At 68.5% G+C, this 57,671-nt stretch carries 52 protein-coding genes and 3 pseudogenes (2 of these 55 only partly in view); 42 read left to right on the plus strand and 13 right to left on the minus strand.

All coding sequences use genetic code 11. The annotated features are described in order from the left end of the window. Positions 1-530: the 3' portion of a class I SAM-dependent methyltransferase gene (locus FND50_RS17615; protein ID WP_186301309.1), read on the plus strand. The gene continues 91 nt to the left of window position 1, outside the view; 530 of the gene's 621 nt are visible here — the last part of the coding sequence; its start codon lies beyond the left edge, outside the window; the stop codon is at positions 528-530. Positions 531-711: 181 nt separating this feature from the next. Here the strand turns inward: FND50_RS17615 and FND50_RS36165 are convergent, their stop codons facing one another. Continuing rightward, the gene (locus FND50_RS36165; RefSeq protein WP_260851016.1) at positions 712-1,293 is read right to left on the minus strand and encodes an alpha/beta hydrolase; all 582 of its coding nucleotides are present in this window, start codon (positions 1,291-1,293) and stop codon (positions 712-714) included. Positions 1,294-1,534: 241 nt separating this feature from the next. Here FND50_RS36165 and FND50_RS17625 point away from each other — a divergent pair, with 241 nt between their 5' ends. After that, a complete protein-coding gene (locus tag FND50_RS17625; RefSeq protein WP_144286521.1) occupies positions 1,535-2,599 on the plus strand; it encodes an ATP-binding cassette domain-containing protein in 1,065 nt (354 codons plus the stop codon). Then, positions 2,596-3,351: an ABC transporter permease gene (locus FND50_RS17630; protein WP_054246334.1), complete on the plus strand. Its 756-nt coding sequence runs from the start codon at positions 2,596-2,598 to the stop codon at positions 3,349-3,351. Before FND50_RS17625 ends, FND50_RS17630 begins: the two co-directional genes overlap by 4 nt. A 242-nt stretch (positions 3,352-3,593) precedes the next feature. On the opposite strand, the gene FND50_RS17635 is transcribed toward FND50_RS17630, so the two are convergent. Then, positions 3,594-5,657 carry a transglycosylase domain-containing protein gene (locus FND50_RS17635; protein ID WP_005262572.1) on the minus strand — a complete coding sequence of 688 codons (2,064 nt, stop codon included), beginning with the start codon at positions 5,655-5,657 and terminating at the stop codon, positions 3,594-3,596. 173 nt (positions 5,658-5,830) lie between these two features. Then, entirely contained in the window at positions 5,831-6,115 is a 285-nt protein-coding gene (locus FND50_RS17640; RefSeq protein WP_144289093.1) for a hypothetical protein, read from the minus strand. Between the two features lie 293 nt (positions 6,116-6,408). Here FND50_RS17640 and FND50_RS17645 point away from each other — a divergent pair, with 293 nt between their 5' ends. The 5 genes from FND50_RS17645 (at position 6,409) to FND50_RS17665 (ending at position 10,856) form a co-directional block, all read left to right on the plus strand. Continuing rightward, positions 6,409-6,738 (plus strand): VOC family protein, encoded by a 330-nt coding sequence (locus tag FND50_RS17645; RefSeq protein ID WP_144286522.1) that lies wholly within the window; start codon positions 6,409-6,411, stop codon positions 6,736-6,738. A gap of 246 nt (positions 6,739-6,984) precedes the next feature. Continuing rightward, positions 6,985-8,832: a molecular chaperone DnaK gene (gene dnaK / locus FND50_RS17650; protein WP_144286523.1), complete on the plus strand. Its 1,848-nt coding sequence runs from the start codon at positions 6,985-6,987 to the stop codon at positions 8,830-8,832. Then, positions 8,829-9,500 carry a nucleotide exchange factor GrpE gene (gene grpE, locus FND50_RS17655; RefSeq protein ID WP_144286524.1) on the plus strand — a complete coding sequence of 224 codons (672 nt, stop codon included), beginning with the start codon at positions 8,829-8,831 and terminating at the stop codon, positions 9,498-9,500. Before dnaK ends, grpE begins: the two co-directional genes overlap by 4 nt. An 86-nt stretch (positions 9,501-9,586) precedes the next feature. After that, a complete protein-coding gene (locus FND50_RS17660) occupies positions 9,587-10,666 on the plus strand; it encodes a DnaJ C-terminal domain-containing protein (RefSeq protein WP_144286525.1) in 1,080 nt (359 codons plus the stop codon). Positions 10,667-10,715: 49 nt separating this feature from the next. Then, positions 10,716-10,856, plus strand: a complete 141-nt coding sequence (locus tag FND50_RS17665; RefSeq protein ID WP_260851039.1) for a hypothetical protein — start codon at positions 10,716-10,718, stop codon at positions 10,854-10,856. A 52-nt stretch (positions 10,857-10,908) separates the two neighbouring features. Here FND50_RS17665 and FND50_RS17670 read toward each other — a convergent pair whose 3' ends face one another. Then, positions 10,909-11,439 carry a DinB family protein gene (locus FND50_RS17670; RefSeq protein WP_144286526.1) on the minus strand — a complete coding sequence of 177 codons (531 nt, stop codon included), beginning with the start codon at positions 11,437-11,439 and terminating at the stop codon, positions 10,909-10,911. A gap of 25 nt (positions 11,440-11,464) precedes the next feature. Continuing rightward, entirely contained in the window at positions 11,465-12,334 is an 870-nt protein-coding gene (locus FND50_RS17675) for a GNAT family N-acetyltransferase (protein ID WP_144286527.1), read from the minus strand. Positions 12,335-12,437: 103 nt separating this feature from the next. Here FND50_RS17675 and FND50_RS17680 point away from each other — a divergent pair. From FND50_RS17680 to FND50_RS17695, 4 genes and pseudogenes are all read left to right on the plus strand, one after another. Beyond that, positions 12,438-13,686 (plus strand): annotated as a pseudogene (locus tag FND50_RS17680) (NAD(P)-binding domain-containing protein). Positions 13,687-13,921: 235 nt separating this feature from the next. Then, positions 13,922-14,847, plus strand: a pseudogene (locus FND50_RS17685) (ATP-binding cassette domain-containing protein). Next, positions 14,844-15,643: pseudogene (locus FND50_RS37590) on the plus strand (ABC transporter permease); the annotation flags it as partial. The pseudogenes FND50_RS17685 and FND50_RS37590, both read left to right, overlap by 4 nt. Before the next feature lie 483 nt (positions 15,644-16,126). Continuing rightward, positions 16,127-16,759 (plus strand): sigma-70 family RNA polymerase sigma factor, encoded by a 633-nt coding sequence (locus tag FND50_RS17695; protein WP_144286528.1) that lies wholly within the window; start codon positions 16,127-16,129, stop codon positions 16,757-16,759. Positions 16,760-17,358: 599 nt separating this feature from the next. Here FND50_RS17695 and FND50_RS17700 read toward each other — a convergent pair. The 3 genes from FND50_RS17700 to FND50_RS17710 all read right to left on the minus strand — a co-directional run bounded on the left by FND50_RS17700 (position 17,359) and on the right by FND50_RS17710 (position 19,612). Next, positions 17,359-17,733 carry a WhiB family transcriptional regulator gene (locus FND50_RS17700; RefSeq protein WP_144289094.1) on the minus strand — a complete coding sequence of 125 codons (375 nt, stop codon included), beginning with the start codon at positions 17,731-17,733 and terminating at the stop codon, positions 17,359-17,361. 5 nt (positions 17,734-17,738) lie between these two features. Next, positions 17,739-18,029, minus strand: coding sequence for an ANTAR domain-containing protein (locus FND50_RS17705; RefSeq protein ID WP_144286529.1), 291 nt, complete (start codon positions 18,027-18,029; stop codon positions 17,739-17,741). Positions 18,030-19,213: 1,184 nt separating this feature from the next. Continuing rightward, positions 19,214-19,612, minus strand: a complete 399-nt coding sequence (locus FND50_RS17710; protein ID WP_144289095.1) for a RidA family protein — start codon at positions 19,610-19,612, stop codon at positions 19,214-19,216. A gap of 108 nt (positions 19,613-19,720) precedes the next feature. On the opposite strand from FND50_RS17710, the gene FND50_RS17715 reads away from it, so the two are divergent. After that, positions 19,721-20,764: an Rv2578c family radical SAM protein gene (locus FND50_RS17715; RefSeq protein ID WP_007295911.1), complete on the plus strand. Its 1,044-nt coding sequence runs from the start codon at positions 19,721-19,723 to the stop codon at positions 20,762-20,764. Here FND50_RS17715 and FND50_RS17720 read toward each other — a convergent pair. Then, entirely contained in the window at positions 20,751-21,173 is a 423-nt protein-coding gene (locus FND50_RS17720) for a PPOX class F420-dependent oxidoreductase (protein ID WP_005574251.1), read from the minus strand. The genes FND50_RS17715 and FND50_RS17720 overlap by 14 nt on opposite strands. A gap of 125 nt (positions 21,174-21,298) precedes the next feature. Here FND50_RS17720 and FND50_RS17725 point away from each other — a divergent pair, with 125 nt between their 5' ends. Continuing rightward, the gene (locus FND50_RS17725; protein WP_144286530.1) at positions 21,299-21,754 is read left to right on the plus strand and encodes a hypothetical protein; all 456 of its coding nucleotides are present in this window, start codon (positions 21,299-21,301) and stop codon (positions 21,752-21,754) included. Positions 21,755-21,770: 16 nt separating this feature from the next. Here FND50_RS17725 and FND50_RS17730 read toward each other — a convergent pair whose 3' ends face one another. The 3 genes from FND50_RS17730 to FND50_RS17740 form a co-directional block, all read right to left on the minus strand. Then, a complete protein-coding gene (locus FND50_RS17730; RefSeq protein WP_144286531.1) occupies positions 21,771-22,487 on the minus strand; it encodes an SRPBCC domain-containing protein in 717 nt (238 codons plus the stop codon). Positions 22,488-22,489: 2 nt separating this feature from the next. Continuing rightward, complete coding sequence (locus tag FND50_RS17735) at positions 22,490-23,116, minus strand: helix-turn-helix domain-containing protein (protein ID WP_144286532.1); 627 nt, start codon at positions 23,114-23,116, stop codon at positions 22,490-22,492. A gap of 64 nt (positions 23,117-23,180) precedes the next feature. Next, positions 23,181-24,107: a neutral zinc metallopeptidase gene (locus FND50_RS17740; RefSeq protein ID WP_144286533.1), complete on the minus strand. Its 927-nt coding sequence runs from the start codon at positions 24,105-24,107 to the stop codon at positions 23,181-23,183. Between the two features lie 143 nt (positions 24,108-24,250). On the opposite strand from FND50_RS17740, the gene aspS reads away from it, so the two are divergent. The 14 genes from aspS (at position 24,251) to aroB (ending at position 42,893) form a co-directional block, all read left to right on the plus strand. Further along, the gene (aspS, locus tag FND50_RS17745; RefSeq protein ID WP_144286534.1) at positions 24,251-26,059 is read left to right on the plus strand and encodes an aspartate--tRNA ligase; all 1,809 of its coding nucleotides are present in this window, start codon (positions 24,251-24,253) and stop codon (positions 26,057-26,059) included. Positions 26,060-26,129: 70 nt separating this feature from the next. After that, positions 26,130-27,101, plus strand: coding sequence for a DUF389 domain-containing protein (locus FND50_RS17750; protein ID WP_144286535.1), 972 nt, complete (start codon positions 26,130-26,132; stop codon positions 27,099-27,101). Next, the gene (locus FND50_RS17755; RefSeq protein WP_144286536.1) at positions 27,101-29,680 is read left to right on the plus strand and encodes a circularly permuted type 2 ATP-grasp protein; all 2,580 of its coding nucleotides are present in this window, start codon (positions 27,101-27,103) and stop codon (positions 29,678-29,680) included. The genes FND50_RS17750 and FND50_RS17755 overlap by 1 nt, the downstream gene beginning before the upstream one ends. Continuing rightward, positions 29,677-30,627 carry a transglutaminase family protein gene (locus FND50_RS17760; protein ID WP_144286537.1) on the plus strand — a complete coding sequence of 317 codons (951 nt, stop codon included), beginning with the start codon at positions 29,677-29,679 and terminating at the stop codon, positions 30,625-30,627. The genes FND50_RS17755 and FND50_RS17760 overlap by 4 nt, the downstream gene beginning before the upstream one ends. Before the next feature lie 65 nt (positions 30,628-30,692). Then, entirely contained in the window at positions 30,693-31,868 is a 1,176-nt protein-coding gene (locus FND50_RS17765) for a phosphotransferase family protein (RefSeq protein ID WP_144286538.1), read from the plus strand. A gap of 54 nt (positions 31,869-31,922) precedes the next feature. Beyond that, positions 31,923-33,356, plus strand: coding sequence for a replication-associated recombination protein A (locus tag FND50_RS17770; protein ID WP_144286539.1), 1,434 nt, complete (start codon positions 31,923-31,925; stop codon positions 33,354-33,356). Positions 33,357-33,478: 122 nt separating this feature from the next. Further along, positions 33,479-36,151: an alanine--tRNA ligase gene (gene alaS / locus FND50_RS17775; protein WP_144286540.1), complete on the plus strand. Its 2,673-nt coding sequence runs from the start codon at positions 33,479-33,481 to the stop codon at positions 36,149-36,151. Between the two features lie 2 nt (positions 36,152-36,153). Next, positions 36,154-36,690, plus strand: a complete 537-nt coding sequence (ruvX, locus tag FND50_RS17780; protein ID WP_144286541.1) for a Holliday junction resolvase RuvX — start codon at positions 36,154-36,156, stop codon at positions 36,688-36,690. After that, on the plus strand, positions 36,687-38,396 hold the full coding sequence (mltG, locus tag FND50_RS17785) for an endolytic transglycosylase MltG (protein WP_144286542.1): 1,710 nt from the start codon (positions 36,687-36,689) through the stop codon (positions 38,394-38,396). The genes ruvX and mltG overlap by 4 nt, the downstream gene beginning before the upstream one ends. Beyond that, on the plus strand, positions 38,386-39,213 hold the full coding sequence (locus FND50_RS17790) for a shikimate dehydrogenase (RefSeq protein ID WP_065490958.1): 828 nt from the start codon (positions 38,386-38,388) through the stop codon (positions 39,211-39,213). The genes mltG and FND50_RS17790 overlap by 11 nt, the downstream gene beginning before the upstream one ends. A gap of 34 nt (positions 39,214-39,247) precedes the next feature. Further along, a complete protein-coding gene (locus tag FND50_RS17795) occupies positions 39,248-39,907 on the plus strand; it encodes an A24 family peptidase (protein ID WP_144286543.1) in 660 nt (219 codons plus the stop codon). Between the two features lie 75 nt (positions 39,908-39,982). Next, positions 39,983-41,170 carry a chorismate synthase gene (gene aroC, locus FND50_RS17800; protein ID WP_144286544.1) on the plus strand — a complete coding sequence of 396 codons (1,188 nt, stop codon included), beginning with the start codon at positions 39,983-39,985 and terminating at the stop codon, positions 41,168-41,170. Positions 41,171-41,208: 38 nt separating this feature from the next. Then, the gene (locus tag FND50_RS17805; RefSeq protein WP_005241678.1) at positions 41,209-41,715 is read left to right on the plus strand and encodes a shikimate kinase; all 507 of its coding nucleotides are present in this window, start codon (positions 41,209-41,211) and stop codon (positions 41,713-41,715) included. Between the two features lie 65 nt (positions 41,716-41,780). After that, a complete protein-coding gene (gene aroB / locus FND50_RS17810) occupies positions 41,781-42,893 on the plus strand; it encodes a 3-dehydroquinate synthase (protein WP_005262316.1) in 1,113 nt (370 codons plus the stop codon). An 88-nt stretch (positions 42,894-42,981) separates the two neighbouring features. Here the strand turns inward: aroB and FND50_RS17815 are convergent, their stop codons facing one another. Next, positions 42,982-43,728, minus strand: coding sequence for a B-4DMT family transporter (locus FND50_RS17815; protein ID WP_005572579.1), 747 nt, complete (start codon positions 43,726-43,728; stop codon positions 42,982-42,984). Positions 43,729-43,864: 136 nt separating this feature from the next. On the opposite strand from FND50_RS17815, the gene FND50_RS17820 reads away from it, so the two are divergent. The 14 genes from FND50_RS17820 to coaBC form a co-directional block, all read left to right on the plus strand. After that, positions 43,865-44,968, plus strand: coding sequence for an aminopeptidase P family protein (locus tag FND50_RS17820; RefSeq protein WP_144286545.1), 1,104 nt, complete (start codon positions 43,865-43,867; stop codon positions 44,966-44,968). Between the two features lie 34 nt (positions 44,969-45,002). Next, on the plus strand, positions 45,003-45,566 hold the full coding sequence (gene efp, locus FND50_RS17825; protein ID WP_005241702.1) for an elongation factor P: 564 nt from the start codon (positions 45,003-45,005) through the stop codon (positions 45,564-45,566). Further along, positions 45,567-46,076: a transcription antitermination factor NusB gene (nusB, locus tag FND50_RS17830; protein ID WP_005241711.1), complete on the plus strand. Its 510-nt coding sequence runs from the start codon at positions 45,567-45,569 to the stop codon at positions 46,074-46,076. A 140-nt stretch (positions 46,077-46,216) separates the two neighbouring features. Beyond that, positions 46,217-46,846: a bifunctional pyr operon transcriptional regulator/uracil phosphoribosyltransferase PyrR gene (pyrR, locus tag FND50_RS17835; protein ID WP_005572577.1), complete on the plus strand. Its 630-nt coding sequence runs from the start codon at positions 46,217-46,219 to the stop codon at positions 46,844-46,846. Next, on the plus strand, positions 46,847-47,791 hold the full coding sequence (locus tag FND50_RS17840; protein ID WP_005262310.1) for an aspartate carbamoyltransferase catalytic subunit: 945 nt from the start codon (positions 46,847-46,849) through the stop codon (positions 47,789-47,791). Beyond that, entirely contained in the window at positions 47,788-49,131 is a 1,344-nt protein-coding gene (locus tag FND50_RS17845; RefSeq protein WP_144286546.1) for a dihydroorotase, read from the plus strand. The genes FND50_RS17840 and FND50_RS17845 overlap by 4 nt, the downstream gene beginning before the upstream one ends. Continuing rightward, positions 49,128-49,694: a hypothetical protein gene (locus FND50_RS17850; RefSeq protein ID WP_005569136.1), complete on the plus strand. Its 567-nt coding sequence runs from the start codon at positions 49,128-49,130 to the stop codon at positions 49,692-49,694. The genes FND50_RS17845 and FND50_RS17850 overlap by 4 nt, the downstream gene beginning before the upstream one ends. After that, complete coding sequence (gene carA / locus FND50_RS17855) at positions 49,691-50,851, plus strand: glutamine-hydrolyzing carbamoyl-phosphate synthase small subunit (protein ID WP_144286547.1); 1,161 nt, start codon at positions 49,691-49,693, stop codon at positions 50,849-50,851. The genes FND50_RS17850 and carA overlap by 4 nt, the downstream gene beginning before the upstream one ends. Continuing rightward, positions 50,851-54,219 carry a carbamoyl-phosphate synthase large subunit gene (gene carB, locus FND50_RS17860; RefSeq protein WP_144286548.1) on the plus strand — a complete coding sequence of 1,123 codons (3,369 nt, stop codon included), beginning with the start codon at positions 50,851-50,853 and terminating at the stop codon, positions 54,217-54,219. Before carA ends, carB begins: the two co-directional genes overlap by 1 nt. Then, positions 54,216-55,055 (plus strand): orotidine-5'-phosphate decarboxylase, encoded by an 840-nt coding sequence (gene pyrF, locus FND50_RS17865; protein WP_260850473.1) that lies wholly within the window; start codon positions 54,216-54,218, stop codon positions 55,053-55,055. The genes carB and pyrF overlap by 4 nt, the downstream gene beginning before the upstream one ends. 126 nt (positions 55,056-55,181) lie before the next feature. Beyond that, positions 55,182-55,502 carry an integration host factor, actinobacterial type gene (gene mihF, locus FND50_RS17870; protein ID WP_005262298.1) on the plus strand — a complete coding sequence of 107 codons (321 nt, stop codon included), beginning with the start codon at positions 55,182-55,184 and terminating at the stop codon, positions 55,500-55,502. An 8-nt stretch (positions 55,503-55,510) separates the two neighbouring features. Next, entirely contained in the window at positions 55,511-56,134 is a 624-nt protein-coding gene (gene gmk / locus FND50_RS17875) for a guanylate kinase (RefSeq protein WP_144286549.1), read from the plus strand. Positions 56,135-56,175: 41 nt separating this feature from the next. After that, a complete protein-coding gene (gene rpoZ, locus FND50_RS17880) occupies positions 56,176-56,481 on the plus strand; it encodes a DNA-directed RNA polymerase subunit omega (RefSeq protein ID WP_005241734.1) in 306 nt (101 codons plus the stop codon). A gap of 14 nt (positions 56,482-56,495) precedes the next feature. Then, on the plus strand, positions 56,496-57,671 hold the 5' portion of the coding sequence (gene coaBC, locus FND50_RS17885; protein WP_144286550.1) for a bifunctional phosphopantothenoylcysteine decarboxylase/phosphopantothenate--cysteine ligase CoaBC. It continues 129 nt past the right edge of the window; the window shows 1,176 of its 1,305 coding nt (coding positions 1-1,176); its start codon is at positions 56,496-56,498; its stop codon lies off the right edge, out of view.

Here is a 57,671-nt window from a genome sequence, read left to right on the forward strand (position 1 = left end):
CTTCGACACACCCATCGGATCGGGCCCTGGTGAGCAGCTGGGCCGCCACCCTGACTGGTCCCGTACTCGACGCCGGCTGTGGTCCGGGGCAGTGGACAGACTTCTTGGCAGCGTGCGGACTGGCTGCGAGCGGGATCGATCTGGTTCCTGAGTTCGTCGAACGAGCTCGTACGCAGTATCCAGACCTCCCTTTCGAAGTCGGCGGCTTCGAGGCATTGGACGCCGAGACGGAATCACTGGGTGGTGTGCTTTCCTGGTACTCGCTCATTCACCACAGTCCGCAGGACATCCAGACTCCGCTCGCCGAGTTCGCACGCGTGATCCGGCCGGGCGGAGGGTTGTTGGTGGGCTTCTTCAAAGGAGCAATCGTAGGGACTTTCGACCATGCCGTCACCGCTGCCTATCGTTGGCCGGTAGCGGAACTCAGCCAGAAGTTGGTCACGGCCGGCTTCGAGGTGATCGAGACACATACACGAACGGGGAGCGGTCACAGGCCTCACGGCGCAGTCACCGCACGCCGTTTGCCGTGATCGGGCCCCGGGTTCCGCTCGGCGAGCACGCCCGAACGCAGCCGCCAGTCGCGCGCAACGGCCGTCGTCCGAGTTCGGCCGCTATTCAGGTGCCGCGGCCGCCTCGGTGTGGGCGTTGAATACGAGTTCCCGAAGGTGTCCGCCGCGGTCTTCGAAGTGACCGGTGCAGGACCCGTCGCAATCATCGGCTGGACGAGGCACCGATCCACCTGCCGCGGTCCTCAGTTGGGCAGCCGCTCGAGGATCGCTTATGGTCCGCGTCACCGCTCTCGCCGTCGAAGATGTTCTGCGCGTGGGCGGAGCCCGGCAGAAGGATCATCTCGTGGTCGACGCCTGGTGAGCTGTCGGCGAGCTGCTGCGACACGTGGGCGACGGGCTCGTCCTCGCTGGCGATGAACAGCTTGGGCTCCCCGCCGAGGCCGTCGACAACCCGGTTGGGGGAGAGCAATACCAGCTGATCAGGGAGGTCGGGCTGCTGGGAGGCAAGTGGCAGGATCACATCGGCGCCCGCACTTCCGCCCACCAGTGCGACGTCGGCATGCCCGTCGTCGTGGAGCTTTGCGACGGCGGCCGCGATCGACTCCGGCGCGATGTCCTCGACGGCGACGACAGTGGCACCCTGGTCGGCGATCGCTGTGGCTTGATCCTCCCAGCTGGCGGCGTCGAAGACGGCACCGTGGGCCAGCACCACGCCGTACTCGCCGTTGCCCCATTGCAACGCGGCCGCCGCCGACCTCGATCGTGGTGCCGACGGGGTCACCACCCGTCGATGGTGGGTCGTCCTTGTCGTAACCCGCCCGGTGCTTCGATGACGGAACGTCTGTCGGAGCGCTTTTCTTGCCTGCTGCCCTCGGACCCTCACACACCGGCGACTCCGCCGGGGACCGCATCACTTAGTTCTGTGTGCGGAAGGAGTCTGCATCACGCAGAGAACGAAAACGGGTTGTGCCCCGACCTGTCATCTTTGAATACTGGCCTGACCGACCTCGAGGAGAGTGCTTGTCGTGATTCGTGCACGTGGGCTCGTCCAAACCTTCCACACCCGCCACGGACGGGAGAAATCGGAGGTTCGCGCCGTCGACGGGGTGGATCTCGATGTCGCCGAAGGCGAGGTCGTCGGGTTCCTCGGCCCCAACGGGGCGGGGAAGACCACGACGTTGCGGATGCTGACCACCCTGCTGCGGCCGACCGCAGGCGAGGCCACAGTCGCCGGATACGACGTGGTCCGCGCATCCACGCAGGTGCGGCGGAGCATCGGCTACGTCTCGCAGAGCGGTGGGGTCTTCAGCGGCGCCCGGGCAGGGGAGGAGGTGATGGATCACGGCATGCTCTACGGCCGCTCCCGGCGGGACGTCGAAACCCGCGGCAGAGAATTGTTTTCGCAATTGCAGCTGGACGGGCTGTGGGACCGGATGCCGAAGACGATGTCGGGTGGGCAGAAACGCCGACTCGACATCGTCATGGGGCTGATTCACGAGCCGAGCCTGATGTTCCTCGACGAGCCGACGACGGGCCTCGATCCTCAGGCGCGGGCGAACCTGTGGGAGCATATTTCCGAGCTGCGGACCCGCCGTGGTGCGACGGTCTTCCTCACCACCCATTACCTGGACGAGGCCGACACCCTCAGCGACCGCATCGTCATCATCGATCGTGGTCGAATCGTCGCCTCGGACACGGCGGAGAACCTCAAGGCGCAGGTCGCCGGCGATCTCGTCGACCTCGAAATCGCCGACCTCGACATGGTGCCGCTGGTGAGAGACAAGCTGGGCACGATCGCCGAGGCACCGCGGCACGGTCTGGCCGGTGTGGAGGTGGACGGCCATCATGTCCGTGGTGAGGTCCAGCGTGCCGGGCGCGCGATCCCGGGACTGCTTCGCGACCTCGACCGCACCGACGTGACCCTGGCCTCGATCGAGGTGCACCGGCCGACCCTCGACGACGTGTTCTTGACGTTGACCGGACGGTCGCTGCGCGACGCCGAGACCGCCGCCTCCGATACCGCCACCGGGGACCCTGAATCCGAGTCCACCCCCGCCCCCGCGCTGACCACTCCAGGAGCAGGCCAATGACGTTCGCCCGTGAGAGTTTCATCGTCTTCCGCCGCCAGCTGCGGATGAATCTGCGCAACCCCGCCTGGGTGATCATCGGCCTGTTGCAGCCGGTCATGTACCTGTTGTTGTTCGGGCCGTTGCTGACTCCGCTGGTGGGTCAGTTCGGGGTGGACAACGCGTACACGTTCTTCGTGCCGGGCATGTTGGTGCAGTTGGGGATCTTCGGTGCGTTCTTCGCCGGATTCAGCCTGATCGGGGAGTGGCGGGAGGGCGTTATCGAGGCGGAGCGGGTGACTCCGGCCAGTCGCACCGCTTTACTGGTCGGGCGACTGGGTCGGGACCTGCTCCAGTTGTTCGTGCAGGCGATCATCTTGGTGTTGCTCGGCTTCGTGATGGGTATGGAGGCGTCGTTGCGGGGCATCGTGTTCGGGGTGCTGCTGACGTTGCTGCTCGGCGGGGCCTGTGCGGCGGCGTCGAATGCATTCGCCTTGACCACCAAGAGCGAAGACGTGATGGCTCCGGTGATCAACATGGTGATGATGCCGGTGTTGCTATTGTCCGGAATTCTGTTGCCGATGACGATCGGTCCTGCCTGGTTGCAGACGGCCAGCGATTTCATGCCGATCCGCCATGTCGTCGACGCCGTGCGGGATTCGTTCTTCGGTGACTTCGCGAACTCCGCGATTGTGTGGGGAACCGCGTGGGCGGTGGTGTTGTTCGTCGTCGCGGTGTGGTGGGGAACCCGTACCTTCCGCAAGGAAAACGCCTGACCGAGCGCACCCGCACTGCTGGAAGTCGATGTGCGCGTGGGTTTGCCGGCCGAGGTCGAGATCCGCGTCTCCACCCCCGGAGAGAGGCCCCACCGGCGCGAAACACGACTGACGCGGCCGGTGAGGCACTTGTGTTACCGCGCGGGCTCCCGCCCGCGTTACACAAGGAGACAGGTGAGATCCAGCTCGCCGTCAGATGTTCTCCTCTCTGCACGCTGGAGGACCACGCGCCGGCCCTCCAGTCAGCGAGCGAAGCGCGGGTCGATCGGAGGCAGGGTGGTGGGGCCGAAGTTGTTTGCGATCGGCATCATCGCCGTGAACCAGGTGCGGGCCGGCTCGGTGCCGCCGAACAGGTTGCCGTCCCCACACGAGCGGAGTGGGCTGGTGCAAATCTGTCCGGGGGTCGGTGAGTCCCCGAATACGTAGACGCTGCCGGCCAGGTTGTTGGTGTACCCGATGAATGCCGACGACATGTGCGATTCGGTGGTCCCGGTCTTGCCGGACATCGGCAGCTTCCACCCGGCGGCCGCGGCCGCGGCCGACGCCGTGCCACCGGGCAGGTCGTCCTTGCTGAGCCCGTTGGACAGGGTGTCGGCCAGGCCGGGATCGATGACCTGCTCGCAGGCTTGCTGGGTGAGGGGGACCGGCCTGCCCTCGCGGTCGACGATGGAGTCGATCGGGGTCGGTGGGCACCACTTGCCGTGTGAGGCCAGGGTCGCGGCGACATTCGACAATTCGAGCGGATTGATCCACACCGGGCCCAGGGTGAACGACCCCAGATTCTGGTCCTTCTGCATGTCGGCCAGGCTCTGGTCTCCGAACCCGGAGGTTCCCGGTTCGGTGTACGACCGCATGCCGAGGCGCACCGCCATGTCCACCGTCGCATCCACGCCGGTGGCCTGGAGAAGTTTCACGAACGCGGTGTTCGGGGACTGGGCGAGGGCGTCGGTGACCGACAGCGCCCGCGGATACGGGGCGGCGTTCTGCACGCAATAGGTCGCCGCAGGGCACCCGGGGGCACCGCCGTCGCCCATCCCGCGGGCGTCGAACCGCCCGGGCACGTCGAGGATCGCGTTGAGCCGCAAACCCTTCTCCATGGCTGCTGCGGTGGTGAAGACCTTGAACACCGATCCGGCGCCGTGCCCGGACAGTGAATAGGGCAACTCCTGGACCGTCTCCGCGGCGGCTGCGTCCAGGCCGTAGTTGCGGCTGCCCGCCATGGCCAGGACCCGGTGTTGGTCCTGCCCGGGCTGCACGACGTTCATCACGCTCGCGATGTCCGGGAGTTTCGGGTCGGCGTAGGTGGACACCGCCGCCTTCACCGAACCCTGCACGGCCGGATCGAGGGTGGTGCGGATCAGGTAGCCGCCCTTTTCGAGTTGCTCCCGGGACAGCCCGGCGGTCTGGAGGTACTGCAATGCGTAGTCGCAGAAGAACCCGCGGTCACCGGCGGCGATGCATCCGCGGGGCAGGTTGTTCGGTTTCGGGAGCACCCCGAGCGGCGTTTCCTTCAGGGCGCGGATCTCGGCGGCCCGGTCCGGAACATTCACGACCAGGGTGTCGAGAACGACATTGCGGCGCTCGAACACCCCCTCGGGGTTGGTGTAGGGGTTGAGCGCGGAGCTGGACTGCACCATGCCCGCGAGCATCGCCGACTGCGCCAGGTTCAGGTCCTTGGCGTCGATGCCGAAGTACGTGCGGGCGGCGTCCTGCACCCCGAAGGAACCGTTGCCGAACGGCACCAGGTTCAGATACCGGGTGAGAATTTCCTCTTTGGAGAGTTCCTGATCGAGGGTCATCGCCATCCGGATCTCCCGGATCTTGCGGACCGGCGTGGTTTCGATCGCGGCACGGCGTTCGGCGTCGGTCTTGGCAACCACGTGCAGCAGGTAGTTCTTCACGTACTGCTGATTGATGGTAGAGGCACCCTGTTCGATCTGACCGCTGGTGGTGTTGGTGAAGAACGCCCGCATCGTGCCCTGCCAGTCCACCCCCTGATGTTCGCCGAACCGTCTGTCCTCGATGGAGAGAATCGCCAGTTTCATCTCGTTGGAGATCTGGTCGCTGGGAACCTCGAATCGGCGCTGGTCGTACAGCCAGGCGATCGGGTTCCCGGTGATGTCGGTCATCGTCGTCACCGCCGGCACCACTCCGTCGGCCAGTTCGGCCGAGGAATTACCGACGCTGTCGGCGGCACGGTTGGATGCGTACCCCAGCCCGGCGGCGACCGGGAACATCACCCCGGCCAGCATTACCCCCGCGGCCACGGTGGCGCCGGCGAGTTTGAGAACGGTCCTGGAATGCAATTACGGCACCTCATTCCGACGGGGTGCACCGGAACGAATCTACCGGTGCGGGAACGATAATCGGGCCGCGCGGCACGGTCGGGGGAGAGGTGTGGCGCGCGTGCCCGTGGCGGTCACGAGAGGGTGGCTGCGGCGTCAGATCCGATGATGGGACGGTAGCCGGTGCCGGTCGGTCACACCCGCAGCACACAGGTGCTGTTCCGCACGGGCATGGGCGACTCGGCCGAGGTCGATGACGGTGCCCGGGCGCGGCCCGGCAGGGACAGCCGTGTGCCGACGGCACCGCGCCCCGGGGTGCGGCGCCGCGCGAGCGTCCCGACGAGATCTGGGAGGGTCTCGAGCACATCGCCCGCCGCGTTGGTGTGACCGATCCGCACGACCATCCCGTCGGCGGCGATCACCGCCAGCACGGTGAGCAGCGCCGTGCGCCGCCGCGAGGATTGCCGACCGCCACACACAGGGCTCAAGGTAACACCGATCGCGCTTTCCCAACGGGTTCCGGGGTCAGAGCATCAAAGGCGGTGAAGCGGTGGGCGATCCGCCACCGCTAGGGGAGGGCGGATCAGCGACCACGCCGAAACGGCCGGCCGAAACGTCACCGGAACCTGCGTGCGTCGATACGCTATGGCGGACACACACCGACAGAACGGTCAGGAATCGAGAAGCGCCCGCCCTCGCGGGCACACAGCGTGGTTGCTGCCATCGCCGACGAGGCGGTCGCCGATGATCGCCGTAGCCCGAGGAGATGAACATGAGCCCCACGATCCGCAGCCTGGTGATCCCCGTGTCCGACCTGAACGCCGCCAAGGCGGTCTACACCGCGCTGCTCGGCGCACCTCACACCGACGAGTCCTACTACGTCGGGTACAACGTGGACGGCTTCGAGGTCGCCCTGAATCCAGGTGACGAGACCGCCGGACCGGTTGCCTTCGCCGACGTCGAGGACCTCGACGCGACACGCGAAACTCTGCTTGCCGTCGGCGCAACCGAGCGCACCGCTCCGCGTCACGTCGCACCCGAGACACGGATTTGCGTGCTCGCCGATGCCGACGGAAACCCGTTCGGGCTGCGCGGCCGATAGACGTCGGCGTTGCCGGGCGTGAGCGGCGGCGCGGTCTCCGGTGGCTAGTCGTCGAGGAGTTCGAGATGGTGGTGCTGTGACGCCGAGCGACACACACAATGTTGAGCGTTCTACGCTCAATTCTTTGCCTTGACCTCGATCTCTCCCGGGGAGAAAATTGAGTCGATAACACTCAAGTTCGGTGGGTGTGATGCCGAACGATCAGCGGAAGCACCACACCCACCCGGTGTGGTGCTGGAGGCGGTCATGGCTCGCGCGGTGGGTATCGATTTGGGGACCACGAACTCGGTGGTGTGCGTGCTCGAGGGCGGCGACCCGAAGGTGGTCGCCAACTCGGAGGGTGCGCGCACGACCCCGTCGGTGGTGGCATTCGCGAAGAACGGTGAGGTGCTGGTCGGCCAGCCCGCCAAGAACCAGGCAGTGACGAACGTGGACCGGACGGTGCGCTCGGTGAAACGGGAGATCGGCACCGACTGGCATGTGGCGATCGACGACAAGAAATACAGCGCGCAGGAGATCAGTGCCCGGGTGCTGATGAAACTGAAGAGGGACGCGGAATCGTATCTGGGTGAGGACATCACCGACGCCGTGATCACCGTCCCCGCGTACTTCGAGGACGCCCAGCGTCAGGCCACGAAGGAAGCCGGCCAGATCGCCGGTCTCAACGTCCTGCGCATCGTCAACGAGCCCACCGCGGCCGCCCTGGCCTACGGCCTGGACAAGGGCGACAAGGAACAGACCATCCTGGTCTTCGACCTCGGTGGCGGCACCTTCGACGTCTCGCTGCTCGAAATCGGCGACGGCGTCGTCGAGGTTCGCGCCACCTCCGGCGACAACCACCTCGGCGGTGACGACTGGGACGACCGGATCGTGAAGTGGCTCGTCGACAAGTTCAAGGCTCAGAACGGCATCGATCTGACCAAGGACAAGATGGCCCTGCAGCGTCTCCGCGAGGCCGCCGAGAAGGCCAAGATCGAACTGAGCTCCTCGCAGAGCACGTCGATCAACCTGCCCTACATCACCGTCGACGCGGACAAGAACCCGCTGTTCCTCGACGAGCAGCTGTCGCGCAGCGAGTTCGAGAAGATCACGTCCGATCTCCTCGACCGCACCCGCGCGCCGTTCCAATCGGTGATCAAGGACGCGAAGATCGCCGTCAAGGACATCGACCAGGTCGTGCTCGTCGGTGGTTCCACCCGTATGCCCGCCGTGACGAATCTGGTGCGCGAGCTGACCGGCGGAAAGGAACCGAACAAGGGTGTCAACCCGGACGAGGTCGTCGCCGTCGGCGCTGCCCTGCAGGCCGGTGTTCTCAAGGGCGAGGTCAAGGACGTGCTGCTCCTCGACGTCACCCCGCTGTCCCTCGGCATCGAGACCAAGGGTGGCGTGATGACCAAGCTCATCGAGCGCAACACCACCATCCCGACCAAGCGTTCCGAGACCTTCACCACCGCTGACGACAACCAGCCCTCGGTGCAGATCCAGGTGTTCCAGGGTGAGCGTGAAATCGCCTCGCACAACAAGCTGCTCGGCTCGTTCGAGCTCGCGGGGATTCCGCCGGCACCGCGTGGGGTGCCGCAGATCGAGGTCACCTTCGACATCGACGCCAACGGCATCGTGCACGTGACCGCGAAGGACAAGGGCACCGGTAAGGAGAACACGATCAAGATCCAGGAGGGCTCCGGTCTGTCCAAGGAGGAGATCGACCGGATGATCAAGGACGCCGAGGCGCACGCCGCGGAGGACGCCCAGCGTAGGGAGGAAGCGGAGGTCCGCAACCAGGCCGAGTCACTGGTGTACCAGACCGAGAAGTTCATCAAGGACAACGAGGACAAGGTGCCCGCCGACGTCAAGGAGAAGGTCGAGTCGTCGATCGCGAATGCCCAGGAGAAGTTGAAGGGCAGCGATGTCGCGGCGATCAAAACGGCCATCGAAAAACTGGCCACCGACTCGCAAGCCCTGGGTCAGGCGATCTACGACGCGCAGGCGAAGGACTCGGCCGCCCCCGGCGGGGGGAACGGGTCCTCTGAAGGCACCGATGAAGTCTTCGACGCTGAGGTGGTGGACGAACCTGGACGGGAGGACACCCGATGAGTAGCAGCGAGCGCCGCAACGGCGACAAGCCGCCGCGGGAACCGATCTCGATCACCGACAAACGCCGCGCCGATCCGGAGACCGGCCGGGTACGTGGGCACACCCCGAGCGATCCTGTCACCCCGACCCCACAACGGGATCCCGACCCGACCACGCCGGACGCCGAGATGCACCCTGGTGACCGGACCGATCGAACCGCGGGCGAAGACCCTGATCGAGTGACGGAGTTGACCGCCGATCTGCAGCGGGTGCAAGCCGAGTACACCAACTACCGACGCCGGATCGAACGCGACCGGCACGCCGCCGTCGAGGCCGCGACGGCCTCGGTGGCGGCGAAATTTCTCGGGATCCTCGACGACCTCGACCGCGCCCGCGAGCACGGCGACCTCGAAAACGAACCACTGCGTGCGATCGCGGCCAAGCTCGGTGCAATCCTGAGCGGCCTGGGAGTGGCCGCATTCGGCGAAGAGGGCGAGCGCTTCGATCCCACCCTGCACGAAGCGGTCCAGCACGAAGGCACCGGGGGTGATCCCGTCGTAGACCGGGTGCTGCGCCGCGGCTACACATTCGGTGACCACAAGGTGCTGCGGACCGCGACGGTCACCGTCGTCGAGGGGGTGGCCCCGCCGGGAGATGTCACGGGCACGGCACCGGCCGGCGATTCCTGAGACGCCGACCGACAGCCTGACGGCGCCGGTCTCGGAGCGCACGGCGCTCTCGCCCAGCGGCCCCCGCGAAGGAAGGAGGATGCCAAGTGTCGCAGCAGGAATGGTTCGACCGTGACTTCTACGCCGCCCTGGGTGTCCCTTCGACGGCGTCGGCCGAAGAGATCAAGAAGGCGTACCGCAAGCTGGCGCGGGAGCTGCATCCGGACGCCAACCCGGACAACACCGAGGTGGAAGAACGATTCAAGAAGGTCAGCGAGGCGCATGCGGTGCTCTCGGACCCCGCCAAACGCAAAGAATACGACCGCATGCGCAGGCTGTACCGATCCGGGGCGTTCACCGGGACGGGTTTTCCTCCGCGCGCCGGGTCGGGGGGCTTCGACTTCGGGGACCTGTTCGGGAGCGGTTCGCCCTTCATCGTGGGCGATCCTCTGGGCGGGGTCGGTGATGTGCTCGGGGACCTGTTCCGGCGCGCCGGAACCCGAACTGCGTCGGCCCGGCCGAGGCGGGGCAGTGACGTCGAGACCGAGACCCGGCTGTCGTTCCGGGAGGCGGTCGCCGGGATGGTGTTGCCGCTGCGGGTGAGTGGGCCGATGGTGTGCACCAGCTGTCACGGCTCCGGCACACGACCGGGAACCCGGGGCACGGGATCGATCGTCGACGCCCCGTGTCCGGACTGCCAGGGCGCCGGGATCGGGGACCGCACCCGCACCGTCTCCGTCCATGTTCCGCCCGGGGTGAGCGACGGGCAACGCATCCGGCTACCGGCGCAGGGCGAACCTGGTCTCGGCGGGGCGCCGTCGGGGGACCTGTACGTCACCGTGCGCGTGGACCCGGACCCGGTGTTCGCCCGCAGCGGCAATGACCTCACCGTCACCGTTCCCGTGTCGTTCGCCGAACTAGCCTTGGGGACAATGCTGTCCGTGCCCACCCTCGAAGGTCAGGTCGGTGTGAAGATCCCGCCAGGCACCCAGTCCGGGAGAACGTTCCGGCTGCGCGGACGTGGGGTGCCCCACCGCGGCGACGCGGCGGGCGATCTGCTGGTCACCGTGGAGGTCGCGGTCCCGCCCGATCTCGGCCACGAAGCCGCTGAGGCGCTGCGTGCATACGCCCGGGCAGAGGCAACAGGCGGATTCGACCCTCGCGCCGGCTGGGCCGACGGTAAGTGACGTCGGGAACGATCCCGAACATGCCCCGGACCTCAGCAGGGTGCTGTTCGTGTGCAGCGGCAACCGTGCCCGCTCCGCGATCGCGGAAGCTCTGATGCGCGAGCACACCAGCGAACGGATCGAAGCAATCAGTGCCGGCACCCGCCCCGAAACCGGGCATGCACCCCCAAACGGTGTTGGTGCTGCGTGAGGAGTTCGGGATCGACATCTCCGACCAGCATCCCCGTCACCTCGACGCACATTCAGTCGAGGGTGAGCTGGTGGCGGTGGAAGTCGAAGTGCAGGCCCGGGTAGCGGTAGAGCTGTTCGGCGGTCATGTAGTCGTCGAAAAACGGATCCCAGCGGACTGGAAAGTGCATGCCACGGTGCAGGTTCGCGTTCGTTTCCCGGGCCAAGGAACGTTGTAGCGACGCAATGAGGCGGTCGAAGTGGCGGCCCATCCGGCGTCGGTTGTAGACGCGCGCCGCCAGGGCGGAGCCTCGATAGTTGACCTCGTCGAAGACTGGGGTGGCGGCATCGAGCGCATTCGCGAACCGTCGGCTCGCCCCCTCGGGCAACCGGGCGAACATCCGGATCAGCAGGAGCAGCCGGCGAACCACCATGTAGCCGAAGACCATGTGGAACAGCAGCTGCTCGTTCGTCCACCGGGTACCGGACGAACGTTGCGAGAGCTCTACGGAACTCGCGGCGTCGAGCAACTCGTGCAGCACGCTCCGGGCGCGCTCGAGGTCCGCGGCGATCGCGGCACGATCGACAGGTGACTGCTCGGACATTGCGCACTCCAACTGATTCGGAGGGTTATCCGGCGACGGGGGAGCGGCGTTCGAGGACGACGGTGTCGCGCCAGATGCCGTCGAGTTGGGCGATACGTTCGCGGACACCGAGGGTCCGGAATCCGGCGGAGTGGTGCAGGGCGATGCTGGCACGGTTCTCCGGGAAGATCGAGGTCTGCAGGGTCCACAGCCCGGCCTCGTCGGCGACGATCACCTGGGTGCGCAGCAGGACTTTGCCGACCCCGCGCCCGCGCATCCCGTCGGCGACGTAGATCGAGTTCTCGGCCACCCCGGCGTAGCAGTCCCGCCCGGACGTCGGGGACAGGGCGGCCCAGCCGACCACCGTGCCGTCGATCTCGGCGACCCACCGATGCCCGGGAAGCCATTGCGCGTCCAGGGTTTCCCGGGCGGGGACTTCGGTGGTGAAGGTGGCGGTGCGGGTGGCGATGCCCTCGCCGTAGATCCGGCGCACCGCCTCCCAATCCTCGTCGCGCATCCGGCGAACCGTGACGTCTTGGGGCAGGTCGTCCGGGCAGCAGGGGCGCGCGGTCAGCACCCCCATCACTGCGTCGGCGGCGTGTGGCAGACCGGTGCAGCAGGACGGGTTGACCGTGACGACGGTGCTGGTGCGGTCCTTGTGGACGGACACGAACCCGACGTCGGCGAGCCTGCGCACGTGGTGCGACACCGTGGGCTGACCGATGCCCAGCGCCTCGGCCAGCGCGCCAACGGTGATCCCGGCCGGCCGGGAGGCGACCTGATGCAGCAGCCGCACCCGGGTGGGATCGGCCAGGCAGGCGAACCACCCGGCGTAGGTCAGCGCGTCCTCCGGCGCCAACGCATCCACCTGATCGGCGCCAGGGGTGCGGACGGCCGGCATGTCCAGGGAAGTCATACCCTTTACTATATCGATATTGATCGATGGTTGCCTTCATCGACACGCATCGATACTGACTGGGGTCAGAGGATCGATGAACATCGATGGAAGGATGATCGAGATGAGCACCTTGCCCGTAGTCGTCGTCGGCGGCGGACCGATCGGCCTCGCCGCGGCGCAGCTGTGTGAGCGCGGCCTGACGGCGCTGGTCTTCGAACGCGGTCTCGCGGCCGGTGCGGCGATCGCGGAGTGGAACCACGTGCGGCTGTTCTCCAGTTGGGCTGAGCTGATCGACCCGGCCGCCCGCCGCCTGCTCGACACCGCCGACTGGACCGCCCCGGACGACGACGCATACCCGACCGGCCAGGACTGGACCGCGCACTATCTGCGGCCGCTGGCCGCCGCCCTCGGTGACATCGTGCAGCTGGGCACCGAGGTGGTCGGGGTGGCCCGCCGCGGCCGCGACCGGGTCGTCGACGCCGGCCGCGACGCCGAACCGCTGTCGTGCACCGCCGCGCCGACGGCACCGAGGACCGCGTCCTCGCGCAGGCTGTCATCGACGCTTCCGGCACATGGGGCACCCCCAATCCGCTCGGTGGTGAAGGCCTGCCCGCGCTCGGCGAGCGCGCCGCCACCGAGGCCATCGAGTACCGGGTCCCGGACGTCGACGACCCCGACGTGCGGGACCGGTACGCGGGCAAGCACATCGTGATCGCCGGCAGCGGCCACTCCGCGCTGACCGCGATCGTGGCGCTGGCCGATCTGGAGCAGCAGGCCCCGGGCACCCGGATCAGCTGGGTGCTGCGCCGCGGCGACGTCGGCTCCACCTTCGGCGGCGGCGCGGACGACGAGCTGCCCGCCCGCGGCGCCCTCGGCCTACGCGCCAAGCGGGCGGTCGGACGAAGGACTGCTGACGGTGGTTCCCGGATTCCGCACCGCCACCATCGAAGCCGACGGCGACAGCGGCCGGGTGGCGTTGATCTCCGACACCGGCGCCCGCATCGAGGACGTCGATCGGTGGTGGTGCTCACCGGATTCCGCCCGACCTGTCCTGGCTCTCGGAAATCCGCCTCGGCCTGGATCCGGTGCTGCAGGCCCCGGTCGAGTTGGCGCCGCTGATCGACCCGAACGTGCACTCCTGCGGCACCGTCTACCCGCACGGGGTCGCCGAACTGTCCCATCCGGAGCCGAATGTGTTCCTGGTCGGGATGAAAAGCTACGGCCGCGCCCCGACCTTCCTGGCGATGACCGGGTACGAGCAGGTCCGTAGCATCGCCGCCGCCCTGGCCGGCGACCACGACGCCGCCGCCCGCGTCGAACTCACGTTGCCCGAGACCGGCGTCTGCGGTGGCGCCGGGGTGCCTGCCTGACCGCGCCCGGTGCCGCGGCTGATCGAACGGGGCTCCGTCCCCTCTCTGGCCGCTCACCCGGCATCCCGCAATACCGGCGCCTAGTTCTGTGGCAGGTGCGTCCAACTCGAAGTTGGTTCGTCTGAAGAAGCGGACTCTCACTCACCACCGGGTGGGAGCACACCTTCCGAGAGGAACTTCCGATGACCACCCACCCGATTACCCGCCCCGCCCCTTACCGGTTCAGGGGTGTGCGATGAGCGCCCCGGCCGTCGTGGTCGAAGATGTGCACGTCGCCTACGGCACAACGTGGGCTCTCGACGGCGTCGACCTGGTGGCCGCCGCCGGGACCACGCTCGGGGTGCTCGGCCATAACGGTGCCGGCAAAACCACCCTGATCCGCACCCTCACCACCCTGGTGCGCCCACCGTCGGCCGCGTGCAGATCGAGGGCCTGGACGTTGTCGCCGACGCTACCGAGGTCCGGCGCCGGATCGGGGTGACCGGCCAATACGCCGGACTCGACGAATTCCTCACCGCCCGAGAGAACCTGGAGCTGATCGGTCGCCTGACCGGGCTGCGGCGCACCGCCCGAGCGCGGGCCGACGCGCTGATCGACCGGCTCGGTCTGGACGAGTACGCGGCCCGGCGGGTCGGGGAACTCTCCGGGGGCTCGCGCCGCCGGATCGATCTGGCCGCCAGCCTCGTCGGATCCCCGTCGGTGTTGTTCCTGGACGAGCCGACCACCGGGCTGGACCCGATCGCCCGCGCCGGGCTGTGGAACGTCGTCGACGAACTCAACACCGCGGGCACCACGGTCGTGCTCACCACCCAGTACCTCGAGGAAGCCGACCGGCTTGCCGACCACATCGTGGTCCTCAGCCGGGGTAGGGTCGCCGCCCGCGGCACCCCGACCGAGCTGAAACGGATCGTCGGCGGCAAGGTTCTCAGCGCGACCGTCCCCGCAGGTCACCTCGCCGCGCTGCCGTTCATCCCGGACACCGACCACCGGGTCGACGACGGCCGGGTGAAGGTGTCGGTCACCGTCGACGACGCCCCCGCCGCGACCGAACTGGTCGCTCACCTGCACCGCGGCGGCATCGAGGTCACCGACCTGGACGTCACCTCACCGAGCCTCGACGACGTCTTCACCCACCTCGCCCACACAGGAGCCCACCGATGACCACCACCGCCACCTCGATCGAGCGGTTTCCGATCGGGAATCAGCTCGCCGCCCTGACCGTCCGGAACCTGCGCACCAGCGCCCGTGTCCCGCAGCTGCTGATGTTCTCGCTGACCATGCCGATGGCGATGCTGGTGCTGTTCAGTCAGGTGTTCCGCAGCGTCGCCGCAGGACCGGGCTTTCCTGCCGGGGTCAGCTACATCGTCTTCCTCACTCCGGCGATGCTCGCCGTCTCCACGGTGATGGCCGGCACCAACGCCGGAGTGTCCGCCGCGATCGATCACACCAACGGCGTGCACGACCGCTTCGCGGCCCTGCCGATGCGAGCGGCGCTGCCGGGGGTGGCTCGCACCATCAACGAGGCCGTGTTCACCCTTGCCCGGGCTGTGTTGCTCGGGATCGCCGCCGTCGCTTTGGGTTTCGAGTTCTACGGCACCGCAGGTGATGCCGTCGCCGCGGTTATCGTGCTGGTGGTGCTGGCGGGGCGATGAGCGCCCTGTTCGGGCTGATCGGGGACCGGCTCCGCCGGCCGGACGTGGTCCAGTTCGCCGGGATGATGGTGATGATGCCGCTGATGTTCGTCTCGAGTGCGTTCGCGCCGATCGAGACCATGCCCGGCTGGATGCAGGCCATGGCCACGGTGAATCCGGTTGCGCACGCCACCGACGCCCTGCGCGGACATGTCCTCGGCACCGCGACCGCCGGCGACACCGCCGCAGCCCTGGTCGCGGCGATCGGGTTGTGGGCGGTGGTCACCGCCGTCCCCGTTCTCATCCGCCTGCTTCGGTCCGCACGCCCCGCTGAACGACGAACCCGCCCTGCCCATCCCGCAACGGGAGGGGCGGGGCGGGTTTGGTGTGTGCCCTCCTGGTCCGGAGGCGGGCACTCTTCTCGCCCCTACCCCGGTGGAGAGGGGTAGAGGCTGGGAGCGCTGTGGTCAGCGGATACGCCCGGTGCGGGCGTCGACGGCGCTCATGCGGCGGCGTCGAGCAGATGCAGTTCCTCCGCCACGACCAGGTCGACCTCTTCGCTGGTCAGACCCGAAAAAAGATGTGTGGTCAGCATCGCTCTCACCTCCTCACCGCGCTTCTACTGATACGTCGAACCGGAGAACCCGGAATCAACATCGACACCCATACAGACGAGGAACTTCGGATTCGGACGCACTGCGTCCGATCGCGGTCACTGTCGTCCGTACCTCTGGGAGGACCCTGACCCGAGGGGTCGCCACCGCGTCTCGGGGCGAGGATCCTATAAAACGGAGAGGAACCACAGGATCATGAGCGAGGACACGGCCGCCACCACCGCGACGACACCACAGCCGGCACCAGCGGATCTCGACCAGCTCTGGCGCAGCTTCTCGAGCGACCTGCGGGCCTTCATCGCCCGCCGGGTCTCGCGTCCCGAGGACGCCGACGACATTCTGTCGATCGTGTTCCTGCGGATGGCCAAGAGCCTGGACAATCTGCGCGAGCAGGACCGGATCCTGGGCTGGATGTATGCCATCACCCGCAACGCGATCACCGACTACTACCGCTCGGCGCCCCATCGGCGCGAGCTGGCCGTCGACGCCGTCCCCGACAACCCACCCGACGGCGAACCGGATCCCGACGAGGCAGCGGAGAAGGAACTCGCCTCGTGCCTGGTGCCGATGCTCTCGGGGCTGCCCGCCGAGCAGGCCGCGGCGGTGAAGATGGTCGACCTCGACGCCCGAACCCACGCCGCGGCCGCCGGGGAGGCCGGGATCTCGGTGTCCGGGATGAAGTCCCGGGTCCAACGCGGCCGCGCTGCCCTCCAGTCCCAATTGCACGCCTGCTGTCAGATCAGCCAGGACCGGACCGGTCACGTGCACGACTACCAGCCTCGCAGCGGATCCTGCGCCTGCGGAGCCACACCCACGGATGGCCGGTAGACCGGAGCACCGGCTCTGCTGACAGCGATCGCACCGCCATCACGTGCAAACGGCGGTGCGGTGCGAGCCCATCTTCGCTCGCACCGCACCGCCGTTGTTGCCGAATTGACGGTTACTGGCAGCCGCATCCGCCGCCCGCCGTCGCCGCCGGACCGCAGCACGTCGACTTCTCACTGTGATCGCAGCAGGTGGCTTGTCGTTCGGTGCTGCAACACGTGGGCGCCGCAGCCTGAGGGGTTGCGTCCGTCCGATCCGTCGACGGGTTTTCGAACTCGTTGGGGTTGGTCATGGTGACTCCTCGATCCGTTGGGGTGGGTGCCAGAACAGACGGAGGAGATCGAGGATGGACGCACTGGCCCCTCGGCGGTAGCCGGTCCGGTGAGCACAGCGGCGGGTGCGCCGCCCGGTGCGCAGCTGACGGCATACACGGCGCCGTCGGCGTAGTCGGTGACGTACAGCGTGCCGGCGGTGTCCGGATCGACGAGCAGGAATCGGTAGGGTCCGAACGACCCGGAGGTCGAGTAGTCCGCGCCGGAGACGGACAGCAGATCGCCGTCCGCGACGCCCCACAGGTCTACGAACGGTCTACGGCCGAAGAGTCAATGCCGAGCGTCGTATTCGCGGGACGGTCGGTCACGGGTGGGGTGCTGGGAGCCGAGTGATCGGCGCTCACCGCGGTGGAGTCGCTTGGTGTGCCTTCGTCGGTCCGTTTCCGTCATGCCACCCCACACACCATAGGGTTCACCCACCGCGAGCGCGTGATCGCGGCACTGTTCGAGCACGGGGCAGGGCAGGCAAATCTGCCGGGCCTGTGCTTCGCGCCGGTTGCGGGCGTGGCCGCGTTCAGCGTCGGGTGAGAAGAACACTGCCAGATCGTTACCACGGCACGCGGCACGCGCCTGCCAGTCACCGGAATCGCGTGTGACATTGTCCCTGCGCGTGGGGGAATCGTTGAGGGGCGGCGGATGCGGCATCATGTTCATTCGAACACCGCCGGCGTCGTGGGCGCCGCACGTTGCGGAGGGACGGCAATGCGAGGTTCCTGCTGCTCTCTCCGGCCGTCAACGGCCGATGGCCTGGACAGGACGTGCTCGGCCGCGTTGGCCACGCTGGCGTGGTTGCGGCGGGCAATGTCGAGGAGAGCATCAAAGGCGGCATCCCGGCTGCAACCATATTGCTCGGCCAGGAGTGTTGCCGCGGCGGACAGTTGCGGTGCCCGCGCGTTGTCCGAAAAGTCCCGTCCGTCTGCAGCAGCGGTGTCAGTGGGCATGGAGAGTCCTTTCGCTGCGTACGCGGTCCAGGCGGCATGGGCGGCCACGCATCACCGCCGGCGCGGCGGGTTCTCTCTCCAGAGTCGTCGGCGAGACGATCGGAGAACACCGACATTCACCTAGTCATACCTAGGCGCGTGGTACGACGAGATTCAGCATCGGCCACGATGCGCCACGCGTCGCAGTTCACCGACGCCGTTCGATACGACGAGTCGCTCGGCGATCGCCGTGCTGGTCGACTCGGCGGAAATGACTCGTCCCGGGGAGGTCGGGGGCCGACACCGCCGATGAGTGGCGGTGTCGACGAGGTGACCAACGGGACGGCGCCGTCAACACCTGGATGCTGGGCCCCAACCGGGTGGGTTGACGCAGAACCGAGGACGGTCAGCCGGTGCACCGGGGCCGGGATCCATCGTGCTGACACCTCGTTGCGTGGCGACCGAAAGTCCGCACACCGACTGCACATTCCTTACCGGTGTCTGTCGACGACGCGCCCAGACAGTCGTCGATCCACATGCGGGTGGACCGGTGCGACCACGACATAGGTCAGACTCCCGATGATGGGCTTCCGCGCACCGGGTCGACGGTGTCGCTGTCTCACGTTGTCTTCTGATCGGGGGTGGGCCGGGAGTGCTTCAAGTTCAGGGGCGGAGAGTGCGGCCTCGACGCAGTGCGCTGACGCACAGAGGTAGGTCGTCATGAGGTCGATGGCGATCGCCACGCACCATGCGTGATCCTCGGGCCACCACAGATGCGCGCTCATTTCGCGAGCGGTGATGCGGCCGGGTTGGTACGTGCCCATTTCTGGACGAATGGCGCGGCACGCGCTGATCGAGCTGCAACGGCAGTGGATGGGCCTGAGCTGACCCACGTGCCACGGCGACGGAAGACCGCACCTTGCGACTACCTCACACACCAGTCGTCGCGTTCGGGAGATACGGGATCTGCACTGCCCGAAACCCGCACTCGCTGATGGTGGCCCGTGCTCGGCCCTCGGTGTTACTTCCTTGGGGAAGCCGGTGTTCCTCGAAAGCATCGGGGGCCGCCTGGTGCGAAGCCCCGGGCGGCCCCACCTCCTCGACCCCGGACCCGCTACCGTGCGGCCCGGTCGGAAGTCGAGACGGTGCTGATCACGCTGTTGCGTGCGGCGTGAGCGCTGGGTGAGGGGCCGCCTCCGAGTGGGTCAGTCGCGGATGACGGCGTCGGCCTCGATCTCGATGAGCAGGCCGGGGGCGATCAACGCGCTGACCTCCAGGATCGTAGTGGCGGGACGGATTTCGCCGAAGACCTCGCCGTGAGCGATGCCGGCCTCTTCCCACCGGCTCATGTCGGTGAGGTACATGCGGGTGCGGATGACATCGGTCGTGCTCGCGCCGGCCTCGGTGAGTGCTGCCTCGATTCGGCGCAGTGCCTCCCGGGTCTGTTCTCCGAGATCGTCTCCACCGACGGGACCGTCGGGGCCTGAGGCTGTGGTGCCTGACACGGACACGAGCTGACCGATCCGCACGGCACGGGAATAGCCGATCTTGGCTTCCCACTCGGAACCGGACGAGACGTTGTTTCTGTTCGACATGAGCCACATTGTCGCAAGCGCCGATCCGGCGCTCACCAGCGCGGTCGTACTCGACGGTCCGGTCTCCTCGCGGGTCGAAGTCTTGACACCGGTTAGAACAAATGTTCGCATGTACCCATGAGGTGGGATGGGCAAGCGGTCGACGCCGACGACGGTGCATTGCCGGGGCTGGAGCGCGCCGGGCTCGTGCGCAGCGTGCAGACGCCCGAGTTCGACGGCATCACCTTCCACGAGGTGCTCTGCAAGAGCGCGCTGAACAAGATGCCCGAGGAGTCGCAACTGCCTTTCCGCTTCACTGTCAACGCTTTTCGCGGATGCTCACACTCGTGTCGCTACTGCTTCGCACGGCCCACCCACGAATACCTCGACCTCGACGCGGGCCGCGATTTCGACAGTCAGATCGTCGTGAAGACCAACGTCGCGGCGGTGCTGCGCAAGGAACTGGGGCGTAGGTCTTGGAAGCGGGAACACGTCGCTCTCGGCACCAACACCGATCCCTATCAGCGAGCGGAGGGCCGGTACCGTCTGATGCCCGGCATCATTCGGGCGCTGGCCGAATCCGCCACTCCGTTCTCGATACTCACCAAGGGGACGTTGCTGCGGCGCGACCTCCCGCTGCTGACGCTCGCAGCCCAGCAAGTGCCGGTGAGCATCGGCGTGTCGCTGGCGATCCACGATCCCGACCTCCAGAAGTCGATCGAGCCGGGCACGCCCTCGCCGAAGGCGCGCCTCGATCTGATCCGGGCGATCACCGACGCCGGACTGCCCTGCAATGTGATGGTGGCCCCCGTCATTCCCTTCCTGACCGATTCGGTACGGCATCTGGACGGTCTACTCGAATCGATCGCCGACGCCGGCGCCTCGGGTGTGACCGTCTTCCCGATGCACCTGCGGGGCAGCACCAAAGGCTGGTTCATGAACTGGCTGTCGACGGAGCATCCCGCGCTCGTCCGTCAGTACCGGCAGTTGTACGGGCGGGCGGCCTACGTCCCGCCCGAATACAAGTCGTGGCTGAAGCAGCGAGTCGACCCACTCGTCGACCGGTACGGTCTGGGCGGCGGGGCGAACCATCGGGAGGCCGGGCGCACCGAGGCCGTCGAGTCCGATCGCGGTGAACTGGTCGGTGTCGGTCGTCCCGGACCGGCGCTCACTCTGTTCTGACGTGAACGGTCCGCCTCGGCTCGTACCATTCTGCGCCGGCAGGTTCTCCCGCCATGTTCCAGCTCCACGAGATGGTCGGTGCGATGCGCACGTAGAGACCGGGACCGACCATTCCGTCCCGCTCCACCGGCTGATCGGCCGTGCCGTAGACCCGGATGGATCGCGCGACGAACGGCTCGAACGACACCAGGTCGTCGACGACCAACGACACCTTGTCGTTCCCGGCCCGGATGTTCCGGAACTTGCGGGTACCGGTGACGGACGGTCCGGAACCTCCCACCCAGAAGTCCGTTCCGTCGAACTCGAACGCGAGGGGAACCACGTCGGGTTGCCCGTCTGCGCCCACGGTGGCGACGCGGGCGATCGGCTGCGACCGCAGGTAGGCGATCTCTTCGTCCGTGAACGACATGGAAACTCCTCGAAGTCAACCGATGTTCCTGCGGCGACGCTAGCCCAGCGGACGAGTAACGCTCCCCGCATTCCCGGAGACAAGGGGAGAGGGGTTCGCCCGACGCACAACGACCGAGGAGCGCCATGCCTGTGGGAAATCTGGTTGTCCGATCGGCGGTGGTGGGTTCGCTCGCCGCGGCCGCACTGCTCGGTGCACCGGCCGCCGCCGCGGCGGATACGGCGACGCTGACCCCCACCTACACGATCGGGCACGGTCTGAGCCCTGGCGACATCAGCGTGTGCGGAGGGCGGATCGACGCCCAGGCGTCGTCCGACTACCCGGAGCCGCACGGGCCGAACTACGTGCTGTTGAAGACGTACTTCGTGGGCACCTCCCGGGTCTGCCTGGTCGACGGAACCCTGCACTGGCGCAACCTCGACACCGGCGCCTCCGGAACGAAGCAGTGGGCGTTGAGCGGGTGGGACGGTCCGGGCGCGCCGACAGCCGTGTACTTCGATCCGGGGCCGGGCCGGGTCGGCATCGAGATCACCACCAGCACCCCGAACTTTCCGGGTCGGGGCGAGTTCACCGCGTCCTGAGCGTCGGTGCGCGGGTTCAGGCGAACACGTTGTCCAGCCAGGACTTCCACGCGTCCTGCGACTTCTCCTGGTCGGCACCCGCGGCGAACAGGTGGTGCGCCGCGTCGACCGTCCCGCCGAACGCGTTCCGGCCGTAGAACCGGTACAGCGCATCGGCGGTCCGGATGCCGATGAAATGCGGCGTCAGGTAGTCGACGACGCCGTCGACGGTGCCGAAACCGGGGACGTCGATGGACACGGTGTCGCCGGTGGTCGAGGTGTCGGTCAGGCCGAGCGCGCCGCGGAGGGTGGCCATTGCGCCGGGACCGGTGGACGTATCCGGGCCGCCGGTCGTGATGTAGGTGGCCGCGCGGCCTGCGAAGTACTGGACGTACTGGCCGAGGCTGTGAAGGTAGAACGTGGTGTGCTTGTCGGCGCCGTCGTACTGCGCGTCCCAGTCGTCGGTGAAGATGCCGCTGTGGACGTAGCGCAGCGCCGCGGTTCCGCCGTCGCGGGCCTCGATGAGGTATTCGAGGGCGTTGAACCAGCCGTCGGGACCTTCCTGACGCACGGCGAACTTCTGCGGCGGCTCCCACGCGACGACGGTCGGGTCGTCCGGTCCCTCGCTGCCGACGCCGGGATCGAGTTCGGAGGGGAACATCCACCCGCCGGTGCCGCTGGTGACGGCGGCGAACACCTCTTCCGGGGTGGCGTTCAGGACGACCTCGCGGCGAATCTCGAAGTTCTCGGACATGGCTAGCTCTCCTCGTGACGGTTGCCGGGTGACTTCGCTTGCTCGGACGGTGTTTTCAGGCTGGGGTGCAGTGCGACGACGAGTCGGTGTCTGCGGCCGTTCGGGGCGTTCTCGTCGTGGTATCGGGCCACCAGGTTCTTCACGGACTCGCCGAGTTCGTCGGCGAAGGCGGACCGGTCGGCCGCGGACGCGAACCGGATGTCGCTGTCGATCGCGTAGGTGGCCAGCGGCTGACGCGCCACCGTGGCGCCGGCGATCAGCTCGCCGACCTCACGCACCAGGCGCGCGGCCAGTGCCACCAGCCAGCGGGCCGACAGTTGGTCCGGCGACCGGTCGGGATCGGGGGCGAGGGCGGCGAACGCAGCGGGGGAGATGACGTACGACGCCGCGGTGGCCTGGAAGATCCGTTCGGTGACGTTGCCCTTCCTGCGTTCCTCGACGAGTTCGACGAGGCCGTGATCCTCGAGCGCCCGCAGGTGATAGTTGGCCTTCTGTCGCGTCAATCCGACCGTCGCCGCGATGGAACTCGCCGAACCGGGCTCGGCGAGCGCCGCGAGCAAGCGGGCCCGGACCGGATCGAGGGAGATCTCGGCGACGGCCGCTTGATCGATCACTGCTACGTCCAACATCCGTCAACTCTCGCGCCGACAGTAAATTCTGTCAAGACAAATATAATTGTCGGTGATCGAGTTGTCAGCGCAGCGCGGGCGGATTGTTCAGATCGCGTGCCGAATAGGTGTCGCAGGCCTGGACCTGACCCGTCCGGTACCCGGTGGCGAACCACTTCTGGCGCTGCTCCGAGGAGCCGTGCGTCCATCCCTCCGGATTCACCCGAGCGCCCGCGGACGCCTGGATGCGGTCGTCACCGACCGACGAGGCGGCGGAAAGTGCGTCCTTGATGTCGTCGTCGGTGAGGGTGTTCAGGAACGGCGGTCCGCCATCGGGGCCGGGGAGGGTGTCGGCGTAGTGGGCCCACACGCCCGCGTAGCAGTCGGCCTGCAACTCGGTTCGGACCGCGGCCGAGTCGGCGCCACGCGGGTCGGCCTGTGCCCGCCCGATGTCGCCGAGCTGGTTCTGGATGTGATGGCCGAACTCGTGCGCCACGACGTATTCCTGTGCGAGCGGTCCGCCGCTGGACCCGAAGCGGTCGACGAGGAGCTGGAAGAAGCTCGTGTCGAAGTACGCGGTCGAGTCTGCCGGGCAGTAGAACGGTCCGACCTCGCTGGTGGCGTTGCCGCAGCCGGTGTTGACCGAACCGGAGAACAGCACGACCTCCGGCGGCACGTACGCCGTGCCGGTCTGTGGCGCGAGTTCCTGCTGCCACACGGAGTCGAGACTGCCTGCGGTGAACACCACCCGGCAGTTCACGTCGCGGTTGGCGTCCGCGCCGGTCTCGCATCCGGCGAGGCCGGCGCCGGAATTCTGGCCGGCGGAATCGGTGGTGCCGCTGAGGCCGCCGAGCAGCGAGCCGGGATCGCCGCCGAGGAGCAGTGCGAGGACCAGCACGATCAGACCGCCGGCGCCGCCGCCCATCACGAACTTGCCGCCGAGACCACCGCCGCCCCCGCCCGCGACCGACACCCGGCCGGAGTCCATTCGGGCGCCCTCGTTGAAGGTCATGTGTCATCGCTTTCTCGTGAGTTTTCCGGTGCGTGCCGATCGAGCCTCGCACGTGAAGCGGGTATGCGTTTCCGCTCACGCACGGTGTCTCCGTAGGATCTCAGCCAACGAAGTAGCTTGCCCCATGTTTCGAAAGGAATCCCGTGCTGCGCACACATCTCGCCGGTTCATTGCGAGCCGAGCAGGCCCAGCAGACCGTAACCCTCACCGGTTGGGTTGCCAGGCGTCGTGATCACGGCGGGGTGATCTTCATCGATCTGCGTGACGCGTCGGGTGTCTCCCAGGTGGTGTTCCGGGAGGGCGCCGCCGCCGAGCAGGCTCACCGTCTGCGCGCGGAGTACTGCGTCAAGGTGACCGGTGTGGTCGAGGTGCGTCCCGAGGGGAACCAGAACTTCGAGATCCCCACCGGGGCCATCGAGGTCAACGTCACCGATCTCGAGGTCCTCAACGAGAGCGCGCCGCTGCCGTTCCAGCTGGACGATCAGGCCGGTGAGGAAGCGCGCCTGAAGTACCGCTACCTGGACCTGCGCCGTGAGGGACCCGGTCACGCCATCCGGTTGCGGTCCAAGGTCAACGCCGCGGCACGCGCCGTGCTCGCGCATCACGAGTTCGTCGAGGTCGAGACGCCCACGTTGACGCGGTCGACGCCGGAGGGCGCCCGCGACTTCCTGGTTCCCGCGCGACTGCAGCCGGGCAGCTTCTACGCATTGCCGCAGAGCCCGCAGCTGTTCAAGCAGCTGCTCATGGTCGGTGGCATCGAGCGCTACTACCAGATCGCGCGCTGCTACCGCGACGAGGACTTCCGCGCGGACCGCCAGCCCGAGTTCACTCAGCTCGACATCGAGATGAGCTTCGTCAACCAGGACGACGTCATCCTCCTCGCCGAGGAGGTGCTGTCGTCGCTGTGGAAGCTGGTCGGGCACGAGATCAAGACGCCGATCGCGCGGATGACCTACGCGGAGGCGATGCGACGCTACGGCTCCGACAAGCCGGACCTGCGTTTCGGTGTCGAACTGGTGGAGTGCGCCGAGTTCTTCAAGGACACCACGTTCCGGGTCTTCCAGCAGGAATACGTCGGCGCGGTGGTCATGCCCGGCGGTGCGAGCCAGCCGCGTAAGCAGCTCGACGCCTGGCAGGAATGGGCGAAGCAGCGCGGGGCCAAGGGCCTGGCGTACGTGCTCGTCGGCGAGGACGGCACGCTCGGCGGACCGGTGGCCAAGAACCTCACCGACGCCGAACGCGAGGGGCTCGCCGCGCACGTCGGCGCGAAGCCGGGCGACTGCATCTTCTTCGCCGCCGGCGCCACCAAGTCGTCCCGTGCGCTGCTCGGCGCCGCGCGTGGCGAGATCGCCCGCAAGCAGAACCTCATCGACCCGGACGCGTGGGCGTTCGTGTGGATCGTCGACGCACCGCTGTTCGAGCCGACCGCGGACGCCACCGCGAGCGGCGACGTCGCGCTCGGCTACAGCGCCTGGACGGCAGTGCACCACGCGTTCACCTCGCCCAAGCCGGAGTCTTTCGACACGTTCGACACCGACCCGGGTTCCGCGCTCGCGTACGCCTACGACATCGTCTGCAACGGCAACGAGATCGGTGGCGGCAGTATCCGTATCCACCGCAAGGACATTCAGGAGCGGGTGTTCAAGGTGATGGGCATCTCCCATGAGGAGGCCGAGGAGAAGTTCGGCTTCCTGCTCGACGCGTTCGCGTTCGGCGCCCCGCCGCACGGCGGCATCGCGTTCGGCTGGGACCGCATCACCGCCCTGCTGGCCGGTGTCGACTCGATCCGTGAGGTCATCGCGTTCCCGAAGTCGGGCGGCGGCGTCGATCCCCTGACCAGTGCTCCGGCTCCGATCACCGCGCAGCAGCGCAAGGAGTCCGGGGTGGACGCCAAGCCGGAGCCGAAGAGCGAGGCCGCGGCGGCCAAGCTGGACGCACCCGCAGCCAAGTAGGCGGGCCCGCCGGCGCGATATGCCGGCGGGACTCGATTGACCGGACGATGCGGAACAGCCGGGGGACACCATGTTGCACCTGCGAGTGATCTGTCCGGCCGAGCGCACCGAGGACGTCCTCGGTGTGCTCGCCGCGGAGCCTGGCGCCACCCACGTGGTGGTGCTGCGCGCCGCCGCGATCGACCCCGCCGGTGACGCGATCCAGACCGACGTGGCCCGCGAGGCCGCGAACGACGTGATCGACGCGCTCGAGGCCCTGGGAATCGACCGCACCGGTGCGATCACGGTGGAGCCCGTCGACACGGTGCTGTCGAAATCCGCACACGACGCGGAGAAGGCGGCTCCGGGTGATCCCGCGGACAGCGTCGTGTGGGAGGAACTGGTCAGCCGGACGCGCGAGGAGTCGACCCTCAACGGCACGTTCCTCGCGTTCCTCACCATCGCCTGCCTGCTGGCCGCGGTGGGGGTGGTGACCGACTCGCCGATCACTGTCGTCGGGGCCATGGTGGTGGGGCCGGAGTTCGGTCCACTCGCCGCACTCGCCGTCGCGCTGATGCGGCGCAAGCTCGGTCTGGCCCGGCGGTCGCTGATCGCCCTGCTCTTCGGTTTCCCGTTCGCGATGGTGGCGACGCTGGTCGCGACGCTGCTGATGGAGCGGGTCGGCTGGATGGAGTTCGAGAGCATCGAGTCCCTCGACCAGGTCGATTTCATCTACCGGGTCGGACCGCTCTCACTGATCGTCGCGCTCCTCGCCGGCGCGGCCGGCATGCTCGCGCTCGTGTCCGCGAAGTCGGCGGCACTCGTCGGGGTCTTCATCTCGGTCACCACCGTTCCCGCGGCGGGATTCGCCGTCGTCGCGGTCACCGTGGGCGAATGGCGCGTCGCGGCGCTGGCGGCGCTCCAACTCGGCGTCAACATGATGGGCATCGTGATCGCGGGCGTTCTGGTTCTGGCACTGCGATTGCGCAGCGGCGGCGATCCCCGCCGGCTCCTCGAACAGGCACGGAAAGAGCGCTCGCCGGCACAGAGGCGGAGGGCCTGATGATCGTCTCACCGCACGACGGCGCGGGCTACGACGAACTCTTCGACGACGGCGGCGACGTCCGGGAACCGTGGGCGGAGTTGGCGCAGGACTTCACCGGCGGCGGGCCGGACTCCGTCCGCCGCCTGCAGTCCCGCATTCAGCTTCTCGTCGACAACCACGGGATCACCTACAACCCACTCGACGGGTCGGACGCCCCGACCGCGCCGCCGCGGTGGGAGATCGACGCGGTCCCGCTGATCGTCGCGGCCGAGGAGTGGGAGCAGCTCGCGGCGGGCTTCGTGCAGCGCTCCCGCCTCCTCGACGCGGTCCTCGCCGATCTGTACGGACCGATGGCGCTCGTCCGGAGCGGCGCCGTGCCGGCCCGCACGGTGTTCGGGCACCCGGGTTACGTCCGTGCGGCGCACGGCATGATGGTGCCGGGCCGCCATCAACTTTTCCTGCACGGACTCGACGTCGGCCGCGGGGCGGACGGCACCTTCCACGCGCTGCGCGACCACACGCAGTCCCCGGCAGGCGCCGGCTACGCGATGGCGGACCGCCGCGTCGTCGCCCGGGCGATGCCCGGCATCTACGAGACGGTGGGCCCGCGCCCGCTGTCCTCGTTCGCCCAGTCGATGCGGCTCGCGGCAATCGACGCCGCCCCCGCGGGCACCGAGGCCCCCCTGGTCGTGGTCCTCAGCCCCCGTACCCGGTCCGAGGCGGCATTCGATCAGGCGTATCTCGCGACAGTCCTCGGCTTCCCGCTCGTGGAGAGCGCCGACCTGGTCGTCCGCGACGGCCACGTGTGGATGCGCTCCCTCGGCAATCTGGAACGTGTCGACGTCATCGTCCGGCGGGTGGACGCCGACCTCGCCGACCCGCTCGACCTGCGCCCCGACTCCCGGTCCGGCGTGGTCGGGCTCGTCGAGGTGCTGCGCCGGGGAGCGGTGACCGTCGTCAACCCCCTCGGCAGCGGAATCCTCGAGAACCCGGCCCTCACCCGGCTGCTCCCGGACCTGTGCCGTCGTCTCTTCGACGAGGACCTGCTGCTGCCGTCCGTGCCGAGTTTCTGGGGTGGCGACCGGTCGGAGCTGTCGCACATCCTCGCGAATGCCTCGTCGATGGTGCTGCGTGCGGTGCACGGGGGTTCGCCGATCGTGCCCGCCGAGCTCGGTGACGCCGACCGGGACACCCTGCTGGACCGGGTGCGGGCCGAACCCGAGCGGTGGGTCGGGCAGATCGTGCCGGACCCCTCGTATGCGCCCGCGGCCGACGGATCCGGGGACGTCTTTCTCGCACCGGTCGGGATGCGGCTGTTCGGTGTCGCGCAGCAGGTGGGATTCACTCCGATGGCCGGAGGTCTCGGCACGTCCCTGGTTCCCGGGGCCGAGCGCGGGGACCGGCGCCACGCCGGCGCGAAAGACGTCTGGATCCGGCTGGCCCAGCGCACCGCGTCCACCGATCCGGGGGACGGCGCCGACCGGGACGGGGAAGCCCTGCCCACGTATGCGGCGACGACGTCCGATCTGATGACGTCGCCGCGCGCACTGACCGAACTGTTCTGGATGGGCCGGTTCGCCGAGCGCGCCGAGGGTGCGGCGCGCCTGATGACCGCCGTCGGCGAGAAGTACCGCGACTACCGCCTGCGACCGTGGCTCGCGGGCGGGGGAAGCCTCCCGATCCTGCTGGACACGGTCCTGCGGGTCGCCGACGCCGGGAAACGCCCGGAGGGGCCCGGTCGCGGCGCCGACTCCGGCTCGGATCCGGCCGCCGACCAGCGGCGGGTGCGCTCGGAATTCCGTTCGCTGACGATCGACCCCGGCCGGGACGGGTCTCTCGCGCACGCGGTCCGCGGCGTCGAGCAGGCCGCGCGGGCCGTGCGCGGGCAATTGTCGAACGACATCTGGGCCGTCCTCAGTTCCGTCGAACGCGCGCTCGGACAGGTCGCCGCCGACACGGTCGACGACGGGTCCGTGCTGTTCGAGGCGCAGTCCGCGGTGCTCGGCGGGATGCTCGCCCTGTCGGGAGTCGCTGCGGAATCGCTGGTCCGCGACACCGGCTGGCACGTCATGGACACCGGCAAACGGATCGAACGGGCATCCACCCTGATCGCGTTGGTGGAGTCCACGCTGCGACGGAAGACGGATCCGGCGACCGAGCGGGCGGTGATCGAATCGCTTCTCGTCGCCACCGAGAGTTCCGTCGTCTACCGCCGCCGCAATCGGAGCATCCGCCCGGCCGCCGTGGCCGAGTTGCTGCTGTTCGACGTGAAGAACCCGCGGTCGCTGGCGTTCCAGCTCGAGGCGCTCCGTGCGAATCTGGCCGCACTGCCGGACGCCTCGGGTGCGTCGCGTGCGGAGCGGCTCGTCGAGGACATGGTCAATACCGTGCGACGCGTCGACCCCGCTCGACTCGAATCGGTGGACGCGAACGGGTCTCGGAAGGAGCTGGGTGGGCTGACGACCACGATGCGTGCACTGCTGAGCGAACTGTCCGACGTGATGCTGAAAGGTCAGCTGTCGCTGCCGGGCGGCACCCAGCCGCTGTGGGGCAGCGGGACGACGTGGAGCGCCTCGCAGGGAGGGGTTCCCGCATGACCGACGCGTCGCCCCGTACGGACGAGGTAGCGGAACGGCCGCTGCTGCGCCGATACAAGATCACCCACCGCACCACGTACACGTACTCGGGGCCGGTGTCCTCGTCGTACGGCCGGGGTTACCTCCTGCCCCGTGACACCGAGGAACAGCGGTGCGTGAGTTCGGTCGTCGACATCTCGCCGGTGCCCGCGGACCGCTCCACCGGGTCCGACGTCTACGGCAACCGGGACCTGTACTTCCAGGTGAGCACGCCGCACGAGGAACTGGTCGTGGCGGCCGAGTCCGAGATCGAGGTGTACGGTCCGGACAAGACCAGGCTCGCCGCCGCACCGGCGAACGCGCCGTGGGAGTTGTCCCGCCCCGTGGGAACCGAGGGGGCGATGGCGCAGGAGTTCGTGCTGGACCTCGAACCCCCCGAGATCAGCGATGCGGTCCGCGAGTACGCGGCGCCGAGTTTCCCGCCGGAACGGCCCCTCGTCGACGCGGTGGTCGATCTCACCACGCGCATCCACCGCGACTTCCAGTACAAGTCGGGCTCGACGTCGATCTCCACGCGTGTCGCGGAGGTGCTGGAGAAGCGGTCGGGGGTGTGCCAGGACTTCGCCCGGCTCGCCATCGCCTGCCTGCGGTCGCGCGGACTCGCGGCCCGGTACGTGTCCGGTTATCTGGCGACGCAGCCGCCGCCCGGCAAGGAACGGATGATCGGCGTCGACGCGACCCACGCCTGGGCGGCCGTGTGGATGCCGGGGGACCGGTGGCTCGCCTTCGACCCCACCAACGACCAGCTGGTCGACGAGCGGTACACCGTGGTCGCGTGGGGTCGGGACTACGCTGACGTGCCGCCGCTGCGGGGTGTCATATACACAGAGGCACGAAACAGCACCATTGCGGTGTCGGTTGACGTGGCGCCGATCGAAGTGCTCGCGCCGGATCAGCCGAAATGCTGAAATTCATCCGGGCTTCCGGTGGAGGACTCGATGATCCGTGTCACTAGCAGGTAAGTTGGTCCGCGATGACTGCAATACTGGCAGACCCCGTTTCAGAGGTAGTTGCCGCAGCCGAGAAGCTGCTCACCCGTCGCACAGGGGCACCCGTGACACTGGTGGATCCCGTGGATCTCGGCGGTAGTGGCCGCACCATCGTGCTTCGTGTGCGCGTGGCGGAGAATCCGTTCTCCCTGCCGCGGACGTTGGTGATCAAGCAGGTCCGTGAGGAGTCCGGGGTGTCCGGCGCGCGGGCCGTCGATCCCGACGATCTCGCCGGCGACAGCCGCAGCGCCTTCCTCCGGGAGGCCGTCTCGTACCAGTTCGCCACGGCGCTGGCGACGGACAGCCGCCCCGGAGCCGAACTGCTCGCCTCCGACCTCGACGCCCGGCTCCTCGTGCTCAGCGACCTCGGGGACGCCACCCCGATCAGCGCCCTCCTCGAGCACTCCGACTCCGACACCGTCACGAACACCTTGATGGCCATGGCCCAGGCACTTGGGCGCATGCACGCGGCCACCGTGGGCCGCGAGGAGGACTTCACCGCGCTGCTGCGCCGCGCCGAGGTGGCGCACTGCGACGACACCGTGGCCGAGCAGGTGGAGCGTGCGGTGCCCGCCGTGCCCGGCCTGCTGTCCGAGATCCTCCGCGTCGACGTCTCGCCGGACCTGACCGATCAGGTGGCGCGTGCCGCGAAGCTGTTCGAGAGCGGCCGGTTCCGGGCGTTCAGCCCGTCCGACCTGTGCCCGGACAACATCATCGTCAACGACGAGGGCGTGCGGTTCCTCGACTACGAGTGGGGCGGTTTCCGCGACGCCATGCTCGACATCGCGTACGCGTTGGTCTCGTTCCCCGGTTGCCTGTGCAGCATCGACCTGTCCGAGGACCGGACGCAGGCGATGATCGAGGCCTGGCGCGCGGAGGTCGTGGGGATGTGGCCCGCGCTCGCCGACGACAACGTGCTCGCCGCCCGCATGGTCGAGGCGCAACTGATCTGGGTGTGGCTCAGCACCTACCTGTTCCTGCCGGAGAACCACACGCGGATCGCCGCCGTCCGCGAGCACCACCTGTCCGTGCCGCGGTCCGAGGCGCTGATCCAGCGCTGGGACAAGCTGGCGCGTTCGGCGGATCACGCCGGGAACACGGTGGTCGCCCACCACGCCCGCGTCATCGCCGACAAGATCCGGGGACTGTCCGTCGGCTGACCCGCGGTCCGGCCGGACTGGGTCGGACGGTGCGGTTCCAGTAGCGTCGAACTTGTGAGCGATCTTTTCGGTTCGGATGTCGGCGAGGACGAGTCGGCAGGCCTGTTCGAGACGGCGCAGCCCGACGAGGCGGCGGCCCCGCGATCGGTTCCCGGTCCGGTGTCGGTCGACCACCACGCACCGCTGGCCGTGCGCATGCGTCCCCGCACGCTCGGCGAGGTGGTCGGGCAGCAGCATCTCCTGGGCGCCGGTGCGCCGCTGCGACGCCTCGTGGAGGGGTCGGGGGCCGCGTCCGTCCTCCTGTACGGTCCGCCCGGCACGGGCAAGACCACGTTGGCGTCGCTGATCTCGGGGGCCACCGGCCGCCGCTTCGAGGCGCTGTCCGCGCTGTCCGCCGGGGTGAAGGAAGTGCGCGGTGTCATCGAACTGGCACGCCGCCGCCTCCTCGCGGGCGAGCAGACGGTGCTGTTCATCGACGAGGTGCACCGCTTCTCCAAGACCCAGCAGGACGCCCTGCTGGCGGCGGTGGAGAACCGGATAGTGCTGCTCGTGGCCGCCACCACCGAAAACCCCTCGTTCTCCGTGGTGTCCCCGCTGCTGTCCCGCTCGCTCGTCCTGCAACTGCAGTCGCTGACGGCGGACGACATCGAGAACCTCTTGGAGCGGGCCCGCACCGACGAGCGGGGTCTCGGCGGGGAGATCGAGATCGCGGGTGACGCGATGGATCATCTGGTGCGCCTCGCGGCCGGCGACGCCCGCCGGGCGCTCACCGCGCTCGAGGCGGCGGCGGGTGCTGCGCTCGACCAGGCCGGTGACGCGGACCGTCCGGTGCTGCTGGACCTCGCGACCGTGGAGGCGAGCGTCGACAAGGCGGCCGTCCGCTACGACCGCGACGGCGATCAGCACTACGACGTGATCAGCGCTTTCATCAAGTCGATCCGCGGCTCGGACGTCGACGCCGCCCTGCACTACCTGGCGCGGATGCTGACCGCGGGCGAGGACCCCCGCTTCATCGCGAGGCGCTTGGTGGTCCATGCCAGCGAGGACATCGGGATGGCCGACCCCACCGCGTTGCAGACCGCGACCGCCGCGGCGCAGGCGGTGCAGCTGATCGGTATGCCCGAGGCCCGCCTGGCCCTCGCGCAGGCCACGATCCACCTCGCGACCGCTCCCAAATCGGGGGCCGTCATCGCCGCGCTCGGCGCCGCGATGGCGGACGTCGCCGCCGGAAACGCCGGACTCGTCCCGCCGCATCTGCGCGATGGCCACTACGCGGGGGCGGCGAAACTCGGCAACGCCGTCGGGTACCGCTATCCCCACGACCACCCCGACGGGGTACTGGCGCAGCAGTATCCGCCGGACGAGCTGGTCGGTGTCGACTACTACCGGCCCACCACTCACGGCGGTGAGCGGGACATCGCGGGGCGCGTGGACAAGTTGCGCGCCATCGTCCGCGGCACGAACCGTCAGGGTGGCCGGTTAAGCTGAATGTGGCCGAACCGCCGGGTGTGCCCGGCTGCCCGGCGACCGCACCCCAGCGGCTGGACCCCGGTTCGACCCTGTAGTTCGACCCATCGTTGCCCTCGAGACAGACAATAAGGATCACTGACGTGCAGACCCACGAGATTCGCCGGCGCTTCCTCGACCATTTCGTCAAGGCAGGCCACACCGAGGTACCCAGCGCCTCGCTGATTCTCGACGATCCGAACCTGCTGTTCGTCAACGCCGGGATGGTGCAGTTCGTGCCGTTCTTCCTCGGCCAGCAGACGCCGCCGTACCCGAGGGCGACCAGTGTCCAGAAGTGTGTGCGCACCCTCGACATCGAGAATGTGGGCATCACCACTCGGCACAACACGTTCTTCCAGATGGCAGGCAACTTCTCGTTCGGCGACTACTTCAAGCGCGACGCGATCAAGCACGCGTGGTCGCTGCTGACCTCGAGCGTCGACGACGGGGGTTACGGCTTCGATCCCGAGCGCATCTGGGTAACGGTCTACCTCGACGACGACGAGGCCCGCGACATCTGGCGCGACGAGGTCGGCGTTCCCGAATCGCGAATCCAGCGCCGCGGCATGGCCGACAACTACTGGTCCATGGGCATTCCCGGCCCCTGCGGCCCGTGCTCGGAGATCTACTACGACCGCGGCCCCGAGTACGGCAAGGAAGGCGGCCCGGAGGCCGACGAGGACCGCTACATCGAGATCTGGAATCTCGTGTTCATGCAGAACGAGCGCGGTCTGGGCATCAGCAAGGACAACTTCGAGATCCTCGGCCCGCTGCCGAAGCAGAACATCGACACCGGCATGGGCGTCGAACGCGTCGCGTTCCTGCTCCAGGGCGTCGACAACGTGTACGAGACCGACCTCGTGCGCCCGGTCATCGCGAAGGCCGAGGAACTGTCGGGCCGCAAGTACGGCGCCGTCCACGACGACGACGTGCGCTTCCGGGTCATCGCCGACCACGCGCGCACCGCCGCGATGCTCATCGCCGACGGCGTGAACCCCGGCAACGACGGGCGCGGCTACGTCCTGCGCCGCCTGCTGCGGCGCATCGTCCGGTCCGCGAAGCTGCTCGGCGCCGACAAGCCCAGCATGCGTGAGTTCATCACCGTCGTCCGCGACACGATGGCGCCGTCCTACCCGGTCCTCGACACCGACTTCGGCCGCATCGAGACGGTCGCGGTGGGGGAGGAGACCGCGTTCCTCAAGACCCTCACGTCCGGCTCGAAGCTGTTCGAAGGCGCCGCCGAGTCGGTGAAGGCGTCCGGCAAGTCGACGATCGGCGGCGACCAGGCGTTCGCGCTCCACGACACGTACGGTTTCCCGATCGACCTGACCCTGGAGATGGCCGCCGAGGCGGGCCTGACCGTCGACGAGGAGGGCTTCCGCACGCTGATGGCGGAACAGCGGCAGCGCGCGAAGGACGACGCCCAGGCCCGTAAGCACGCGCACGCCGACCTGACCGTTTACAAGGAACTCCTCGACCGCGGACCCACCGAGTTCACTGGATTCCACGAATTGGTCTCCGAGGCACACGTTCTCGCGCTGATCTCGCAGGGGCAGCGGGTCCCCGTCGCGACGGCCGGCCAGGACGTCGAGGTCATCCTCGACCGCAGCCCCCTGTACGCGGAGGCGGGTGGACAGATCGCCGACCTCGGTACCCTCACCGGCCCGGGACTGCGGGTGAAGGTCAACGACGTCCAGAAGATCGCCAAGAAGCTGTGGGTCCACAAGGTGACCGTGCAGGAGGGTCAGCTCACCGAGGGCGACGTCGTGCTCGCGCAGGTCGACGCCGCGTGGCGCAAGGGTGCCACCCAGGGGCACTCCGGCACGCACATGGTGCACGCCGCGCTGCGACAGGTGCTCGGCCCCAACGCGGTTCAGGCCGGCTCGCTGAACAAGCCGGGCTACCTGCGTTTCGACTTCTCCTGGCAGGGCGCGCTGACGGAAGCGCAGAAGCAGGACATCGAGGTCGTCGCGAACGAGGCGGTGGCCGCCGACTACTCGGTGAACACATTCGTCACCGACCTCGACAAGGCGAAGTCGATGGGCGCGATGGCGCTGTTCGGCGAGAACTACGGCGACGAGGTGCGGGTAGTCGAGATCGGCGGACCGTTCTCGATGGAGCTGTGTGGTGGAACTCACGTGGGCAGCTCCTCGCAGATCGGCAACGTCACACTGCTCGGTGAGCAGTCCGTCGGTTCCGGTGTGCGCCGCGTCGAGGCCTACGTCGGGCTCGATTCGTACCGCTACCTGGCCAAGGAACGCGCGCTCCTCGCCGGTCTGTCGTCTTCGCTGAAGGTGCCCTCGGAAGAAGTCCCTGCCCGCGTCGAGGCGCTGGTGGAGCGACTTCGGGTGGCGGAGAAGGAACTCGAGCAGACCCGTGCCCAGGCGGTTCTCGCCGCGGCGGGCACGTTCGTCGACAAGGCGCAGCGGGTCGGGCCGGTGCTGCTGGTCGCGGACTCGGCCCCGGCCGGTGTCGGCGGCAACGACCTGCGTGGGCTCGTCACAGACATCCGCGGCCGGTTCGGCACCCAGCCCGCCGTGGTCGTGCTGCTCGGCGACGTCGACGGCAAGGTTCCGTTCGTGGTGGCCGTGAACAAGGCGGCTCAGGAACTCGGCGTGGCGGCCGGCGACCTCGTGAAGGGATTCGGTCCGAAGATCGGCGGTCGCGGAGGCGGAAAGGCCGACATGGCACAGGGTTCCGGTTCCGACACCAGCGGAATTGCGGTCGCCCTCGACGCTGTCCGGGGACAAGTGGCGGACAAGGTGGGGAGCCAGTAGCGGTGGATCACGCGGAACAGGGTCCGGATCGACCGGGAGTCGACGACCCTGGGCGTGGTCGGCGCATCGGCATCGATGTGGGCAGCGTCCGGATCGGCGTCGCGTCGAGCGACCCCGACGGGATCCTCGCCACCCCCGTGGAGACGGTGCCCCGGTCCAAGGAACGGGGACCCGACGCGCCGGATATCCGGCGCATTGCCGACATTGTCGAGGAATACGAGGCCGTGGAGGTTATCGTCGGTCTGCCGCAGACCTTGCGGGGTGAACGGGGGAAGGCCGCCTCGATCGCTACTGTGTTTGCGAAGCGATTGCGAAGGAAGGTCGACCCGGTACCGGTGCGGATGGCGGACGAACGTCTGACGACCGTCACTGCCGCGCGGGCGCTTCGCGAGAGCGGTGTCAGTGCGAGGGACCAGCGTCCTGTGATCGACCAGGCTGCGGCGGTGGCGATCTTGCAGGGATGGTTGGACGAGCGGAGCAGGTCGGTGAGTGCAGGGGATTCAGGTGGGGACGCGCAGCTACCGGAGGGAGGCCAGTGAGCAATCATCGGCGACCTGTAGGTGAGCGACCCGAATTCCAGTACGTCCCCCGCGAACCCCGACGGCACCGCTACCTCGACGAGGACGACGACCAGGTCGACTACGCGCCGCCCCCCGAGGACGACGACGTCGTCACCACGGGGCGCCACGCGGTGGTGTACGACGACCGTCACGTCGACGAACCCCACGCCGACTACACGGAACCGGTGTACGAGCAGTCCGCGTACGAGAACCCGGTGTACGAGCAGCCGTTCGACCCCGAGCCCGTCTACGAGGACGGATACGGTCCCCGTTCGTACGGCGACGCCCGCGCCTACCGGGCACCGGCAGTCGACGACCGCGCGTACGACGAGCCCGCCTACGCCGACGAGCCGGTGCATGTCGACGAGCAGTACGAGGCCCACACCTATCCCGACGACCGCTACGACACACCGCCCGACGAGCCCGATGTCGCGTTCGCGGAGGCCGAGACGCAGATAATCTCGGCGATCCCCGAGGAGATCCCACCGACGCGCGCCCACGCCCGCACGCAGGCCCGCCGCCGCAACCAGGCCAAGGGCCGCGCACGCCGAGGAAAACTGTTCGGCGCCCTCGCGGCCGTGACGGTCCTGATAGTGCTGGTCGGCATCGTGTTCGTCGGCGGCAAGATGTTCTTCGGCGGTCCCGACGCCCCCGCGGACTACGCGGGTCCGGGTGGTCCCGAAGTGGTCGTGCAGGTCCATCCGGGCGACACCGCCGAGGAGATCGCCTCCACTCTGGCCGATCGGGACGTCGTCGCCAGCGGATCGGCCTTCTTCAACGCCGCAGTCCAGAGTAACGCGATGAACTCGGTGCAACCCGGCTTCTACAGCCTCTCGACCCAGATCCCGGCAGATGACGCGGTGCAAGAACTGGTCGACCCTGCCTCCCGCGTCGGACAGATGATCATCTCCGAGGGCAGGCAACTCCACGACACCACCGATGTGCAGACGGGGGCCAAGAAGAAGGGGATCTACACCCTGATCTCCGAGGCCAGTTGCCTCGGTGAGGCCGGCCAGGAGCAGTGCATCGGTTACGACGACCTCAACGCCGCCGGTGCGGGCGACCTGTCCGCGCTCGGGGTTCCCGACTGGGCGAAGGACGCGGTCGCCGGTGTTCCGGACCGCGATCGTCAGCTCGAGGGACTGATCGCCGCGGGCAGCTGGGATTTCGATCCGACCGCCGGCCCCGCCGCCATACTCCAGAGGCTGGTCACCGAGAGTTCCGCGAGCTACGAGAAGACCGGCATCCTCACCGCGGGCAACCAGGTCGGCCTCACGCCGTACAAGATGCTGATCGCGGCGTCACTGGTGGAGCGGGAGGCGATGCCGGACGACTTCTCGAAGGTCGCTCGCGTCATCCTGAACCGGCTCGCCGTCAACCAGGCGCTGCAGTTCGACTCGACGGTCAACTACGCGCTCGACACCACCGAACTGGCCACCACCGACGCCGACCGCGCACAGGTGACACCCTGGAACACGTACGCCAGCCCCGGGCTGCCTGCGACGCCGATCTCCTCGCCGAGCATCGGAGCGTTGCAGGCCGTCGAACAACCGGCGCCGGGCGACTGGATCTACTTCGTGACGGTCGATTCGAAGGGCACGACCCTGTTCACGAAGAGTTACGACGAACACCTGGCCAACATCGACCAGGCCCTGAACAACGGGATTCTCAACAGTGGACGATGAAGTGGTGACCGCACGCAAAGCTGCGGTGCTGGGCAGCCCGATCGCGCATTCGCGCTCGCCGCAACTGCACCTCGCGGCGTATCGGGCGCTCGGTCTCACCGGGTGGACGTACGACCGGATCGAGTGCGACGGGGAGCGGCTGCCCGGCCTGGTGTCCGGGCTCGGTCCGGAATGGGTCGGTCTGTCCGTCACGATGCCGGGCAAGATCGCCGCACTCGAATTCGCGTCCGAGCGCACCGAACGGGCGGTGGCGATCGGCTCGGCGAACACCCTCGTCCGTATCGAGGGTGGCTGGCGTGCCGACTGCACCGATGTCGACGGGGTGAGCGGTGCGCTCACCGCGGGTGGTGTCGGAACCATCGCGGGCGCCGAGGCGGTCGTCGTCGGCGCCGGGGGAACGGCCAGGCCCGCGCTCGTGGCGCTCGCCGACATGGGCGTGAAATCGGTGACCGTGGTGGCACGGGACGCGGGTCGCGCGGCAGGTGCACTGGGGTGCGCGGAATCGGTGGGGCTCGACGTCCGGTTGCTCGGCTTCGACAGCCCGGAACTCGGTGCCCGGTGCGCGGCGGCGTCCGCGCTCGTCAGCACCGTTCCGTCCGCCGCGATCACCGAGTATGCGGACATTCTCGGGCGGGCGCCGTTCGTGCTCGACGCGATCTACGACCCGTGGCCGACCCCGCTGGCCGCGGCGGTCGAGGCGGCCGGGGGAACCGTCGTCGGCGGGCTCTCGATGCTCCTGCACCAGGCGTTCGGGCAGGTGGAGCAGTTTACCGGTCGCCCGGCGCCGCGCGAGGCGATGGCAGCCGCTCTGGGCTAGTTGTCCCCAGGCCGGACCGCCATCCACAGGTCGGTTGTCGTGCCAGGTCACGGCGATCGACACCGTGACTCGGTCACGCATGCTGCTCGGCATGTGGTGGCTGATCGCGGTGAGTGTGGTGTCCGGTGCGGGTGCGGGATGGGCAGCCCGGTTGACGTCCGGCCTGTTCGTGGGAAGGGTGCGGCCTGGCTGGTGCGAGGCGGTGTGCGCCGTCGGCGTCGCCGTCACGGTCTGGGCCTGCTCCGCCGCATCGGCACCGTGGGTGCTGCCGTGTGCGCTGGCGTTCTGGTGGTGGTGTGTGAGTCTCGCCGCCACCGATCTGTGTGCGCGGAGGCTGCCGAACCTACTGACCCTGCCCGGATTCCTCGCGATCGTCGTCGGCGGTGCCGCGACCGGATCCGCGGCCGCCGCCGTGATCGGCGGGTTCCTGCTGGCGGCGGCGTATCTCGCCCTGTACCTGGGCGCACCTGGTGCGGTCGGTGCGGGTGACGTGAAACTTGCTCTCGGAGTCGGCGCGGCCGCCGGGCTGGCCGGGGGAGAGGCCTGGGTGCTCGCGGCCGGGCTCGCGCCGGCGCTCACAGCGCTGGCGGGCGGCATCGTCCTCGCCGTTCGGCGTTCCCCGTCGCCGCTCCCGCACGGCCCCGCCATGTGTGCCGCGACACTGGTTGCGCTGTTCGCCGCGCACGTCGCCTGAGCGGGTCCGCGCCCGGCACGCGGTTGGGAGGACCACCGTCACTGCCGGGCGCGGCGACATGGAAGGATATTGGGCGTGCTGCGCTGGATAACTGCCGGAGAATCCCATGGTCCCGCCCTCGTCGCGATGCTCGAGGGGATGGTCGCGGGCGTCGAAGTGACGTCCGAGGACATCTCGACCCAACTCGCGCGACGCCGCCTCGGCTACGGCCGCGGTGCGCGGATGAAGTTCGAGGCCGACAAGGTCACCATCGTCGGTGGTGTGCGCCACGGGCGGACGCTCGGCGGTCCGATCGCCGTCGAGGTGGGCAACACGGAGTGGCCCAAGTGGGAAACCATCATGTCCGCGGACCCGGTGGACGCCGAACTGCTCGCCGATCAGGCGCGGAATGCGCCGCTCACCCGTCCGCGCCCCGGTCACGCCGACTACTCGGGCATGCTCAAGTACGGATTCGACGACGCCCGCCCGGTTCTCGAACGCGCGAGTGCACGCGAGACCGCGGCCCGGGTCGCGGCCGCGACGTTCGCCCGTAGCTTCCTCCGCCAGGTGTTCGGCGTCGAGGTGCTGTCCCACGTGATCTCCATCGGCGCGTCCGACCCGTACGTCGGCCCCGAACCCACCGGGTCGGACCTGGCGGCGATCGATGCCAGCCCGGTACGCGCCTTCGACAAGGCCGCCGAGGAATCGATGATCGCCGAGATCGAGGCCGCCAAGCGTGACGGCGACACCTTGGGCGGTATCGTCGAGGTCGTCATCCACGGCCTCCCCGTGGGTCTCGGATCGTTCATCAGCGGCGCGGACCGCCTCGACGCCCGTCTCGCGTCCGCCCTGATGGGAATCCAGGCCATCAAGGGTGTCGAGGTCGGCGACGGCTTCGAGACCGCGCGCCGTCGCGGCAGCCAGGCGCACGACGAGATGCGTCCGGGCCCGGACGGAATCCTGCGTTCGACCAACCGCGCGGGCGGTCTCGAGGGCGGCATGACCAACGGGGAGGCGCTCCGCGTTCGCGCGGCGATGAAGCCGATCTCGACTGTCCCGCGCGCACTGGCCACCGTCGACATGTCGACCGGTGAGGAAGCCGTGGCCATTCACCAGCGGTCCGACGTGTGCGCGGTGCCCGCCGCCGGTGTCGTGGCCGAGGCGATGGTCGCGTTGGTCGTCGCCCAGGCGGCACTCGAGAAGTTCGGGGGCGACTCGGTTGCCGAGACGACCGCCAACTACGAGCGGTACGCGTCGGGCGTCGCAGCTCGGCTCGCGCGATGACCAGCCGGTCTGCCGTCGCGTCGGGGCGGTGACGGATGATGGCACCGAAAGCCGTGCTCGTCGGCCCCCCGGGAGCGGGTAAGTCCACGATCGGGCGGCGCCTCGCGCAGGCCCTGGACCTTCCGTTGTTCGACACCGACGTGGCGGTCGAGGAAGAGGCGGGACGCACGATCGCCGAGATCTTCGTCCAGGAGGGCGAACCTGCCTTCCGTGCCCTGGAGGAAGAGATCGTCCGGAAGGCCATCGAGAGCCACGAGGGGATCGTGTCGCTCGGCGGTGGATCCATCCTCTCCGAGCGCACCCGGGAATTGTTGAAGGGCCACACCGTGATCTATCTCGAGATCAGCGTGGCCGAGGGGCTCAAGCGCACGGGGACCAACACCGCGCGCCCCCTTCTCGCCGGTGGCGACCCCCGCCAGAAGTACACCGAGTTGATGCGCAAGCGCCGACCGCTGTACCGGCAGGTGGCGTCCATCCGGATACGCACGGACGGTCGGAGTCCCGCTCGTGTGGTGCAGCAGCTGGTGGCGAAACTCGCCGAGTGATCGGCGACCCCGGCGGAACAGAGACATCCGAGAATCTCGGACAAGACGGAGCGGAGCAGCAGACAGTGACCGAACCGGTACGCGTACAGGTGCAGACGGCGAACCCCTACCCGGTCATCATCGGGCGCGGATTGCTCGGCGAGCTGGTGGACGAACTCACCGGCACGAGGACGGTGGCGATCTTCCATCAGCCGCCGCTGGCGGAGACGGCGGAGGCGGTGCGCGCGGCGCTCGCCGAGAAGGGAATCGATGCGCACCGCATCGAGATTCCGGACGCGGAGGACGGCAAGGATCTGGCGGTGGCCGGCTTCTGCTGGGAGGTCCTCGGCCGGATCGGGCTGACCCGCAGCGACGCCGTGGTCAGCCTGGGCGGCGGCGCGGCCACCGACCTCGCCGGGTTCGTCGCGGCGACGTGGATGCGCGGTGTGCGCGTGATCCACGTGCCCACGACGTTGCTCGCGATGGTGGATGCGGCGGTCGGCGGCAAGACCGGCATCAACACCGAGGCCGGCAAGAACCTGGTGGGTTCCTTCCACGAGCCGTCGGCCGTGCTGATCGACCTGGCGACGCTCGAGACGGTGCCCCGCAACGAGATCGTCGCCGGGATGGCGGAGGTCGTGAAGACCGGCTTCATCGCCGACCCGGTGATCCTGGATCTCATCGAGAAGGACCCCGAAGCCGCTCTCGACCCCACGGGAACCGTTCTGCCCGAACTGATCCGGCGGTCCGTGGAGGTCAAGGCCAAGGTGGTTGCCGCCGATCTGCGCGAGTCCGATCTGCGCGAGATCCTCAACTACGGGCACACCCTCGGGCATGCGATCGAGCGGCGTGAGCGCTACCGCTGGCGCCACGGTGCGGCGGTCGCCGTCGGGCTCGTGTTCGCGGCTGAGCTGGGGCGTCTGGCGGGACGCCTCGACGACGCGACGGCGGATCGGCACCGCACCATCCTGGAACTGGTGGGTCTGCCCACCACGTACGACGCGGACGCGTTCGGCCAGTTGGTCGAGGGAATGCAGACCGACAAGAAGAACCGGGCGGGCGTCCTGCGGTTCGTCGTGCTCGACGGGCTCGCGAAGCCCGGACGGCTCGAGGGTCCGGACCCGTCTCTGCTCGTGGCCGCGTACTCCGCGGTGGCGCGGGAGGAGAAGCCGGGCACCGGCGGTGCCGTCCTGCTGTGACGTAGCGGCACGAAAGCGAGACGCGGCGGTGTGAGCGAGTGCGCTCACACCGCCGCGTCGTCTGTCGGTGTGGTGAAGCTGAGGGCTGTTACTCGCCGCGGCGAGGGTCGTCGGTGGTGCGCTTCCCGAGGTCGACAGGATCCTGCCACCCGGTGTCCCCGCCCTGCGGCTGATCGAGGTCGGACGTGTCCTCGCGGTAGTTGTGCACCGGTTCGAACACCGCAGTGTCGGCGTCGGACCCGGCGTAACCGGTGTCCGCGGTCTGCTCGTAGGCCTGGCCGGGGTAGTTCTGTCCGTAGCCCTCGTCGTCGGCGACGGCTGCTGCTGCGGTTCCCCCCGCTGCGGCCCCTGCGGCCGTTCCGGCACCGTGCACCGCCGGCCGACGTTCGCTGCGGTCCTTCTCCGTCTTCCTGGACTCGCGGCTGACGAAGAACCGGCCGAGGAACACGGCGAGCATGGCCGGCACGAAGATCAGCAGGACCGTGAACGCGGCCCCCGACGTGATCTCGAAGAAGAACGAGTTCTGGGTGACGTTGAGGGACGGAATCAGGTTGGCCAGCCAGCTCCCCACACCCGCCACGATGCCGCCGAGCAGGGCCGCTTTCAACCACAGCATCGTCAGGTCGGCGCCGTCCTCCGGCTCGGGGTTCCGGCGACGGTCCCGGATGCCGTCGATGCCGGCCCAGATCAGCGCCACGAACACGACGATCAGCAGTGCGAGCCATCTCAGAGCGGAACCCTGGAGGGGCCACTGTGTGATCGATACACCGAGGATCACACGAACGAAAACATGTATCAGGGCCATGCCGAGGCCGCGTACCACCCACGCATTCATGGGCACAGCGTAACGAGCGGGTTTTCACCCGTGTGGTCTAACCCACACGGGCGCGCGCTGAAACCTGTTCTCGCCACTGGACGGGTGCCGTCGATCCGCGCCCTCCGGGTGGCGATTTGCCGGTACGTTTGACGACATGCCTGCTGATCATGGTTCTCGGCGCGCGGCGCTACGCGCGGCCCTCGCCGCCCGGGATCTCGACGCGCTTCTGGTGACGAATCTGGTGAACATCCGCTATCTCACCGGGTTCACCGGGTCCAACGCCGCCCTGCTCGTGCATGCCGCCGATGCCGAGGGTGCCGAGGAGCGCACCGTCATCTGCACCGACGGCCGCTATCTCACGCAGGTCGGGGAACAGGTTCCCGATCTGCGGGCCGAGATCGCCCGCGCCAGCGCCGCGCACCTCATCGAATCGGTGGGGCGGCGGAGTCCGTCCTCGCTGGCGTTCGAGAGTCACGTGGTCACGGTGGACGAGTTCGCGGCCTGGTCGGTGCTCGCGCCGGACGCGCGGCTCGATCCCGTTCCTGGTCTCGTCGAGGAACTGCGGATGGTGAAGGACGATTTCGAGGTCGGCTTGCTGCGGGCGGCGTGCACGGCCGCCGACTCCGCGCTCGCCGAGCTGATCGAGCGTGGTGGCCTGCGCCCCGGGCGCACCGAGAAGGAGGTGGGCCGGGAACTCGAGGCGCTGATGCTCGCGCACGGCGCCGACGGCATCTCGTTCGAGACCATCGTCGCGGCGGGCGCCAACTCGGCGATCCCGCACCACCGCCCGACCGAGGCGGTGCTCGCCGGCGGCGACTTCGTGAAGCTGGACTTCGGCGCCGAGGTCGGCGGGTACCACTCGGACATGACCAGAACGTATGTCCTGGGGCAGGCCGCCGACTGGCAACGGGACGTGTATTCGCTGGTCGTGCGGTCGCAGAAGGCGGGACGGGACGCGCTGCGGCCGGGCGCGGAGGTGTCCGCCGTGGACGGTGCCGCCCGCCGGGTCATCGAGGACGCGGGCTACGGGGAACTGTTCCTGCACGGGCTCGGACACGGCGTCGGCCTGGAGATCCACGAAGCTCCGGGAATCGGCAAGCTGGGCACCGGTACACTTCTGGACGGTGCGGCGGTGACCGTCGAGCCGGGCGTGTACTTCTCCGGGCGCGGAGGCGTGCGGATCGAGGACACGCTCGTGGTTCGTGAGCAGGGACCGGAGCTGCTCACACTCACCACCAAAGACCTGACTGTCGTGTAGACGGTTTCGACCTTATCGAGGAGACGCGAAGCAAGTGGCTTCCACTAGTGATTTCAAGAACGGCCTGGTCCTGCAGATCGAGGGCCAGCTGTGGACGATTACCGAGTTCCAGCACGTGAAGCCCGGCAAGGGTCCCGCGTTCGTGCGCACCAAGTTGAAGAACGTGCTCTCGGGCAAGGTCGTCGACAAGACGTTCAACGCCGGCGTCAAGGTGGACACGGCCACGGTCGACCGCCGCGACATGACGTACCTGTACCACGACGGCACCGACTACATCTTCATGGACGGCGACACGTACGACCAGATCTCGATCAGCGAGGCCACGGTCGGCGACGGTGCCCGCTTCATGCTCGAGAACATGGCCGTGCAGGTTGCGACGCACGAGGACGTTCCGCTGTTCGTGGAACTGCCCGTCACCGTCGAACTGGTGGTCCAGCACACCGATCCCGGTCTGCAGGGCGACCGCTCCACCGGTGGCACCAAGCCGGCCACCCTCGAGACCGGTGCCGAGATCAACGTTCCGCTGTTCATCAACACCGGCGACAAGCTGAAGGTCGATTCCCGCGACGGTAACTACCTCGGGCGTGTGAATTCCTGAGTGTCCGGTACGCATAAGAAACTCGGCGCACGGCACAAGGCCCGCAAGCGCGCCGTCGATTTCCTCTTCGAGGCCGAGGCGCGAGATCTCGATCCGGTCGATCTCGCGACCGAACGCGCGGACCTGTCCGGTAAGGACGATTCCGTGGCACCGGTTGCTCCGTACACCGTCACCGTGGTGACCGGTGTCGCGGAGAACCTGGACCGTATCGACGAGGTGATCTCGTCCCACCTGCAGGACTGGACGCTCGAGCGGCTGCCCGCCGTCGACCGCGCCATCCTGCGCATCGCCGTGTGGGAGCTGTTCCACGCCACCGACGTGCCTCCGGTCGTGGCCGTGGACGAGGCGGTGGAGCTGGCCAAACAGCTGTCCACCGACGAGTCGCCGGGGTTCGTGAACGGCATCCTCGGTCAGGTCGTGCTGGTGGCCCCGCAGGTGCGGTCGGCTGCGGCCGCGACGTCGCGGCGCGCCGAGACCGCCGGCGGCGAGTCGACCGACGCAGGCTCGTAAGTTCGTGTCCCGCTGCGGGCCCGCGACCGCGGGCCCGCAGGTCAGGGGTCCGGGTCTGGCGCAGTCGACGCGCTGATAAGCTGTCCGCGTCAGGCATCCTTTAACGATCCGTCCAGTGAGGCGGAGAAGGAGGTCGTTGTATGCGCGTGCCCGAAGGGTCTCGCCCCGCCGGGGAACCGGCGGATTCAACACCAGAGTCGTCCCCGTCCGTCGAACCCGCACGCGAGCTGCTGTCCGCAGCCGATGTGGGACGGACCATTGCGCGAATCGCGCACCAGATCATCGAGAAGACCGCGCTGGACGCCGCCGACGGTGACGCGCCGCGTGTCGTCCTGATCGGCATCCCCACCCGGGGCACGACGCTCGCAGCGCGCCTCGCCGGGAAGGTCGAAGAATTCTCCGGGGTGCGCCCAGCGGTCGGCTCCCTCGACATCACCCTGTACCGCGACGACCTGCGCACCAAACCGCACCGTCCCCTCGAGCGCACGTCGGTGCCCGAGGGCGGTGTCGACAACACTCTGGTCGTGCTGGTCGACGACGTGCTGTTCTCCGGCCGCACCGTCCGCTCGGCACTCGACGCCCTCCGTGACCTCGGGCGGCCGCGCGCCGTTCAGCTGGCTGTCCTCGTCGACCGCGGTCACCGCGAACTGCCGCTGCGCGCCGACTACGTGGGCAAGAACGTGCCCACCGCCCGCACCGAGGACGTCAAGGTGCTCCTGAGCGAACACGACGGCCGCGACGCGGTCATGATCTCCGGGGGGAAGAGCTAAGTGAAGCACCTGTTGTCGATCGCGGACCTGACACGGGAATCGGCTGTCGAACTCCTCGACGAGGCCGAACGCTTCGAACAAGCCCTCCTCGGACGTGAGGTGCGGAAGCTCCCGACGTTGCGCGGCCGGACGGTCATGACCGTGTTCTTCGAGAATTCGACCCGGACCCGCGTGTCGTTCGAGGTCGCCGGGAAGTGGATGAGCGCGGACGTCATCAACGTCAGCGCCTCGAGCTCGTCGGTGTCCAAGGGCGAATCCCTCCGGGACACGGCGATGACGCTGCGCGCCGCCGGCGCCGACGCGCTGATCGTGCGCCACCCCGCGTCGGGTGCGGCCCACCAGATCGCGAAGTGGACCGGGCATCAGGACGACGGCGGACCGGCGGTCGTCAACGCCGGCGACGGTACCCACGAACATCCCACCCAGGCGCTGCTCGACGCGCTCACACTGCGTCAGCGTCTCGGCGACATCGAGGGCAAGCGCATCGCCATCGTCGGCGACATCCTGCACAGCCGGGTCGCCCGGTCGAACGCACTGCTGCTGTCGATGCTCGGCGCCGAGGTGGTCCTCGTCGCGCCGCCCACGCTGCTCCCCGTGGGGGTGTCCACCTGGCCGGTGTCGGTGGCGCATTCGCTGGACGCGGAGCTTCCCGGCCTCGACGCCGTCCTCATGCTGCGCGTGCAGGCGGAACGGATGAACGGCGGGTTCTTCCCGTCCCAGCGGGAGTACTCGATCAATTACGGCCTGTCGGAGAAGCGGCTCGCGCTGCTTCCCGAGCACGCGGTGGTTCTGCACCCCGGTCCGATGCTGCGCGGCATGGAGATCGCGTCGGCGGTGGCCGATTCGACGAGAACCGCCGTGCTGCAGCAGGTGACCAACGGTGTGCACATGCGGATGGCGGTGCTGTTCCGGCTGCTGGTCGGAGCGGAGGAAGTTGCGGGATGAGTGACAGTGCAGTGACAGGAGAGACAGTGCTCATCAAGAACGTGTTGCTGTACGGCGAGGGCGAGCCCACCGACGTGCTGCTCGGTGACGGCGTCATCGTCGCGATCGGCGCGGAGGCGGGCAAGGACAGCGGTCCGGACGTCGAGGTGGTCGACGCGGCGGGGCAGATCCTGCTCCCCGGTTTCGTCGACCTGCACACCCACCTGCGTGAACCCGGCCGCGAGGACACCGAGACCATCGATTCCGGTTCGGCTGCCGCTGCGCTCGGCGGGTATACCGCGGTGTTCGCGATGGCCAACACCAGCCCGGTCGCCGATTCGGTGGTCGTCACCGATCACGTGTGGCGCCGCGGTCAGGAAGTCGGGCTCGTCGACGTGCACCCCGTCGGCGCCGTCACCGTCGGACTCGAGGGCAAGCAGCTCGCCGAGATGGCCACGATGGCGTCGGGGACCGGCCGGGTGCGGATGTTCTCGGACGACGGCCATTGCGTCTACGACCCGCTGATCATGCGCCGGGCGCTCGAGTACTCGAGTTCGCTCGGGGTGCTCATCGCGCAGCACGCGGAGGAACCGCGGCTGACCGTCGGCGCCGTCGCGCACGAGGGCCCCACCGCCGCCCGGCTCGGTCTCGCGGGCTGGCCGCGCGCCGCCGAGGAGTCGATCGTCGCCCGCGACGCGCTGCTCGCCCGCGACGCCAGGGCGCGGGTGCACATCTGCCACGCCTCCACCGCGGGCACCGTCGAACTGATGAAGTGGGCACGCGGCCAAGGCATTTCGATCACCGCCGAGGTCACCCCGCACCATCTGTTGCTCGACGACTCCCGGCTCGAGACGTACGACGCCGTGAACAAGGTGAATCCGCCGCTGCGGGAAGCGAGCGACGTCGCCGCGCTCCGGGTCGGACTGGCCGAGGGGATCATCGACTGCGTCGCGACCGATCACGCACCGCACGCCGAGCAGGACAAGTGCTGCGAGTTCGCGGCCGCCCGACCCGGAATGCTGGGTCTGGAGACCGCACTGTCGATCGTCGCGCAGACGATGGTCCGCACGGGCCTGCTCGACTGGCGCGGCGTGGCCCGGGTGATGAGTGAGCGGCCCGCCGAGATCGTCGGGCTCGACGACCAGGGTCGCCCGATCGAGGTCGGCGAGCCCGCCAACCTCGTGCTGATCGACCCGGACGCCGAATGGACGGTCCACGGCCCCGAACTCGCCAGCGTCGCCCACAACACGCCGTACGAGTCGATGACACTGCCGGCGCGGGTGACCACGACGATCCTCCGTGGCCGGATCACCGCGAGCGACGGCCAGGCCCGCGTCCCGGTGCGGAACGGCAGGGGATGACGGTGGAGAGAATTCTGTGGATAGTCGGCCTCGTCGCGTTCTGGGCGCTGGCCATCTTCCTCATGTACATCGGGTGGCGCGGTCGTGCCCGCCGTCAGGCCGACCGGGTCGGGCAACTTCCCCCCGTGCCCGCGCACCTCGGCGAGCAGACGATCGCCCCGGCCACCGGACTGTATGTGGGCAGCACCCTGGCCCCGAGCTGGCAGGACCGGATCGCGGTCGGCGACCTCGGTTTCCGGGCGACGGGGGAAATCTCCCGATACGCGGCCGGGATCCTGCTCGAACGTGACGGGGCGTCGGCGATCTGGATTCCGCAGGACGCGGTCCGCGCCGTGCGCACCGAGCGCGGTCTCGCGGGCAAGGTCATGAGCAAGGACGGCGTCCTGGTGATCCGGTGGGAACTGCCGACGGGCACCGAGATCGACACCGGTTTCCGGAGCGACGACAAGTCCGTGTACCCCGCCTGGGTCAGCGCAGGGGAGCCGGACGGCAAGACAGACAGTGAAGATTCAGCGAATGCGGCGAGCTCTGGTGAGGTCGAGCAGAACGGAGAGAACGCATGAGCGGCTACGACACCGACTCTGCAGTACTGGTCCTCGAGGACGGTCGGATATTCCGGGGCACCACGTTCGGTGCCGTCGGCGAGACCCTCGGTGAGGCTGTCTTCAGCACCGGCATGACCGGCTATCAGGAGACCCTCACCGACCCCAGCTACCACCGCCAGATCGTCGTGGCCACCGCGCCGCAGATCGGCAATACCGGATGGAACGACGAGGACGACGAGTCCGTCGGTCCCACCGGCAGCAGCGCCGAGGCGAAGATCTGGGTCGCCGGGTACGTCGTCCGCGACCCCGCCCGCCGCACCTCCAGCTGGCGCGCCACCGGCTCCCTGCAGGACGAGCTGGTGAAGCAGGGAGTCGTCGGGATCGCCGGCATCGACACCCGCGCACTGGTCCGCCACCTGCGCACCCGCGGCTCGATGCGCGCCGGGGTGTTCTCCGGCGACGCACTGGCCGACACCGACGTGCTGCTCGACCGCGTGAAGAGCCAGCCGTCGATGCTCGGCGCGGATCTCGCCGGTGAGGTCAGCACCACCAGCGGTTACGTCGTCGAGCCGACCGGGGGAGAAGCGCGCTTCACCGTCGCGGCGATCGACCTCGGTATCAAGACCAACACCCCCCGCATGTTCGCCGAACGCGGCATCCGGGTGCACGTGCTCCCGTCCAACGCGACGCTCGAGCAGATCCTCGACCTGAAGGCCGACGGCGTCTTCCTCTCCAACGGTCCCGGCGACCCGGCGACCGCCGACGGTGCCGTGCACCTCACGAAGGAAGTCATCGGGCAGGGCCTGCCCCTGTTCGGCATCTGCTTCGGCAACCAGATCCTCGGGCGGGCTCTCGGTCTCGGCACCTACAAGATGAAGTTCGGTCACCGGGGCATCAACATCCCGGTTGTCGAACACGAGACGGGACGCATCGCGATCACCGCGCAAAACCACGGGTTCGCGCTCGAGGGCGAGGCCGGGCAGGAGTTCGACACCCCGTTCGGCAAGGCCGTGATCAGCCACACCTGCGCCAACGACGGTGCCGTCGAGGGGGTCCGACTGCTCGACGGATCCGCCTTCTCGGTGCAGTACCACCCCGAGGCCGCGGCGGGCCCGCACGACGCCGCGTACCTGTTCGACCGCTTCACCAGCCTGCTCGAGGGAGTCAAGAACTAATGCCACGCCGTACAGATCTCTCCCACATCCTGGTGATCGGCTCCGGGCCGATCGTCATCGGCCAGGCCTGTGAGTTCGACTACTCCGGAACCCAGGCCTGCCGGGTGCTGCGTGAGGAGGGCCTGCGGGTCAGCCTCGTCAACTCCAACCCGGCCACGATCATGACCGACCCCGAGTTCGCGGACGCCACGTACGTCGAGCCGATCACCGCCGAGTTCGTCGAGAAGGTCATCGCCCTCGAAGCCGAGAAAGGCCACCCGATCGACGCCGTCCTCGCGACCCTCGGCGGCCAGACGGCCCTGAACACCGCGGTGGCGCTGCACGAGCAGGGCATCCTCGAGAAGTACGACGTGGAGCTGATCGGCGCCGACTTCGACGCCATCCAGCGCGGCGAGGACCGGCAGAAGTTCAAGGACATCGTCGCGAAGGTCGGCGGCGAGTCCGCGCGTTCCCGTGTCTGCTACACGATGGACGAGGTCCGCGACACGGTCGCCGAACTGGGCTTCCCCGTCGTGGTGCGGCCGTCGTTCACGATGGGCGGCCTCGGCTCCGGCATGGCCTACGACGACGAGGACCTGACGCGGATCGCCGGCGGCGGTCTCGCCGCGTCGCCCACCGCCAACGTGCTGATCGAGGAGTCGATCCTCGGGTGGAAGGAATACGAGCTCGAGCTGATGCGCGACGGCCGCGACAACGTCGTGATCGTGTGCTCGATCGAGAACGTCGACCCGGTCGGCGTGCACACCGGTGACTCGATCACCGTCGCCCCCGCCATGACGCTCACGGACCGCGAGTACCAGGCGATGCGCGACCTCTCGATCGACATCCTCCGTGAGGTCGGAGTGGACACCGGTGGCTGCAACATCCAGTTCGCCATGGACCCCACCGACGGGCGCCTCGTCGTCATCGAGATGAACCCGCGCGTGTCGCGGTCCAGTGCGCTCGCGTCCAAGGCGACCGGCTTCCCGATCGCGAAGATCGCCGCGAAGCTCGCCATCGGCTACACCCTGGACGAGATCGTCAACGACATCACCAAGGAAACCCCGGCGTGCTTCGAACCGACCCTCGACTACGTCGTCGTCAAGGCTCCGCGGTTCGCGTTCGAGAAGTTCCCCGGCGCCGACGACACCCTCACCACCACGATGAAGTCGGTCGGTGAGGCCATGTCCATCGGCCGCAACTTCACCGAGGCGTTCGGGAAGGTGCTGCGCTCGCTGGAGACGAAGCGGGCCGGGTACTGGACGGGCCCCGAGGTGGAGGCCACCGACCTCGACAGCCTCCTGACGGAACTGAGCACCCCCCGCGACGGCCGCGTCTACGGCCTCGAGAAGGCGTTCGCTCTCGGCGCCACCGTCGAGCAGCTGTTCGACGCCACGAAGATCGACCCGTGGTTCCTCGACCAGATCCTGCAGATCCACGAGCTCGGCGACACGCTGCGTGAGGCGCCCGAGGTGACCGAGCGGGTTCTGCGCCGCGCCAAGCACCACGGCCTGTCGGATCGGCAGATCGCGGCCCTGCGCCCCGAGATCGGCGGCGAGGACGCCGTCCGGGCGCTGCGCGAGCAGTGGAACGTCCACCCCGTGTACAAGACGGTCGACACCTGCGCCGCCGAGTTCGAGGCGAAGACGCCGTACCACTACTCCACGTACGAACTCGACCCGGCGGCCGAGTCCGAAGTGGCCCCGCAGACCGAGCGTCCGAAGGTCCTGATCCTCGGCTCCGGGCCGAACCGCATCGGTCAGGGCATCGAGTTCGACTACTCCTGCGTCCACGCCGCACTGACGCTGTCGGAGGCCGGCTACGAGACGGTGATGGTCAACTGCAACCCGGAGACCGTCTCCACCGACTACGACACCGCCGACCGCCTGTACTTCGAGCCGCTCACGTTCGAGGACGTGCTCGAGGTGTACCGGGCCGAGTCGCTCTCGGGCACCGTCGCCGGGGTGATCGTGCAGCTCGGCGGCCAGACCCCGCTGGGCCTGGCGAAGCGGCTGAAGGCTGCGGGTGTGCCGATCGTCGGCACCAGCCCGGAGGCGATCGACCTCGCGGAAGATCGCGGCGAGTTCGGCAAGGTGCTGGTCGAGGCCGGTCTGCCCGCTCCCAAGTTCGGCACCGCCACCACGTTCGCCGGGGCCCGCGAGATCGCGGCAGGCATCGGGTACCCGGTGCTGGTGCGCCCGTCGTACGTCCTCGGTGGCCGCGGCATGGAAATCGTCTACGACGAGGCGTCGCTGGAGAGTTACATCTCCCGCGCCACCGAGATCTCCGACGACCGGCCTGTCCTGGTCGACCGGTTCCTGGAAGACGCCATCGAGATCGACGTCGACGCACTCTGCGACGGCTCCGAGGTGTACCTCGGCGGCGTGATGGAGCACATCGAGGAGGCCGGCATCCACTCGGGCGACTCGGCCTGTGCGCTGCCGCCGATCACCCTCGGCCGCGCCGACCTGGAGAACGTCCGCCGCTCCACGGAGGCGCTCGCCAAGGGCATCGGCGTCAAGGGCCTGCTCAACGTCCAGTACGCCCTGAAGGACGACATCCTGTACGTCCTGGAGGCGAACCCCCGCGCCAGCCGCACCGTGCCGTTCGTGTCGAAGGCGACGGCGGTGCAGCTCGCCAAGGCCTGCGCCCGCGTCATGCTGGGCGAGTCCATCGTCGATCTGCGTGCGAGCGGTGTGCTCCCGGCCACCGGCGACGGCGGTTCGACCCCGGCGGACGCCCCCGTCGCCGTGAAGGAGGCCGTGCTGCCGTTCAACCGGTTCCGGCGCGCCGACGGCACCGGGGTGGACACCCTGCTGAGCCCGGAGATGAAGTCGACCGGCGAGGTCATGGGCATCGACGCCGACTTCGGCACCGCGTTCGCGAAGAGCCAGACGGCCGCGTACGGCTCGCTGCCCACGTCGGGTTCGGTGTTCGTCTCCGTCGCCAACAAGGACAAGCGGTCGCTGATCTTCCCGGTCAAGCGTCTCGCCGACCTGGGCTTCCGGATCCTGGCCACCGAGGGCACCGCGGCGGTTCTCCGCCGGAACGGGATCACGTGCCAGGAGGTGCACAAGCACTCCGGTGAGAAGCTGGAGGCGGGTGAGCGCACCATCGTCGAGATGATCCGCGACGGCGAGGTCGACATGGTGATCAACACGCCGTACGGCAACTCCGGGCCGCGCGTCGACGGTTACGAGATCCGCAGCGCGGCCGTCGCCATGAACATCCCGTGCGTCACCACCGTGCAGGGCGCGTCCGCCGCGGTGCAGGGCATCGAGGCCGCGATCCGCGGCGACATCGGTGTCCAGTCGCTCCAGGCGCTGCACGAGCGGCTGCGGTCGCCCGCCGTGGTCGTGGCTCCCGCGACCGGGTCCGCGTCGTCGTGAGCGGACACCATCACCACCACTCCTGGGTGCATCGGCTGATGTCGGCGGTCGAGCATCGGGGGCGGTTGTGCGTCGGGATCGATCCGCATCCGGGACTGCTCGAGGCGTGGGGATTGCCCGTCTCCGCCGAGGGGCTGGAGACGTTCGCGGAGATCTGCGTGGAGGCCTTCGTCGGTGAGGTGGCCGTCGTGAAGCCTCAGGTGGCGTTCTTCGAAGCGTACGGCTCCGCCGGGTACGCGGTGCTCGAACGCACCATTTCGGTCCTCAGAGAGGCAGGGACGCTCGTCGTCGCCGATGCCAAGCGCGGGGACATCGGGTCGACGATGGCGGCGTACGCGCAGTCCTGGCTGGGTGCGGAGTCGGCACTGTCGTCCGATGCCGTGACGGTGTCGCCGTATCTGGGGTTCGGTGCGCTGGACCCGGCGCTGTCGCTGGCGGCGGAGCAGGGCCGCGGGCTCTTCGTGCTGGCCCGGACGTCCAACCCGGAGGGCGGCGACCTGCAGGCGGCGCAGACCGCCGGGGGAGTGTCCGTGGCCCAGTCCGTGGTGGATGCGGCGGTCCGGCACAACGACGCGCAACCCGGTCTGGTGGGTCTGGTGGTGGGCGCGACACGCGGACACGGCCTGGATTTGTCGAATTTTTCCGGACCGATTCTCGCGCCCGGTCTCGGCGCCCAGGGGGCGACTCCCGGTGATCTCGCCGACATTTTTCCCGATTCTCGAAAACTGTTGTTACCGAACAGCTCTCGTGGTGTTCTCGGTGCCGGACCGTCGGTGACGGCACTGCGTGAGGCGGCCGTCACGGTCCGCGACGAGATCGAGTCCGCACTCTCATAGCCCACCCGAATCCGGCTCTGACCTCGGGGGGTGGGTTCGCAATCGGCGCCGGGCGTGAGTACGGTCGCTATCGCTGCTGGTTATCCAGTGGTTTGGACTATTTGCCAACGACGAGACGGAGGAACCGTGGCCCTTCCCCAGTTGACTGATGAGCAGCGCGCTGCTGCTTTGGAGAAGGCAGCTGCTGCCCGCAAGGCCAGGGCTGAGCTCAAGGAGCGCCTGAAGCGTGGTGGCACCGACCTCAAGCAGGTTCTCAAGGACGCCGAGGACGACGAGATCCTGGGCAAGATGAAGGTGTCGGCACTGCTCGAGGCGCTGCCCAAGGTGGGCAAGGTCAAGGCGCAGGAGATCATGACCGAGCTGGAGATCGCTCCGACCCGTCGCCTCCGTGGCCTCGGCGATCGGCAGCGGAAGGCCCTGCTCGCCAGGTTCGACTTCGAGGCCTGAGCACGACAGTGGTAGCTGACGCACAAGTGTCAGAGAGCAAGACCGCAGTGCGGAGGGGTCGGCTGGTAGTACTGGCCGGCCCCTCGGCCGTCGGTAAGTCCAGCGTGGTGCGACTCCTGCGTGAACGGATGCCGGAGCTCGTCTTCAGCGTGTCCGCGACGACGCGCGACCCACGCCCGGGCGAGGTGGACGGCAGGGACTACCGGTTCACCTCTCGCGACGAGTTCCAGCGGATGATCGAATCCGGTGAGCTGCTCGAATGGGCCGAGATCCACGGCGGACTCCAGCTGTCGGGAACCCCGGCCGCACCCGTCCGCCGGGCGATCGAACAGGGCAAACCGGTGCTCGTCGAGGTCGATCTCGCCGGTGCGCGGGCCGTCCGCGCCGCGATGCCGGAGGCTCTGCTCGTCTTCATGGCGCCCCCGAGCTGGGACGCGCTGGTCGAGAGATTGACCGGCCGGGGCACCGAATCCGCCGAGGTCGTGGAGCGGCGTCTCGCGACCGCGAGAGTCGAGCTGGAGGCGCAGGACGAGTTCGACGCGGTCATCGTGAATGAGGATGTCAGCCGATCGTGCGACGAGTTGGTATCCTTGTTGGTTGGACGACCGGAACAGTCCGAGTCGACCCACTAGATCTCACATCAACTAGCCAGAACTATTTCAGGAGATACCGAGTGAGCAGCACCCCCGCAGTAGCGTCCGCAACACCCAGCCACGGCGCCCTGCCGGCTTACGACACCCCGCTCGGCATCACCAATCCTCCGATCGACGAGCTTCTCGCTCGCACGTCGTCGAAGTACGCGCTGGTGATCTACGCGGCCAAGCGGGCGCGTCAGATCAACGATTACTACAACCAGCTCGGTGACGGCATCCTCGAGTACGTCGGCCCCCTCGTGGAGCCGGGCCTGCAGGAGAAGCCGCTGTCCATCGCGCTGCGTGAGATCCACTCCGATCTTCTCGAGCACACCGAAGGCGAGTGAGCGGAGGATCTGCCGTGCCTGAACAGGCAGCGGGCCCGGTCTCCGGGCCCGTGACGGATTCACCGGAACCGGTTCCCGCGGGGGCAGCGCGCAAGCGGATCGTGGTCGGTGTCGGCGGCGGCATCGCCGCGTACAAGAGCTGTGCCGTCATTCGGGCCTTCACGGAGGCCGGGCATCATGTGCGGGTCATCCCGACGGAGTCCGCGCTCGAGTTCGTCGGCAAGGCGACGTTCGAGGCGCTGTCGGGCAACCCCGTGCACACGGGTGTGTTCACCGACGTTCCGCAGGTTCCGCATGTTCGTCTCGGGCAGGAAGCGGATCTCGTCGTCATCGCGCCCGCCACCGCCGACCTCATGGCGCGCGCTGTGGCGGGACGCGCCGACGACCTGCTCACCGCGACGCTGCTCACCGCGCGATGTCCCGTGGTGTTCGCTCCCGCGATGCACACGGAGATGTGGGAGCACCCGGCCACCGTCGCGAACGTCGCCACGCTCCGCGCACGCGGCGTGACCGTCATCGAACCCGCATCCGGCCGCCTCACGGGCAAGGACACCGGCGCAGGCCGGCTGCCGGAACCCGACGAGATCGTCGGGTTGGCGTCGTTGCTGGTCGAGCGTCCCGACGCGCTGCCCCGTGATCTCGAGGGCCGGCGGGTGCTCGTGTCCGCGGGCGGCACCCGTGAACCGCTCGACCCGGTGCGGTTCCTCGGTAACCGCAGTTCGGGCAAGCAGGGCTACGCGATCGCCCGGCTCGCCGTGCAGCGCGGGGCCGAGGTCACCCTCGTCTCCGGCTACACCGCCGGCCTCGCCGACCCGGCCGCCGTCGACGTGGTGCACGTCCGCACGGCGGATGACATGCGGGTGGCGGTCGCCAAGCACGCGCCCGGATTCGATGCCGTGATCATGGCCGCGGCAGTGGCCGATTTCCGGCCGACGACGACGGTGGCGAGCAAGATCAAGAAGGGCGCGGGCGAGCCCGACTCGATCGCACTCACCAAGAACGAGGACATCCTCGCCGGCCTGGTGCAGTCCCGGCGGGACGGCGAGATCCCGTCGAAGACCGTGATCGTCGGATTCGCGGCCGAGACGGGCGACGCCGACGGCGACGTCCTCACGTACGCGCGGGCCAAGCTCGCGCGTAAGGGCTGCGACCTCCTCGTCGTCAACGCGGTCGGCGAGGGCAAGGCGTTC

It is taken from the genome of Rhodococcus sp. WB9 (genome assembly GCF_007558985.1).
In the GTDB taxonomy this organism is placed as follows: domain Bacteria; phylum Actinomycetota; class Actinomycetes; order Mycobacteriales; family Mycobacteriaceae; genus Rhodococcus_F; species Rhodococcus_F opacus.

Bases quoted from the DNA above. Each gene is read 5' to 3' on its own strand.
- FND50_RS17630 (WP_054246334.1), top strand. From the start codon at position 2,596: ATGACGTTCGCCCGTGAGAGTTTCATCGTCTTCCGCCGCCAGCTGCGG.
- FND50_RS17645 (WP_144286522.1), top strand. From the start codon at position 6,409: ATGAGCCCCACGATCCGCAGCCTGGTGATCCCCGTGTCCGACCTGAAC.
- dnaK (WP_144286523.1), top strand. From the start codon at position 6,985: ATGGCTCGCGCGGTGGGTATCGATTTGGGGACCACGAACTCGGTGGTG.
- grpE (WP_144286524.1), top strand. From the start codon at position 8,829: ATGAGTAGCAGCGAGCGCCGCAACGGCGACAAGCCGCCGCGGGAACCG.
- FND50_RS17670 (WP_144286526.1), bottom strand. From the start codon at position 11,439: ATGTCCGAGCAGTCACCTGTCGATCGTGCCGCGATCGCCGCGGACCTC.
- FND50_RS17675 (WP_144286527.1), bottom strand. From the start codon at position 12,334: ATGACTTCCCTGGACATGCCGGCCGTCCGCACCCCTGGCGCCGATCAG.
- FND50_RS17695 (WP_144286528.1), top strand. From the start codon at position 16,127: ATGAGCGAGGACACGGCCGCCACCACCGCGACGACACCACAGCCGGCA.
- FND50_RS17700 (WP_144289094.1), bottom strand. From the start codon at position 17,733: ATGCCGCATCCGCCGCCCCTCAACGATTCCCCCACGCGCAGGGACAAT.
- FND50_RS17705 (WP_144286529.1), bottom strand. From the start codon at position 18,029: ATGCCCACTGACACCGCTGCTGCAGACGGACGGGACTTTTCGGACAAC.
- FND50_RS17710 (WP_144289095.1), bottom strand. From the start codon at position 19,612: ATGTGGCTCATGTCGAACAGAAACAACGTCTCGTCCGGTTCCGAGTGG.
- FND50_RS17715 (WP_007295911.1), top strand. From the start codon at position 19,721: ATGAGGTGGGATGGGCAAGCGGTCGACGCCGACGACGGTGCATTGCCG.
- FND50_RS17720 (WP_005574251.1), bottom strand. From the start codon at position 21,173: ATGTCGTTCACGGACGAAGAGATCGCCTACCTGCGGTCGCAGCCGATC.
- FND50_RS17725 (WP_144286530.1), top strand. From the start codon at position 21,299: ATGCCTGTGGGAAATCTGGTTGTCCGATCGGCGGTGGTGGGTTCGCTC.
- FND50_RS17730 (WP_144286531.1), bottom strand. From the start codon at position 22,487: ATGTCCGAGAACTTCGAGATTCGCCGCGAGGTCGTCCTGAACGCCACC.
- FND50_RS17735 (WP_144286532.1), bottom strand. From the start codon at position 23,116: ATGTTGGACGTAGCAGTGATCGATCAAGCGGCCGTCGCCGAGATCTCC.
- FND50_RS17740 (WP_144286533.1), bottom strand. From the start codon at position 24,107: ATGACCTTCAACGAGGGCGCCCGAATGGACTCCGGCCGGGTGTCGGTC.
- FND50_RS17750 (WP_144286535.1), top strand. From the start codon at position 26,130: ATGTTGCACCTGCGAGTGATCTGTCCGGCCGAGCGCACCGAGGACGTC.
- FND50_RS17755 (WP_144286536.1), top strand. From the start codon at position 27,101: ATGATCGTCTCACCGCACGACGGCGCGGGCTACGACGAACTCTTCGAC.
- FND50_RS17760 (WP_144286537.1), top strand. From the start codon at position 29,677: ATGACCGACGCGTCGCCCCGTACGGACGAGGTAGCGGAACGGCCGCTG.
- FND50_RS17765 (WP_144286538.1), top strand. From the start codon at position 30,693: ATGACTGCAATACTGGCAGACCCCGTTTCAGAGGTAGTTGCCGCAGCC.
- FND50_RS17805 (WP_005241678.1), top strand. From the start codon at position 41,209: ATGGCACCGAAAGCCGTGCTCGTCGGCCCCCCGGGAGCGGGTAAGTCC.
- FND50_RS17815 (WP_005572579.1), bottom strand. From the start codon at position 43,728: ATGAATGCGTGGGTGGTACGCGGCCTCGGCATGGCCCTGATACATGTT.
- FND50_RS17820 (WP_144286545.1), top strand. From the start codon at position 43,865: ATGCCTGCTGATCATGGTTCTCGGCGCGCGGCGCTACGCGCGGCCCTC.
- pyrR (WP_005572577.1), top strand. From the start codon at position 46,217: ATGCGCGTGCCCGAAGGGTCTCGCCCCGCCGGGGAACCGGCGGATTCA.
- FND50_RS17845 (WP_144286546.1), top strand. From the start codon at position 47,788: ATGAGTGACAGTGCAGTGACAGGAGAGACAGTGCTCATCAAGAACGTG.
- FND50_RS17850 (WP_005569136.1), top strand. From the start codon at position 49,128: ATGACGGTGGAGAGAATTCTGTGGATAGTCGGCCTCGTCGCGTTCTGG.
- carA (WP_144286547.1), top strand. From the start codon at position 49,691: ATGAGCGGCTACGACACCGACTCTGCAGTACTGGTCCTCGAGGACGGT.
- carB (WP_144286548.1), top strand. From the start codon at position 50,851: ATGCCACGCCGTACAGATCTCTCCCACATCCTGGTGATCGGCTCCGGG.